The organism is Pseudomonas sp. NY15374, assembly GCF_048068255.1.
Taxonomy (GTDB): Bacteria; Pseudomonadota; Gammaproteobacteria; order Pseudomonadales; family Pseudomonadaceae; genus Aquipseudomonas; species Aquipseudomonas machongensis.
In genome coordinates, this window is sequence record NZ_JBLUPZ010000019.1 from 1 (window position 1) to 56,706 (window position 56,706).

A 56,706-nucleotide genomic window follows, 5' to 3' on the forward strand; every position below is an offset into this window, starting at 1 on the left:
CCCCCCCCCCCACCGCCCCCCCGGCCCTGGTGTCCCGCGGGGGGGGGGGTGTGGGGGGGGGGGGCCCCGGGGGGGCCAAACCCCCCGGCGGGGGGCCGGGGGGGGGGGGGGCGGGTTGGCGCCCCCCCGCGGTGCTGTGCGAGCTGATGAACCCCGACGGCAGCATGGCCCGGGGCGAGCAGGTGGCCGTGTATGCGCGCCAGTACAACCTGCCGGTAGTGACCATCGAGGAGCTGGCGCGCTATCGCGAAGCGATGCTGGAGCTTGAGGCACAACCCGCCTGATCTGCGGCGCTGCTCTTTGGCAGGAGCGGGCTTGCCCCGCTCCTACCAGTACAGCACTCAGCGCAGCCCCAGTTGCCCCTTGAGATAGGCGTACAACATCGCCGCACTCTTGCGATAACCCTCGGCAGTCAGGTGCACCAGGTCTGGTCGCCCCAGGCCGCTGGCCTGCCAGGCGACAATCGAGCACGGCCCGCCCATTCCTGCCTGCCAATCCCAGAACAGTGCCTTGTACTTCTGCGCCGCCTGGCGCTGGATGCGGATCACGCTCGCCAGCGGCTGTGGCTGGCGCGCGGCGCAACTGGCGGCCTTGCGCTGCTTGATCGAATCGGGCGGCCCCACCAGCAGGATGGCCGCCTTGGGCATTTCCTGGCGCAACCGAGCCAAGGTGGCCTCCAACTGCGACTGGTACAGGACAAGATCGAGCTTGTCGTCGAAGGCTTCGTTGGTGCCGTATGCCAGGATCACCAGGTCAGGCCGCAGCGTCTTGAGCGTGCCTTGCCAACCCGCCTGCCACTTGTCGACCACCTCCAGCCGTGCGCCGTTGATACCCAGCGACGAATAGGTGACCCCGGCGTTTTTCTGGCCCTGGATATACCAACCACCCAGCGCCACGCCCTGGACACCCTCCACACTCAGTTGCACCGGCAGGCCGAGATTGATGAAGGCTGGGCTGAAGCGCCACTCACCGTTGGTGGCCGGCAGCATGCGGCGCTGGCTGCCGTTGGCCACCAACGTGCTGCTGCGCGTTGCCTGATACAGGGCCGAGATCCGGTAGCGTTGTGCGTCGGGGTCGCGGGTCTGGATCTTCACGCCGGGGCGATCGACCACCGGCAACGACAAGTAGCCACCCAACGGAAACTGGCTGCTCTGCTGGTTGCGCGCAGAAACCAGGTCCCACTGACGGCGCTCGCTGGTGACGATCACGCGGTCGTTGCGAATTCCCGGCACGGGCGAAGCCGGCACCAGGCCAATGCCACCATCGCCATAGCGGGCCTGCAGCAGCTTGCGCAACTCACCGCTGAACAGGTCGGCAGCGGTGTGCGAATCCCCCAGCTGGACAATGGAAATGGGCGCACGGCCGGCGTTGCGGAACTTGCCGGCGAGCAGCGCGAGGTTGCCGTCGTCGCGCACTTTGGCGACAACGGCGGGCTTGGCCGCAGGCTGGGGTGGCGCGCTGGCGCCGGTGCTGCACGCGGGCAAGGCGCTGATCAGCAGCGCCACGCCCAGCAGGTGATGCCATAGGCGCATCTCAATGTCCTGTTGCAGTCAGGACCGGGAAGCTGATCAGTGACAGTACCTGCGCGGCGATCATCTTCTGGCCCGTGATGGTGAAATGAATGCCGTCGTCGACCCGGACCTTGACCCGCTTGCCCTCCGGCGTCTGCACCGTATACGAGAACTGCTCGTCGGGATAGCCGAGAATCGGGTTGGCCGAGACGTAGTGCTGGCCGAATTGCTGGGTGCGCTCCTGATAAAGGCCACTGAGGTAGCTCATCGCCGTCGACAGCCGCGACTTCTCCATGTTCGGCGGGCCGACCCAGATCACCTGGACATTGTGCTCGCGGGCCTGCTCGAGGATCGCGTCGATGCGCTCACGGTAGGCCACTTCCCACTCCGGCGACTTGAAACGCAGGAACGGCTTGCCCTTGCCCTGGGGCATGTCCCACGGGTCGTTAGGGCCGAGGAATACCACCATCAGGCGGACCTTCGGCGCGCTGGCGAGCGTGTCGGCCACGGTCTTCGGCCAGTTGAAGAAGCCCGGGTAGGCAAGCCCGGTGCTCTGCCGACTGAGGTTGATGGTGTGGATCTGGTAGCGCTTGCGCAGGCTGTTGGCCAGGTGCGGGGCGACGCCCTGCATCAGCGAGTCCCCTACCAGGAACACTTCATCGCCCGCCGCCAACGACGCCAGGGTACCCGGTGCGACCATCTGCGGCAGCGGTGGCTTCACGACCACGGCAGCGGGCGATGGCGCCAATGCCGGTGCCGGTGCCGGTGCCGGTGCCGGTGCGACAGGGTGCGGGGCAGCTGTAGCGACATGCTCAGGCCCGGCCACAGGCGCCTGCAGATCGACACTCACCACCGGCATCGGCGGCGGCAGTTCCACCACAGGCTCTGTACTCGCCACCGCAACCTGCCCGTTGAGGCTGTCGAGGAAGCTGTCACGGCCCTGCTCCAGCGCTGTGGTCAGGCCCGCGCCCAGGCGCCAGGCTGGCAACTGCCCCAGCACCGGCAGTTCGCAACTGTCGTGATACTTCTGCTGGCAATACAGGCTGATCGAGTCCTGGTTCAGCCAGAACAGCAGGCCTGTGGCGACCACCATGGCATACAGCGTGCGCGCCGCGCCCATCTGCACCCGGACCAGCTGACGGATATCAGAAGCTTGCATAGATGAACCCCGGCACACCCGATTGCGACGCGAAGATCACCAGCGACACGAAGATCGCCAGTGGCAGTGGGTACAGTTGCCAGGGCAGGCGCTGGCTAGCTACGAAGCCCTGGCGCAGGGACGCCAGCCACTGTGGATACGTGGCGACGTACAACACACAGGCCAGCAGCGCTACACCGGTGGCCGAGTCGAGCCCGGCCAGGCTGACCTGGGCGATATCGCCAAGCATCTCCCAGGCGCCATCCAGGGTTGAGCTGCGGAAGAAGATCCAGGCGAAGGCGACGTAGTGGAACGTCAGCAGGCGCGCCAGCAGCCCGCTGCCCGGCAGGCGCACAAAGCTCGGCCACAACTGCTCGAACAGCTTGTACAGGGCCAGCCCCACCCCATGCAGCGCGCCCCAGAGGATGAAATTCAGACTCGCGCCGTGCCACAGCCCGGAGATCAGCATGGCCAACAGCATGTTCAGGTTGCCGCGCCACACCCCTTTGCGATTGCCGCCCAGGGGGATGTAGATGTAGTCACGAATGAAGCGCGACAGGCTGATGTGCCAGCGCCCCCAGAACTCCTTGAGGTTGCGCGCGGCATAAGGCGCGTTGAAGTTCTCCGGCAGGCGAAAACCCAGCAGCAGGGCGATGCCGGTGACCAAGTTGGTATAGCCGCTGAAGTTGAAATAGATCAGGAAGCTGTAGCCATAGACGCTGAGCAGCACCTGCTCGGGCGTGAAGCTGCCCGGAGTTTCGAATACCGGATCGACCCATTGGCTGCCCAGCCAGCCGCTGAGCAGGAACAGCTTGACCACCGCCAGGGCGATCAGGCCAAGCGCCCGCTGCGGCTCCAGCACTTCACGCATGGCCTGCGGGCGGATCTGCGGCAGCAGATGCGCCGCGCGATTGACCGGGCCTGCGATCAGGCTGGGGAAGAAGGCCAGGTACAGCGCCAGGTCCACCGGCGGCGCCGAGGCCATCTCGCCGCGGTTGATCGACACCAGGTAGCTGACCGAATGGAAGGCATAGAACGACAGGCCGATCGGCACCAGCAGCTCGAGCACCGGCAGCGACACCTCGAGCCCGACAGCCGTGAATGCGCCCTGCACACTGGCGGCGAAGAACTCCTGGTACTTGAAGAGGTAGAAACACCCAAACACCAGCGCCAGCAGCAAAACGCCATTGAGCCAGCGGCCGGGCTGGCGCGCAGCCAGCAACCCCAGCAGATACACCAGCACGCTGTAGCCGAGCAGGATGTACAACGATTGCAGGCTGAAACTCGCCACCAGCCCGTAGCTGGCCGCAAGCAGCAGCAGGTTCTGCAGGCGCAGGCTCCAGCACAGGCTCCAGTAGACAATGAAGAAGAGCGTGAAACAGAGGCCGAATTCGATCGAAAGGAAGCTCACAACGTAGTCCGTTACGTGACGTCGAGAAGAAGACGGCCCAAGGCCATCAAGATGCCCAGGCCAGAGCGCGCGGGATTATGGCAGAGCCCCCATGGGGTCACAATCCGACCACGTCTCAAATTGCAATAAGAAACTTCTGAAGCAAGTGCAACAAAATACTACCAACGGATTGCCTCCTGGGAGGTACCGCAATTTGCTCCCCCCGCCCCGCTCTGCTAGTGTCGCGCCGTTAAAAACGCCACCGAGACAGTCGCCATGGCCCGCAAGAAAACCTCCATCGATTTCGAACAATCCCTCGCCGACCTGCAAGCCTTGGTCGAGCGCCTGGAGACCGGCGAGCTGTCGCTGGAAGAGTCGCTGGCAGCGTTCGAGCAGGGGATCGCCCTGACCCGCGACTGCCAGGGCGCGCTGGCCCAGGCCGAACAGAAGGTGCAGATCCTCCTGGAGCGTGACGGCGAACTGGCCGCCGAGCCCTTCGACGCGGAACCGCAGGAATGATCAACAGCTACCAGAGCGCCTGCCAGGCGCGCGTCGACGCCGCCCTCGAGCCGCTGTTCGTGGCGCCGTCCAAGGAGCTCGAACGGCTCTACGCAGCGATGCGCTACAGCGTGATGAACGGCGGCAAGCGTGTACGCCCGCTGCTCGCCTACGCCGCTTGCGAAGCCTTTGGCGTTGCGCCCGAGCAAGCCAACGGCGCAGCCTGCGCGGTAGAGCTGATCCATGCCTACTCGCTGGTGCATGACGACCTGCCGGCCATGGACGACGACGACCTGCGCCGCGGTCAGCCGACCACCCACAAGGCATTTGACGAAGCCTGCGCGATCCTCGCTGGCGACGGCCTGCAGAGCCTGGCCTTCAGCGCGCTGCTCGATGCGCACCTGAGCCCGCAGCCTGATGCCATCCGCCTGGCCATGGTCCAGGCCCTGGCCAAGGCCGCAGGCCCGGCCGGCATGGTCGGCGGCCAGGCCATCGACCTCGGTTCGGTCGGGGTCAAGCTCGACCAGCAGGCCCTGGAATACATGCACCGGCACAAGACCGGCGCACTGATCGAGGCCAGCGTGCGTCTCGGCGCTCTGGCCAGCGGCCGTGCCGAAGCCCCCCAACTGGATGCCTTGCAGACTTATGCACAGGCCATCGGCCTCGCGTTCCAGGTGCAGGACGACATCCTCGACGTCGAAAGCGATACCGCCACCCTGGGCAAGCGCCAGGGCGCCGACATCGCTCGTGACAAACCAACCTACCCCGCCCTGCTCGGCCTGGATGCCGCCAAGGCCTATGCGATCGAACTGCGCGACCAGGCGCTGGTCGCACTTGAAGGGTTCGGCGAAAGCGCCGAGCCGCTGCGGGCGCTGGCGCGCTATATCGTCGAGCGCCGCCATTAAGCGTTGATGCCAATCCCCTGTGGGAGTGGGTTTACCCGCGAATGCGATGCCGGGCCTACCGCCGTCGTCGCGGGCAAACCCGCTCCCACAGGGTCGGCGTAACCCGTGGTCCAATGGGCACTTTTCCCACAATGGGGTAAACTGCCGCGTCTTCAAACCTATAACGACTCGCCTGATGCCCACGACGTTTCAAGAGATCCCCCGCGAACGCCCGGTCACGCCTCTGCTGGACCGCGCCGATACGCCAGCCGGCCTGCGCCGGCTAGCCGAAGCCGACCTGGAGAGCCTGGCCGACGAACTGCGCCAGGAGCTGCTCTATACAGTTGGCCAGACCGGTGGGCACTTCGGCGCAGGCCTGGGCGTCATCGAGCTGACGATCGCCCTGCACTACGTCTTCGACACCCCGGACGATCGTCTGGTATGGGACGTCGGTCATCAGGCCTACCCGCACAAGATCCTCACCGGTCGTCGCCAGCGCATGCTCAGCCTGCGTCAGAAAGACGGCGTCGCTGCCTTCCCGCGCCGCAGCGAGAGCGAGTACGACACCTTCGGCGTCGGCCACTCGAGCACCTCGATCAGCGCCGCACTGGGCATGGCCATCGCCGCCCGTCTGCAGAACGACCCGCGCAAGTCCATCGCCGTGATCGGTGACGGCGCGCTGACCGCTGGCATGGCCTTCGAAGCGTTGAACCATGCCCAGGAAGTCGATGCCGACATGCTGGTGATCCTCAACGATAACGACATGTCGATCTCGCGCAACGTCGGCGGGCTGTCCAACTACCTGGCCAAGATCCTGTCCAGCCGCACCTACGCGAGCATGCGCGAAGGCAGCAAGAAAGTGCTGTCGCGCCTGCCCGGCGCCTGGGAGATCGCCCGGCGCACCGAAGAGTACGCCAAGGGCATGCTGGTGCCCGGCACCCTGTTCGAGGAGCTGGGCTGGAACTACATCGGCCCGATCGACGGTCATGACCTGCCGACGCTGATCGCCACCCTGCGCAACATGCGCGACCTCAAGGGCCCGCAGTTCCTGCACGTGGTCACCAAGAAAGGCAAGGGTTTCGCCCCCGCCGAGGTCGACCCGATTGGCTACCACGCCATCACCAAGCTCGAACCTGTCGACAAGCCCGTCGCACCGAAAAAGCCCAGCGGGCCCAAGTATTCCGCCGTGTTCGGGCAGTGGCTGTGCGACATGGCCGCCGCCGACAACCGCCTGGTGGGCATCACTCCGGCAATGAAGGAAGGTTCGGACCTGGTCGCCTTCAGCGAGCGCTTCCCGGAGCGCTACTTCGACGTGGCGATCGCCGAGCAGCACGCCGTCACCTTCGCTGCCGGCATGGCCTGTGAAGGCGCCAAGCCGGTGGTGGCGATCTACTCGACCTTCCTGCAGCGCGCCTACGACCAACTGATCCACGACGTGGCGGTACAGGACCTCGACGTGCTGTTCGCCATCGACCGCGCCGGCCTGGTCGGCGAGGACGGTCCGACCCACGCTGGCAGCTTCGACCTCTCGTACCTGCGCTGCATCCCCGGCATGCTGGTGATGACCCCGAGCGACGAGAACGAGCTGCGCAAGATGCTCAGCACCGGGCACCTGTACAAAGGCCCGGCCGCCGTACGCTACCCGCGCGGCACCGGCCCCAACGCGCCGATCGACGGGGACCTGGAGCCACTGGAAATCGGCAAGGGTGTGATTCGTCGCCAGGGTTCGAAAGTCGCGCTGCTGGTGTTCGGCGTGCAACTGACCGAAGCGCTGCAGGTGGCCGAGCAGATCGATGCCACGGTGGTCGACATGCGCTTCGTCAAGCCGCTCGACGAAGCGCTTGTACTGGAGATGGCCGGCAGCCATGAGCTGCTGGTGACCATCGAGGAAAACGCCATCATGGGCGGCGCCGGTGCGGCGGTCAGCGAGTTCCTGGCGCGTGAGGCGGTGGTCAAGCCACTGCTGCACCTGGGCTTGCCGGATATCTATGTCGAGCATGCCAAGCCTGCGCAGATGCTGGCCGAGTGCGGGCTGGATGCTGCTGGCATCGAGGCCTCAGTGAAAGCCCGCATGGCCAAGCTCGGCCTGTAAGGCCCTTTCGCGCGCAAGCCCGCTCCCACAGGGATTGCACAGTATTCGAGTACTGTAGAAACCCTGTGGGAGCGGGCTCGCCCGCGAATGCTATTGTACTGCCCATGAAAATCCTGACCTTTGCACCGCTGCTCTGCCTCCCTCTGCCCTTGCTGGCCGTCGAACGCGACAACGCCCTGAAGCTCCCCGACGTGCTGATCAGCGCCAACCGCGAAGTCGAATCGCGCAGCGCCACCAGCGCCGCCAACACGGTCTTCACCCGCGCCGACATCGACCGCCTGCAACCCTCCAGCGTCACCGACCTGCTGACCCGCGTGCCCGGCGTGCAAGTCGCCCCCACCGGTGGCCGCGGCAGCCTGCCCGGGATTTTCATCCGCGGCACCAAGGCCGCGCAGAGCCTGGTGCTGGTCGATGGCGTACGCATTGCCAACGCCACCTCCGGCGACAGCGGCCTGCAGTTTCTCGACGTCGACCAGATCGAGCGCGTCGAAGTGCTGCGCGGCTCGCGCTCGGCGGTCTACGGCAGCGACGCCATCGGCGGGGTGATCCAGATCTTCACCCGACGCGCCAGCGGCCCCGGCCTGCAACCGCGGCTGCGCCTGGCGGCCGGCAGCAACCAGACCTTCCAGCGCAGCCTGGGACTGTCCGGTGGCGATGGCCAGACACGCTTCAACCTCGGCGCCAACCTCGACGAAACCGCAGGGATCGATTCGACCGGGCCGTCCTTCGCCAGCGATGGCGATCACGACGCCTACCGCAACAAATCTTTCAACCTGAGCCTGAGCCACACCTTCGGTGAGCGCTTCGAGGCCGGGGTGAACCTGCTCGACAGCAGGGGGCGCAGCGAATACGACAACCCCTTCGGCCGATTCGACCCCGTCAGCTTCGAAAGCTTCGGCCAGAAACCCTACACCGACTTCACCGTCAGCAGCCTGGGCACCTATATCGATGCCCAGCTCAGCGACCTCTGGCATTCGCGTGTGGAGATCGGCCATAGCGAGAACCGCGACCGCAAGCGCGACAAGCTTAGCGACGATGGCAGCGTATTCAACACCTATCGCGACCAGATCACTTGGCAGAATGATCTCGCCCTCGATGCACGGAACAACCTCTCGCTGGGCGCCGACTGGTATCAGGACCGGGTGCACGGCAGCACCGACTTCGCCGAGGACAGCCGCTACAACCGTGCAGCCTTCCTCCAGCATCGCTACAGCGGCGAAAGTTTCTCCACCGAATTGGGCGTGCGGCGCGACCAGAACCAGCAGTTCGGCGGCCAGACCACCTGGAGCGCCAGCCTGACCCTGCCGCTGAACACCGACAACGACTTGCTGCTGTCGTACAGCGAAGGGTTTCGTGCCCCCACCTTCAACGACCTGTACTACCCGCAGTACAGCAACCCTGACCTCGACCCTGAGCGCTCCAGGAGCTATGAACTGCAATGGCGCAGCCAGTTGAGCGATAGCAGCCGCCTGGAAACCTCGCTGTACCGCACCGATCTGCGCGATGCGATCATCTTCGGCGAGGGCTCGATCCCGCGAAACGTTGCCTCGGCGCGGATCAACGGCATGGAGATGTCACTGACCCAGGACTGGGGGCCCTGGCGCAGCCAGCTTGGCCTTGCGCTGATCGACCCACGTGACCGTGACACCGGCCATACCCTGGCTCGCCGCGCCCGCCGAACCTTGAGCCTGGACCTGGACCGACAGTTCGAGCGCTTCAGTGTGGGGGCGAGCTGGCAGGCGTTGAGCAACAGCTATGACGACGAGGCCAATCGCAACAGGCTCGGCGGATATGCACTGCTGGGCCTGCGCGGCAGCTGGGCGGCAAGTGATGCGCTGAAGTTCGAGGCCAAGGTGGATAACTTGCTGGACAAAGGCTACAGCCGCGCGCTCTACAACTATGACGGCAGTGACTACGGCTACCGCGAAGAAGGCCGCACCTGGCTGCTGAGCCTTACCTGGACACCGGCGCTGTAGACGCCAGCAGCGCACACAGGCGCGCCGTCGCTTCGATCATTTGTCCGCTGGGGCGCTCCAGGCCCTTGTCGGGCACCACCAGCAGGTGCCCACCGGCAACGGCGCTGAGCTTTGGCCAGGCCTTCCAACCAGCCAACTGCGCAGCGTCGCCGGCCAGGATCACATCAGGGTCGCGCGCCAGCACCGACTCGACGCTCACCTGCGGCGCAGGCTGCTCAAGGTCGGCAAAGACGTTGCGCGCCCCACAGATCGCCAGTGCATCACTCACCACCTGACGGCCACCCAGGGTGTACAACGGCGAGTTCCAGACCTGATAGAACACCTTGAGCGGCTGCTCGCGGCGATAGCGCTCGCGCAGTTCGGCCAGGCGCTCGCGCAGCCTCTCAGCGTAGCGCTGCCCCTGCTTGGCACGCCCCAGGCGCACGGCGATGGCCTGGATCTGCTCGATCAGTTGCTCCAGGTCGTGGGGCTCGCTGCTGAACGTGGCAATCCCCAGCTGACGCAACTGGTCGCGCTGGGCCGGGGGCACGCTGCCGGGCCAGAGCAGCAGCAGGTCGGGCTTGAGCGCCAGCAGGTGCTCCATGTCCAGTTGCCCGTAGCGCCCGACCGATGGCAGATCCTTCAGACGCTGCGGCCGCTCGCCGCTGTCGAGCACGCCCACCAGCAAATCGTCCGCCTCAAGCTCCAGGACGATCTCGGTCATCGACGGCCCGAGGCTGATCACGCGCGGCCCAGCCTCGGCAAATGCACCGATCGACAGCAGCACGGCAACGAAAAAGGCGCGCATCAGCCTAATTGGCGCGGGATGCGATAGAGGTAGAGCAGCACCACGGTAGACAGCGCCAGCAGCACCTGCGGCACCGCCTCCAGCCCCACCAGCACCGAGAGCGCGGCGATCCAGGCCGGGAAGCAGGCGTAGGTCATCGCCAGACGACGAACCCGCGCCAGTTCGATCCAGGCGGCGGGCTCTTCGGGGGTGTCGAGCACCTTGGAGGTGGCGATCAGCGCCCGCTTGTATGCACCGAAGCGCGGCAGGCTGAGAAACATGGTGGCCGCACCGGCAATGAACAGTGGCATCGCCAGCACCGGAATCAGCGCTTCACTGCCACCAAAAGCCCAGGCCATGACCGGTAGCGGCACCAGCCCGACAGCCAGATACTGCCACCAGGCCAGCGCCAGGCGCCGCTTCACCTGGCCACGGGTCACGCCTGGGGCGCCTCGCCCTGGTGACGGTTGCCCATCATGTGACCGAGCTTGTCGGCCTTGGTCGCCAGGTACAGGCGGTTGTGCGGGTTGTGGCCAGTGTGCAGCGGCACGCGTTCGGCAACCACGATGTTCATGTCGGTCAGGGCTTTGACCTTGCGTGGGTTATTGGTCATCAGGCGCAGCGACTTGACGCCCAGGTGCTCGAGCATCGGCAGGCACATGGCGTAGTCTCGCTGGTCGGCCGCAAAGCCCAGGCGCTCGTTGGCCTCGACGGTATCGGCACCGCCATCCTGCAGCTCATAGGCGCGGATCTTGTTCAACAGGCCGATGCCTCGACCTTCCTGACGCAGGTACAGCAGCACGCCACGACCTTCACGGGCGATGGCCTGCAGCGCGGCTTCCAGTTGCGAGCCGCAGTCGCAACGCTGGCTGAACAGAGCGTCGCCGGTCAGGCATTCGGAGTGCAGACGCCCGAGCACCGGTTCACCGTCGGCGATATCACCCAGGCTGAGCACCACATGCTCGCGGCCGGTGGCTTCGTCGAGAAAGCCATGCATGGTGAATGTCGCAAAGGGCGTTGGGAGTTTGGAGGCGGCAACAAAGACGACGGGCACGTTGTGCTCCTGATAAGTAGGAAATTTCAATGGGCCAGATTGTATCAGCAGCCCAGCGGGCATGCGCAGGCTGAATCTCGCGGCTTAAGATCGAAAAGTTCGATGCATAGGCTCGCCAGATACGCCCCCGTGGTAGGCGCCTCGGCGATCAATGCGGCTGGCTGTCGGAAGCGAACGGGTACGGCTGCTTCCAGCGTTCGAAGATCGAGCGCAGCTCGCCACTGCGTACCAGCTTCTCCATGCGCTGGTCGAACAGGTCGCGCAGAGCCTTGCCTTGATCGCTGCGGGTAAAGGCCAGGTACAGCGGCAGCTCAGCGATGTGGGTGCGGCGGAAGTCCTGCGGCTTGCTGGCCTGGTGCAGCACGTAATCCACTTCGGTTTCGGCATCGATATAGAAATCCACCCGGTCATGCTCCAGCATCGGCAGGATGCCTTCGCGGCGCTGGATCTCGCGGAAGTTTTTCACATCGGGCAGGTAGCTCTGGTAGTCATAGCCGCGCACCCACGCCAGGCGGTACTCGCCGACGCTGTTCAGCGTCGGAACCGGCTTGCTGGCGAGCCCCAATGCATAGATATGGTCCATATCGAAGTGCCAGCGCGGGTAGAGGTTGTCTTCGTTCTCCTGCTTGTACGAACCCACCCAGGCATCGGCCTCGCCGCGCTTGACCAGCCCGACTGCACGGCTGTAAGGCGCGCTCGTTACCTCGACCTTCACCCCGGCCGGTTCGAACACCTTGCGCAGCACATCCCAGGCAACCCCGCTGCCATCGGCGTTGGTGTAGTCGATCCACTCCTCGCTGACCAGCCGCACCTGCTTCGGCAGCTCGGCGGCCCCGGCGCTCCAGGGCAGGAAAACCAGTATCAGCGCCAGCAGCACAGTCCGTATGGCCATCGACCCGCTCCCTGTATCAGGCTACCGCCCAAACCAGCACCTGCATGCCCAGCCAGGCAAACACGCCGGCCAGGATATCGTCGAGCATGATGCCGACACCGCCGTGCACATGGCGGTCGATCCAGCGGATCGGCCAAGGCTTGAGGATGTCGAAGAAGCGGAACATCAGGAACCCTGCGAGCAGCCACTGCCAACCTTCGGGCACCAGCCACAAGGTGATCCACATGCCGACCATCTCGTCCCAGACGATGCCTTCATGATCGTGCACGCGCAAGTCGTTCGCCACCTTGCCGCACAGCCAGAAGCCGAACAGCATGGTGATTCCCAGCAGCAGCCAGTAGCCCCAGTCCGGCAGCATCTGCCACAGCGGGATGAACGGCAGCGCCACCAGCGAGCCCCAGGTGCCCGGCGCCTTGGGCAAGGTACCGGAGCCGAAGCCGAACGCGATGAAGTGCCATGGATTGCGCCAGACCGAAGGCGGAACGAACTCCGCAGGCACCTGATTGGGGTGGTCGGTCACGGTGTCTCCCTGAAATGTTGATAGCCCCGTTGCGTGGGGGTGATGTCACGACCCTGGCGATCACGCAGCGTGACGCCCTGCCCGTCCAGGACGCGGCCGATGACATGGACATGGATGAACCCCGGCAGCTGCAATGCCTGGTGTTGCGCGGCGGGGATGGTGAAGGCCAGCACATAGTCGTCGCCGCCGGTGAGCGCCGCGTGCACGGCAGCGTCACGCCCGAGGAAAGCCTCCAGTTCGGTAGATACCGGAACCTGATGCTGGTTCACTTCGAGGGCGACGCCCGAGGCCCGGGCGATATGACCGCAGTCGGCAAGCAGGCCGTCGGAAACGTCCAGCGCCGCCGTGGCATGGCCACGCAGCAGCTCGCCCAAGATGAGCTGCGGCATCGGCGACCAGTACTGCGCAAGCAGCGCCTGGGCCTGTTCAGCCGGCGCCTGGCGCTCGCCCAACACCAGCGGCAAGGCCCCTGCGGCGTTGCCCAGGTTGCCGCCGACACACAGCAGGTCGCCCGGCCTGGCACCGTCACGGCGCAAGGCCTGCCCGGCCGGAACCCGGCCAAACACGGTGACGGTTATGCTCAGGGGGCCGCGGGTGGTGTCGCCGCCGATCAGGCTCATGCGACAGCGGTGGGCCATGCGCTGCAGGCCTTCGGCATAGGCTTGCAGCCAATGCGCGCTGACCTCGGGCAAGGTCAGGGCCAGGGTGAAGCCGATGGCAGTCGCGCCCATGGCCGCCAGGTCGCTCGCGGCCACGGCCAACGAGCGCTGGCCGAGCAGCGAGGGGTCGCAGACTGCCGGGAAGTGCACACCTGCGACCAGCGTGTCGGTGGAGACTGCCAGCTGTTCGCCGGCCGGCAGCTCCAGCAGGGCGCAATCGTCACCGATCCCCAGGGCCACGCCGTTACCGCCCTGCGCACAAGGCGCGGCGGCAAAGAAGTGACGGATCAGCTCGAACTCACCCATGGCTCGTCAGCGCCGCGATCAGCGCTTGTTGGCCTTGACTTCAGCTTCGCGCAGGTTGGGCGCGAGCTTGTCGAGCACACCGTTGACGAACTTGTGGCCATCGGTGGCACCGAAGACCTTGGCCAGCTCCACGCCTTCGTTGATCACCACGCGGTACGGTACGTCGACGCGCTTGATGAACTCCCAGGTGGACAGACGCAGCACGGCCAGCTCGACCGGGTCGAGTTCGTCCAGTGCCAGGTCCAGGCAAGGGCTGAGTGCGCTGTCGATTTCGCCCTTGATTGCCGGAACCCCGTGGAGGATTTCACGGAAATAGGCACCGTCGACATCGGAGAAATCGTTATCGACCCGGAACTGAGCCTCGATCTCGTTCAGCGAATGCTGCGCCATGTGCCACTGGTAGAGCGCTTGCGTGGCGAGCTTGCGGGCTTCGCGACGCTTGGCACTCTTGGAGGGCTTGCCGGCATCCGCAGGTTTTGGATCGCGCGGGTTGAAACGATCGCTGTCGTCGCTAATCACTTGGCCTCCAACTGCGCCAGCAGGCTGACCATTTCCAGGGCGGACAGGGCAGCTTCGGCACCTTTGTTACCGGCTTTGGTGCCGGAACGCTCGATGGCTTGCTCGATGGAGTCGACGGTCAGCACGCCGAAGGATACCGGAACGCCGAACTCCATGGACACCTGGGCCAGGCCCTTGGTGCATTCGCCCGCCACGTATTCGAAGTGCGGGGTACCGCCACGGATCACTGCACCCAGGGCGATGATCGCGCTGTAGTCGCCTTGCTGGGCGACTTTCTGTGCCACCAGCGGGATCTCGAAGGCACCCGGGGCACGGATGATGGTGATGTCGCTTTCGCTGACGCCATGGCGAACCAGGGCATCGACGGCACCGCTCACCAGGCTTTCGACGACGAAGCTGTTGAAGCGGCCAACCACCAAAGCATAGCGACCTTTGGGGGCGATGAAGGTACCTTCGATGGTCTTCAGGGTCATTCCGGTATTCTCATATTAAAGAGCGAGGCCGCACCGGGCGGCCTTCGGGAGGGTTCGGACACGAGCGCCAGGACAATGCTGGCGCACCTGTGTCACTCGGAGGGCACGTATTCTACAACTTCCAGATCGAATCCGGATATCGCGTTGAACTTCATCGGCGAGCTCATCAGGCGCATCTTGCGCACACCGAGGTCGCGCAGGATCTGCGAACCGGCACCCACGGTGCTGTAGGTGCTCGGCACCTTGGCCTGCACATCGCCCGCGCTTTCGCGGATATGCGCCAGCAGCACATCGCCGTCCAGCGGGTGGCCCAGCAGCAGCACCACGCCGCTGCCGGCCTCGGCCACTGCGGCCATGGCTGCGCGCAGGCTCCAACGGCCCGGCTGCTTGACCAGCAGAAGGTCACGCAGCGGATCCATGTTGTGCACACGCACCAGGGTCGGCTCTTCGGCGCAGATCTTGCCCAGCGTCAGCGCCATGTGCACGTCGCCTTCCACCGAGTCACGGTAGGTGACCAGGTTGAACTGGCCCAGCTCGCTTTCGACCGGCTGTTCGGAGACGCGCTGCACGGTGCGCTCGTGGATCATGCGGTAGTGGATCAGGTCGGCGATGGTGCCGATCTTGAGGTTGTGCTCGGCGGCGAACACTTCCAGCTCGGCGCGGCGCGACATGGTGCCGTCGTCGTTCATCACTTCGCAGATGACGCCACTCGGCTCGAAACCGGCCATGCGCGCCAGGTCGCAGGCCGCTTCGGTGTGGCCGGCGCGGGCCAGGGTGCCGCCAGGCTGGGCCATCAGCGGGAAGATGTGGCCAGGGCTGACGATGTCCTCGGCCTTGGCGTCCTTCGCGGCGGCAGCCTGCACGGTGCGGGCGCGGTCAGCGGCGGAGATGCCGGTGGTGACGCCCTCGGCGGCCTCGATCGACACGGTGAACTTGGTGCCGAAGCCGGAGCCGTTGCGCGGCGCCATCAGCGGCAGCTTGAGCGTTTCGCAGCGCTCGCGGGTCATCGGCATGCAGATCAGGCCACGGGCGTGCTTGGCCATGAAGTTGATGTGCTCGGGCAGGCAGCACTCGGCTGCCATGATGATGTCGCCTTCGTTTTCGCGGTCTTCGTCATCCATGAGGATGACCATTTTGCCCTGGCGGATGTCTTCGACCAGTTCTTCGATGCTGTTGAGCGCCACGCGGCACCCCCTTCTCAATCAGGATTTCAAGAAGCCGTTGGCGGCCAGGAAGCTTTCGGTGATGCCACTGCCTTTGCTCGGCTCGGCGGCCTTGTCGCCCAGCAGCAGACGCTCCAGGTAACGGGCCAGCAGGTCGACCTCAAGGTTCACCCGACGACCTGCACGGTAGTCGGCCATGATGGTTTCGGACAGGGTGTGCGGGACGATGGTCAGCTCGAACTCAGCGCCATCGACCTCATTGACCGTCAGGCTGGTGCCATCGACGGTGATCGAGCCCTTGTGGGCAATATACTTGGCCAGCTCTTTCGGGGCGCGTACGCGGAACTGGATGGCGCGGGCGTTATCGCTGCGCGAGACGATTTCGCCGACACCGTCGACATGGCCGCTGACCAGGTGGCCGCCCAGGCGGGTGGTGGGGGTCAGGGCCTTTTCGAGATTGACGCGGCTGCCGCTCTTGAGCTCGACCATCGCGGTGCGCTTGAGGGTCTCGACGCTGACGTCGGCCCAGAAGCCATCGCCTGGCAGTTCCACGGCGGTCAGGCACACGCCGTTGACCGCGATACTGTCGCCGAGCTTGACGTCGCCCAGGTCGAGCTTGCCGGTTTCGACGTAGACGCGCACGTCACCGCCCTTGGGGGTCATGCTGCGAATGGTGCCGATGGATTCGATGATGCCGGTGAACATGGTGTTCTCCTCAGGTACGGGCTGCGCGAAGCAAGCCCGGCATTATACGCCGGGCGCGGGCAAGGGGATGGCCGTGACTCGCCAGTCATCGCCCACGGCGCGCATTTCGATGATCTTTAGCCGCGGCGCTTCGCTCATGTGCTCCAGCGGCCACTCCAGCAACGGGCGGGCCTGGGAACCGAGGAACGTGCCGGCGACGAACAGCTGGTATTCGTCGATCAGGCCGTGGCGAGCGAAGGCGGCGACCAGACCGGCGCCCGCTTCGAGCAGGACCTCGCTGGCACCGCGCTCGGCCAGCAGGCGCAGCAGCGCAGGCAAGTCGACCTGGCCATCGCTGCCGGGCAGCACCAGCAACTCGTGGCCGGCGGCGGCGTAGCGCGGGTCCTGCGCGGCGGCGGTGACCACCAGCGCCGGACCGGCCTGAAAGAACGGGGCGTCCAGCGGCAGGCGCAGACGGCCATCGATCAACACCCGCAGCGGCGGGCGCGACACGGCCAGCGCAGTCATTTCGTCGTCCAGGCCAAGCTCGGCGGCGCGCACGGTCATCCGCGCGTTGTCGGCCAGCACGCTCTGGGCGCTGGTCAGCACCACGCTGGAGCGGGCGCGCAGGCGCTGTACCGCGGCGCGCGCAGCGGGGCCGGTAATCCACTGGCTCTCGCCGCTGGCCATGGCAGTGCGGCCGTCCAGGCTCATCGCCAGCTTGGCACGAACGAATGGCAGCCCATGCTCCATACGCTTGAGAAAGCCCGGGTTGAGCGCGCGGGCTTCGGCCTCGAGCACGCCACTGGCAACCTCGATACCGGCTTCGGCTAGCCGACCCAGGCCACGCCCGGCCACCTGCGGGTTGGGGTCTTGCATCGCCGCCACCACCCGCGCCACACCTGCTTTGACCAGCGCCTCGGCGCACGGTGGCGTGCGGCCATGGTGGCTGCAGGGCTCGAGGGTGACGTAGGCGCAGGCGCCACGCGCACGCTCACCGGCCTGGCGCAGGGCATGCACTTCGGCATGCGGCTCGCCGGCACGCACATGCCAGCCCTCGCCGACCACTTCGCCGTCGCGAACGATCACGCAGCCCACCCGCGGGTTGGGGTGGGTGGTGTACAGGCCCTTGCGGGCCAGTTCCAGGGCACGGGCCATGTAATGGGCGTCAAGCAACGCGGTCTGGCTGGACATGCTTACTCTTTGGCTGGCTCACGGGCCAGGCGGTCGATTTCTTCACGGAATTCGTCGAGGTCCTGGAAGCGCCGATACACCGAAGCGAAGCGGATGTAGGCAACTTCGTCGAGCTTGCGCAGCTCGGACATCACCAGCTCGCCGACCACCAGCGACTTCACTTCGCGCTCGCCGGTAGCCCGCAGGCGGCTCTTGATGTGCGCCAGCGCCGCTTCCAGGCGCTCGACGCCGACAGGGCGCTTCTCCAGCGCCCGCTGCATGCCGGCACGCAGTTTGTCTTCGTCGAAGGGCTGGCGCGTGCCGTCCTGCTTGATCAGCCGGGGCAAGACCAGTTCGGCGGTCTCGAAGGTGGTGAAGCGCTCGCCGCAGGCGACGCATTCGCGGCGGCGGCGGACCTGTTCGCCCTCGGCGACCAGTCGCGAATCGATGACCTTGGTGTCGTTGGCACCGCAAAAGGGACAGTGCATGGTGGCAGGCAACAAAAAAAGGGAGGGCCATGGTAGCGCATCCCACTGGCAAGACAAGCCAAAGGGGTTACCATCCAGAGAAATCTGCCTGTGAAGGATTACCCCATGCACCATCGAGCCCTCGTCGTCCTGTGCCTGGCCGGCCTGCTCGCCGCCTGCGGCAGCGACCGACCGAAGCCCGAACAGCCTGTGGCGCCCAGCGCGCCCAAGACGGTCAAGAAGAGCGACGAACCGGGCCCGCTGCCGGCCTACCAGCGCGAACTCAGCGGCACCCTGATGGAAATCCCCGCAGGCGCCGAAGTCGAGCTGGCACTGCTGGTGATCGACGAGCGCGGCCGCCCCCAACGCCTGCTGGCCAGCAGCGACCTGACCGGCACCGGCCAGGCCCTGCCGTATCATCTACGCTTCAACCCCGAGGCCTTTCCTGCCGGCGCCCGGGTCGAGCTGCGCGGGCGCGCCAGCCGCTCCGGCCAACTGATCATGCACCTGCCGCCGCAGCGCATCGTCCAGGCCGAAACCCAGACCACCGGCCCACTGCGTTTCGAGAAGGCGCCATAACGTGACACCGCTACACCTGCAACAGGCACTCAGCGGCCTGATTGGCGAAGCGCGCCTGGTCATCAGCGAATTGCCGGGCTGCGACCTCAAGCTGTGGCTGCTCGACGCCGAGAACATGGACCGGGCATTCAGCCCCGACGAGACCCGGCGCATCCTCGACGAGCCCCCCTACTGGAGCTTCTGCTGGGCCAGCGGCCTGGCCATGGCTCGCTACCTGGCCCAACACCCCGAATGGGTACGTGACAAGCGCGTGCTCGACTTCGGCGCAGGTTCGGGGATCGCCGGCATCGCCGCAGCCCGTGCCGGTGCGCGCGAGGTGGTCGCCTGCGACCTCGACCCGCTGGCCCTGGACGCATGCCGCGCCAACGCTGCACTCAACGGCGTGACGCTGGGCTACAGCGAGGATTTTTTCGCCGAAGCCGACCGCTTCGACCTGATCCTCGTCGCCGACGTGCTGTACGACCGCGCCAACCTGCCCTTGCTCGATGCCTTTCTCGGCCGGGGTCGCCAGGCACTGGTCGCCGACTCGCGGGTACGCGACTTCAGCCACCCGCTCTATCGCCAGCTCGGCGTGCTCGACGCCCTGACCCTGCCAGACCTGGCCGAGCCGCACGAATTCCGCCGGGTCAGCCTGTACCACGCCAGCCGCGAGCCTTTATAGTGGTGCCATTCCGAATTTGCGAAAGCTGCGAGAGTTGCGATGAGCCAAGCTTCTTCTAATACCGCCACGCCCTACATCTTCGACGCCACCGATGCCAACTTCCAGCAACTGGTGATCGAGAATTCCTTCCACAAGCCCGTGCTGGTGGACTTCTGGGCCGAGTGGTGCGCGCCCTGCAAGGCGCTGATGCCGCTGCTGGCGAAGATCGCCGAGGGCTACCAGGGCGAGCTGCTGCTGGCCAAGATCAACTGCGACGTCGAGCAGCAGGTGGTGGCCCAGTTCGGTATCCGCAGCCTGCCGACCGTGGTGCTGTTCAAGGATGGCCAGCCGGTCGACGGCTTTGCCGGTGCCCAGCCGGAGTCGGCGATTCGCGCCATGCTCGAGCCGCATGTGCAGATGCCTGCACCGCCGACTGCCTCGCCACTGGAGCAGGCCAAGGCGCTGTTCGCCGAGAGCCGTTTCAGCGAGGCCGAAGCGCTGCTGCAGGCCGTGCTCGGTGAAGACAACAGCAACGCCGAGGCGCTGATCTACTACGGCCGCTGCCTGGCCGAACGCGGCGACCTGGACGCAGCGCAGCAAGTGCTGGACGCAGTCAAGAGCGATGAGCACAAGGCCGCGCTGGCCGGTGCCAAGGCGCAACTGACCTTCCTGCGCCAGGCCGCCAGCCTGCCGGAGGCCGCCGAGCTCAAGAGCCGCCTGGCGCAGAACCCGCAGGATGACGAAGCGGCTTACCAGCTGTGCATCCAGCAACTGGCGCGCCAACAGTACGAAGCTGCGCTGGACGGGCTGCTCAAGCTGTTCCAGCGCAATCGCGCCTATGACAACGGCCTGCCGCAGAAAGCCATGCTGCAGGTGTTCGACCTGCTCGGCGGCGATCATCCGCTGGTGGGCGTGTACCGCCGCCGGTTGTCTTCGGCGATGTTCTGAGCCCCGAGCCGCCACCTCCTGCTGGAGGTGGCATCCAGCCACGCACCGTCCCCGGCAACTAGCCTACCCAGCGATATACCGGCGCATCCGCACCGCTTTCCACCTTCACTTCACTGCTGTGGCGCAAACGCACCAGCAGCCGCTTGCCGGCCGCGACACTGCCGGCCAACCCTTCCAGCCGCTCCAGCAACTCTGGCCCACTGAGCGCTCCGGCCTGACGCAACACCTCGCGCGCCGCCGACCACTGGCTATCGTCCTGCCGTGCTGGCGCAGCACCAGGCGCGCTCGCCACCTCTGCCACCGCTGGCGCCTCTTCGAGCCTGCGCCCAAGCTGGGCCCACTCCGCCGGATCCAGTTCGATGGTCAGGTCCACCGGCCAGTCGCCGATCTGTCCTCGGATTCTCACGCTGCCTTCCTTCAATCGCGGATCGATGACGTGCATGCTCCCACGACATGAAACCTGCGCCAAGCGTCTGGCATCGACAAGAAAAGTTGTTATAACATTACCAAATCTTTCCCATCCGCTTCTGGAGTCGTCCATGCGCCGCCTGCTCCTCGCCTTGCCCTTCGCCCTGCTGCCCCTGGCCGTTGCCCAGGCCCATGAAGATCACGACCACGATCATGCCCACGGCACCTTGCCTGCCCACGAGCACGGCGTCGCACGCCTGAACGTCGGCCTGGATGGCAATACCCTGGAGCTGGCGCTGGAGAGCCCGGCAATGAACCTGGTCGGCTTCGAGCACATGCCCGGCAGCGATGCCGACAAGGCCAAGGTCGAGGCTGTGCGCAAGCAACTCGAACAGCCGCTCAAGCTGTTCGGCCTGGCCAGCGCGGCCGGTTGCAAGGAAGACCAGCAGGAGCTGGAAAGCCCGCTGTTCGGTGACGAGCCATCGGCCAAGGACGACGACGGTGACGACGATCACGACCATGACCACGCGCATGAGCACCAGCACAGCGAGATCCACGCGCACTACCAGCTGACCTGCGCAGCTCCGGCCAAGCTGACCCAGATCGACCTGTCGCCGCTGTACAAGGCGTACCCGCAAACCCAGAAGATCAATGTGCAGTTGGTCGGTCCGAACGGCCAGAAGGGCTTCGAAAGCACCCCGGCCAAGGCCGTGGTTGCGTTCTGAATGAGCCAGCCGCTGATCGAACTGCATGACCTGGTCTTCGCCTGGCCAGGTCAGCAGCCGTTGCTGAACATCTCCCAGTTCCGTCTGGAGGCCGGTGAGGCGCTGTTCCTCAAAGGCCCCAGCGGCAGCGGCAAGACCACCCTGCTCGGCCTGCTGGGCGGGGTCAACCTGCCCGACCAGGGCGAAGTGCGGCTGCTCGGGCAGAACCTGGCGGAGCTGGGCCAGGGCGCTCGCGACCGTTTCCGTGTCGACCACACCGGCTACATCTTCCAGCAGTTCAACCTGCTGCCGTTTCTCTCCGTGCAGGAAAACGTCGAGTTGCCCTGCCGCTTTTCGCGCAGCCGTGCCGAACGTGCGGCGCAGCGCCATGGCAGCATCCACCAGGCAGCGGCGCAATTGCTCGCCCACCTGGGCCTGGGCGACCCAGACCTGCTCGCCCGGCGCGCCGACACCCTGTCGATCGGCCAGCAACAGCGGGTCGCCGCTGCGCGTGCACTGATCGGCCAACCGGAACTGGTGATCGCCGACGAGCCGACCTCCGCGCTCGACGCCGACACCCGCGAGGTGTTCATCCGCCTGCTGTTCGACGAATGCCGCGCCGCAGGCTCCAGCCTGCTGTTCGTCAGCCATGACCAGAGCCTGGCGCCCCTGTTCGACCGCGACCTGTCGCTGGCCGAGCTCAACCGCGCCGCCAAGCCTCGGGAGGCCTGATGTACCTGCTCCGTCTAGCCCTGGCCAGCCTGGCCAACCGCCGCTTCACTGCCTTCCTCACCGCCTTCGCCATCGCCTTGTCGGTGTGCCTGCTGCTGGCGGTGGAGCGCGTGCGTACCGAAGCCCGCGCCAGTTTCGCCAACACCATCAGCGGCACCGACCTGATCGTCGGGGCGCGCTCGGGGTCGGTCAACCTGCTGCTGTACTCGGTGTTCCGTATCGGCAACGCCACCAACAACATCCGCTGGGACAGCTTCGAGCATTACGCCAAGGACCCGCGGGTCAAGTGGGCGATCCCGATCTCCCTGGGCGACTCGCACCGCGGCTACCGGGTGATGGGCACCAACAGCGATTACTTCACCCACTACCAGTACGGCCGCCAGCAGCACCTGCAACTGAGCCAGGGCCGCCAGTTCGCCAACGACCCGTTCGAAGTGGTGCTTGGCGCCGAAGTGGCCGAAGCCCTGCACTACAAGCTCGGCGACAGCCTGGTGCTGGCCCACGGCATCGCCACCATCAGCCTGGTCAAGCACGACGACAAGCCCTTCACCGTGGTCGGCATCCTGCAGCGCACCGGCACCCCCGTGGACCGCACCCTGCATATCAGCCTGGCGGGGATGGAAGCCATCCACGTCGACTGGCAGAACGGCGTGCCGGCCCGCGGCGCCGCGCGCATCAGCGCCGACCAGGCGCGCACCATGGACCTTCAACCCACCGCCATCACGGCCTTCATGCTCGGCCTGAACAGCAAAATCGCCACCTTCAGCGTGCAGCGCGAGATCAACGAATTCCGCAGCGAGCCGCTGCTGGCGATCTTGCCCGGCGTGGCCCTGCAAGAGCTGTGGGGCATGATGGGCATCGCCGAGCAGGCGTTGTTCGTGGTGTCGCTGTTCGTGGTACTGACCGGTTTGATCGGCATGCTCACGGCGATTCTCACCAGCCTCAACGAACGGCGACGCGAAATGGCCATCCTGCGGTCGGTGGGTGCGCGCCCCTGGCATATCGCCGGGCTGCTGGTGCTCGAAGCGCTGGCGCTGTCGGTCAGCGGTATCGTCGCCGGGCTGGGATTGCTCTATGGGGGAATCGCCTTGGCCCAGGACGCGGTACAGTCCAACTACGGGCTGTTCCTGCCGCTGGCCTGGCCAAGCCCGCACGAATGGACGTTGCTGGCGATCATCCTCGGTGCGGCGCTGCTGATGGGCAGTGTTCCGGCCTGGCGTGCCTACCGGCAGTCGTTGGCCGATGGCCTGTCGATCCACCTCTGAGAGTTTGTCATGTCGATCCCTGTGGGAACGGGCTTGCCCGCGAAGAGAGCACTACAGATCCTCCTGTTGTTGCTGCTGGTGCTGATCATCCCGGCCTGGGCGGACGAGCCGCGCGAGCTGGACTGGCCGGCACTGATCCCCGAGGGCGCGCCAGTCATCCCCCCACAGCTCACCCCGCTGCATGACCTCTCGCAGATGGGCAATTCGCTGGGCGACGCGCTCGCGGCCGAGTCTGCCCCGGCAGCCCGCCAGCAGGCGCCCGACGCACCGGTGGTCAAGGCGCTGGACGGGCAGCAGGTCAAACTGCCCGGCTACATCGTGCCGCTGGAAGTCAGCGAAGAAGGCCGCACCACCGAGTTTCTCCTGGTGCCCTACTACGGCGCCTGCATCCACGTGCCGCCGCCGCCGTCCAACCAGATCGTGCACATCTTCAGCGAGATGGGCGTGCGCGTCGAAGACCTGTACCAGCCCTACTGGATCGAGGGACGCATGCAGGTCAAGAACACCAGCAGCGAGCTGGCCGACGCCGGTTACCAGATGGAAGCCGAGAAAATCTACGCATATGAGCTGAAATGAGAACTGTGTCGCCCGTGTGAAGCCCGCTTCGTTGAGCTGAGTCAAACAATGTGTTTGGACGGCTCCTTACCATTGGACTACTCGATTACTTACGTCCTCTGGGAGCTTCCATGAACAAGACATTGCTCGGTGCCTCGCTCGTCGCGTTGGCGCTCGCAGCCCCCGTTGCCCACGCCCACCAGGCGGGTGACTTCATCATGCGTGCCGGCGCCATCACCACTGCGCCGAATGAAAGCAGCAGTGACCTCAAGCTCGACGGCGCCAAGGTCTCCGGCACCAAGGCCACCCTCGACAGCGACACCCAGCTGGGCCTGGCCTTCGCCTACATGCTCACCGACCACGTCGGCATCGAGCTGCTCGCTGCCACGCCGTTCAAGCACACCGTGGGCGTCAAGGGCCTGGGCGGCGGGCTCGACGGCAAGCTGGCCGACATCAAGCAACTGCCACCGACCCTCTCGCTGCAGTACTACCCGATGGAAGCCTCGTCGAAGTTCCAGCCCTATGCCGGTATCGGCATCAACTACACGCTGTTCTTCGATGAAGACCTCAGCAGCGCCCGCAAGCAGCAGGGCTTCAGTAACATGAAGCTGCAGGACTCCATCGGCCTGGCTGGCCAGTTGGGCATGGACTACATGCTGACCGACAACCTGCTGGTCAACGCCGCGGTCTGGTACGTCGACATCGACACCAAGTCCACCATCGACGGTCCGAGCGCCCTGGGCGTGGGCAAGACCAAGGTCAACGTCGATGTCGATCCGTGGGTCTACATGGTCGGTATCGGCTACAAGTTCTGACACGCAACGCACTCAGGCCCCGCCGTACAGCGGGGCCTCTGGCTGCCGCTCAGCCCTGGCGTTGCAGCCACCACCAATACCCCCACGCCAACGCGCTGACTCCAGCCCCAAGCCCACACACCGCGTCCCATCCCCACGCCCCGTAGACCCAGCTCGCCGTCACCGCCCCCGCCCCACTACCCACCGAATAGCAGCACATGTACGCGCCAATCAGACGACTGGCCATCTCCGCCCGCCCGGCCAGCAGCAGGCTCTGGTTGGTCACATGCACTGCCTGCACGGCGAGGTCCAGCATCACCACACCGGCTACCAGCGCCAGCAGCGACTGCCCGACGAACAGGCTCGGCAGCCACGACAGTGTCAGCAGCCCCAGCGCCAGCCCTGTGGTGCGCTGCCCAAGGCCGCGATCGGCCAAACGCCCGGCACGCGATGCGGCAAGGGCTCCGGCGACACCGGCCAGGCCGAACAGGCCGATCTGGGTGTGGGTCAGTTGCAGCGTACTCAACGGCAGCACCATGCTGCTCCACAGCACGCTGAACGCGGTGAAGATCAGTAATGCGAACACACCCCGCTGGCGCAGCAGGCGATCATCGCGCAGCAGCACCGCCATGGAGCGCAACAACGCCCGGTAATGTTGGCGCTGCCCCAGAGGTCGTGCAGAGGGCATACGCCAGCCGAGCAGCACGACCATCAGCAGCGCCAACCCGGCAGCAGCGAAATAAACCCCTCGCCAGCCAGCCAGATCAGCCACGACTCCCGCCACCAGCCGCGCCAGCAAAATCCCCACTACGATACCGCTGGTAACCGTTCCCACCGCCTGCCCCTGCTGCGCCGGTGTCGCCAGGGTGGCCGCCTGGGCGACCATCAGTTGCACCACCACGGCCATCAGCCCGACCATGCCCATGGCCGCCAACAGCGCCGCCCAATGCTGGGCCAGGCCGACCGCGACCAGCGCCAGTGCCGACAGCAGCAACTGCGCAAGGATCAAGCGCTTGCGGTCGAGCAGGTCCCCTAGCGGCACGATCAGCAGCAATCCTAGTGCGTAGCCTGCCTGGGTTGCGCCGACCACCCAGCCGACCTGACGACTCGGCACGCCCAGGCTCTGGGCCATGGACTCCAACAGCGGCTGGGCGCAGTACACCGTGGCCACCGCCAGTGCGCAGGCTGCGGCCAGCAACAGGGTCAGGCCGCGAGTGAGTTGAAACGAAGATGCATCGTGGGCAGATGACATGCAGACTCCTGGCAATCTGGTTTCAAAACAAAACACAAGCTGGATTTCTAACAAACCTGGTTTTAATCTGCAACCAAACTATCTCATCCGGAATGATCGATGCTCGACGAAAACAACAGCCGATGCCCCGTGGCCCGGGCACTCGAAGTGCTGGGCGACCGCTGGGCACTGATGATCCTGCGCGACGCGTTCGATGGGCTGCGCCGCTTCAGCGAGTTCCAGAAGAACCTGGGGCTGGCGAAGAACATCCTCGCCACGCGCCTGAAGCTGCTGGTAGAAACAGGGCTCATGGAGCTGCAGCCGGCGTCGGATGGCAGTGCGTACAAGGAATATGTGCTGACTGAAAAAGGCCGCTCGGTGTTTCCGATCGTGGTGGGCCTGCGTCAGTGGGGGGAGCGGTTTCAGTTCGAGGCGGGCGAGACGCGTTCGGTGCTGCTGGACAATGCCAAGGGCGAACCTGTGGCGAAGCTGGAAGTACGGGCGCGGGATGGGCGGGTGCTGGGGCCGGAGGATTGTCGGCGGGCTTGAAGGGGTTATGGCCTGGCAGGGCCTGTTCGGGGGTACTCCACTGTTCTGGAGATCAGTGGAGTACCTGGAACGCCAACGTGTTTGTCAGTCTTTGCCCAACAAACGCGCCAGCCCCTCGGCGATCGGCGTCGCCTGGGGAAAATCGAAACGCGCCAACAGCCGGTGGTTGTCCGCCCGCGAGTGGCGGATATCACCCGCGCGCGCCGGGCCATGGCTGATCGCCGGCAAGCTGCCAACCACCTGCTGCAATGCCGCAAGCAAGTGATTCAGCGAAGTCGCCTGGTTCAAGCCGATGTTCACCGCGCCCTCTTCCACCTGCGGCTGCTCCAGCGCCTGCACCATCACCTGCACCAGGTCGCCGACATAGAGGAAGTCGCGGGTCTGCTCGCCATCGCCGAACACGGTGATTGGCAAGCCCTTGGTCGCTCGCTCGCAGAAGATGCTGATCACCCCCGAGTACGGCGACGAGGGATCCTGGCGCGGCCCGAAGATATTGAAGAAGCGGAACACCACAGGCTCCAGCCCATGTTGGCGGCGGTAGAAGTCCAGGTACTGCTCGCCAGCCAGCTTGTCCACTGCATAGGGCGTCAGTGGCGCCTTGGGCGTGTCCTCGGTGATCGACTGGCCTTCGCCATTGTTGCCGTAGACCGCCGCGCTCGAGGCGAACAACACCCGGCGCACACCATTGATGCGCATCGCCTCGCAGACATTGAGAGTGCCGATGAAGTTGCTCTGGTGGGTCTTGACCGGGTCGTCCACCGACGCCTGCACCGACGCGACCGCAGCGAGGTGGACCACCGCCGCGCAACCGGCGGCTGCACGGGTAACCAGTGCAGTGTCGGCAACATCACCTTCGATCAGTTGCAGGCGTGGATGGTCGATCTGCAGGTTGCTGCGCTTGCCGGTGGACAGGTCATCGAGAATGCGCACCGCATAGCCTTTGTCCAGCAGCGCATCGCACAGGTGGGAGCCGATGAAACCAGCTCCGCCGGTAATGAGGATGGGGGCATCAGCCATGACGATAGAAACGGTCCAGTAGGGGCGGCAAGCCGGCGCGCCAGGCGCGGGGCTTGATGCCGAAGGTATGAAGGATCTTCTTGCAGGCCAGCACCGCGTGCTGCGGCTCCTCGCTGGCATCCGGGCGCGCGGCATGGGCCTGTGCGGTGGGGGCCTGCACGGCCAGCTTGTGCCACTGCGCTGCCTCGGAAAGGATAGCTTGTCCCAGCGCCAGCGGTGTGGTCGCCTCGTTGCCAGCGTAATGGTAGGTGCCCCACAGCGGCGCATCGCAGTCCAGCTGCTTGATCACCGAGAGGATCACCCGGGCGGCATCGTCGACCGGCGTCGGGTTGCCGCGGCGGTCATCGGCCAGCAGCAGCTCCTGCGGTTGCTCGGCGCGCGTCAGGAAGCGCCCGAGTGCGCCGTCGAGGCTTTCGTCCAGCACCCAACCGAAACGCAGCAGCACATGCTGCGGGCAGGCCGCACGCACGCTCTGCTCGATGCGCCACAGCGCCTGGCCACGCAGGCCCAGCGGCACCGGCTCGTCCTTCTCGCTGTAGGAGGTGGCGCGCGAGCCGTCGAACACGCGATAGCTGGAAGGCTGGACCAGCGTGATCTCGTGGTGCTGGCACAATTCGGCCAGACGCTCCACGGCACGTTCCTGAAGGGCCAGGCGCTGTTCGCTGACCGACTCGGCCTGGAACCAGTCGAAGTAATAGGCCAGGTTGACCAGGGCATCGGGGCGGTGATCGTCGAGCAACTGGGTGAGGCTGGCCGGATCCCAGCCCTCGTCCGGCGGGCGCGGTGCCAGAAACGCGATGTCTTCCTCGGCCCCGAGACGAATCAGCGCTTGCCCGAGGGCATTGCCACCACCCAACAGCATCAGGCGCATACGCATAGAGTCAGCAGGTCCGCTCAGATCGATTAGGGAAAGGGGTCATTTTGCGGTTTCCGCCAGGGGAAGTCCAACCCTAGGGGCTTCCCCGTCTGTACGTAGGAAGTTTCCAACAGGCATCGAAGCTTTCTCTGTCGCTCACATAAAACCGGTCTTGCACCACGCCAGACCAAAACCTTGAACTAATAGCAGAGGCCGGGGCATGGCAGCCCCGTATGCGCACCCGATAACCAGGAGCACCACCATGACGCGCCGGCTTCGATCTTCACAACGTTTCACGGCTGTGAAATTTTCCACCCCCTCTTTTGCACCTTCGGAAACTACCCGATACTGCGCGGCAGTTGGCCACTACCGACTGGAGTTACACCAGTCAGGTCAACTCACTCCAGCTGTCGGCCGGCACGGAACGCCAACACAACAATAACAAGGAAGGTTTCCCATGCAGGATTCCGAAGTCGCGTACCTGGAATTTACCCAGGATCAAGCCGATGCGCTGTTCGTCGCCAGCCAATCCCTCGCCCGACTCGGCGGCCCGGAAGTCTTCGGGGCAGCCGGCAAGGCACGGCAATGCGCCGAAGCGCTGACAAGATCGCTCGATGCCCAGCAACAAGCGACACTGCGGCGCTTCGCCGACGGCACGCTGTCTGCACTGATGTACCGCGGCATGAGCTGCCCGGAGCACGATCCCATCCCCGAAGACCTGCCTGAGCTGCAGGGCCTGGAGCACGACCCCCGCTGCCTCTACCTGGCTTCACGCAACCAGATCCTGCTGGAACTGGTGCGCTACCGGGCGTTCGCCTTCGATATCGACAACGAAGGCAAGCAGGTGCGTCTGGTCGGCAACTTCAAGGGTGGCGGCAGCCAGCCGCGTCCGCAGGAAACCCGCGACACCCGCGTGGAACTCAGCTCCCACGCTGGCTTGCGCCTGGGCCCACACACCGAAGCTCCGTACAACTGCTCGGTGATCGCTCGCGATGACCATTCCCCGGCCCCCTCTGCGCTGATCCTCACCGCGCGCTGGAACCCGGCGAACGAGCCGACCCACGTCATTCCCATGCGCGAGGTCATAGAAGGCTTGGGCAGCCTGCACGCGCTGGCGCTGACCTCAGCGTCGTTCGACTTCACCCGCAGCGACTGTTTCGTCGCGGGCAGCGGTGAACCGGAGCAGGCCACCGCGATGCTGCAGTTCGACGCCAACGGCGGCTTTGCCCTGCGTTACAACTCGTACCGGTTCTCGCTCAACGACCAGGCCAGCGACCTCGCCGCCCAGGCCTTCGACGCTTTCCAGCAGCGGGTCGCCGAGACCCGGCCACGGCCCTTCGTGCTGCAACCGGACACCGCCCTCGTGATCAACAACAACCGCGCCCTGCATGGTCGCGACATCGTCCAGGACAACCGTCGCCTGCTGGTGCGGCTGTTCGGCTACTCCCCCTTCGCCCAACCTCGGGTGATCACTCCGGATCCGCTGCTGGTGCGCGGCTGAATAAAAGGAACGTGCGGTAATGATGGAAATCGATGTCTCCCTGCTGCTGACCCTCGCGTCGGTGGCGCTGATGGCCGGCTTCTTCGACGCCATCGCGGGTGGCGGCGGGCTGATCACCCTGCCGGTACTGTTCGTCGCCGGCATCGACCCGTTGGCGGCCATCGCCACCAACAAATTCCAGGCGGCCTCGGCGACGGTGTCGGCCACCGTCGCCTTCGCCCGCAAGGGCATGATCGACTGGCAACGCGGCCTGCCCATGGCCGCCATGGCCTTCGCCGGCGGCGCCCTCGGCGCGCTGTCGGTGAGCCTGGTGCCCAAGACGTTCCTGCAAGCCTGCGTGCCGGTGCTGCTGATCCTGGTTGCGGCCTACTTCGCTTTCAGCCCCAAGCCCGACGAGCACGAGCGCAAGGCGAAGATCTCCAACGCCGTGTTCTGCCTGACCGCCGCCCCGCTGATCGGCTTCTATGACGGCGTGTTCGGCCCTGGGGTGGGTTCGTTCTTCATGCTCGCCTGCGTAATCCTGCTTGGTCAGCACCTGCTGCGCGCCGTGTGCAACAGCAAGCTGCTCAACGCCGCGTGCAACCTCGGCGCCCTCTCGGTATTCTCGCTGAGCGGGGCGATCATCTGGCCCCTGGCCCTGGCGATGGCCTGTGCCGCGTTCATCGGTGCGCAACTGGGCGCACGCTGCGCGGTGCATTTCGGACCCAGGCTGATCAAGCCGTTGCTGGTCTGCGTGTGCTGCATCATGGCCCTCAAGCTGCTGCTTGGCGCAGGCAACCCGCTCGGCGAATGGCTGCAACATCAGTTCCTCTAGGGAGCGCCATGGACTTCGCGAACACCTCCGAGCAACGCGGCAGCTGGCAATACGACGAACCCGCGCCGGGCACCGAATGCTTCATCGACGAAGCATTCGACGGTTATCAACAGCAGGCACGCCTGCTTTTGCCGGACAGCGAGCGCGCTCCGCCACTGTTCGTGGTCGGCGGCGCACGCTCCGACTTCACCCGCCTCAACCCGCTGCTCTATCGCCTACAACGCCAGGGCATCGGCTCGCTGACCGGCAACCTGTCCGGCCACAGCCAAGCGAGCGAACCCGGCGCCAGCGCACCGACCCTGGCGATCAACCTGCAGGAGGCCCGGCGCTTCCACCGGCATATCGCCGAACGCTGCCGTACCCTGGTCGGCCACAGCCTGGGTGGCGCCATTGCCCTCAAGCTTGCGGCGCAACTGCCAGACATCGACAAGCTGGTGCTGATCTGCCCGGCGGTCTACCCCGATGACGCCCACGACGCGCCATTCGGGCCGGCCTTCAGCGCGGCGATCCGCAAGCCCTACGCCTTTCTCGACTGCGACAGCTACGCCTTCCTGCGCCAGTTCCAGGGGCGGGTACTGCTGGTGATCGGCGAGTACGACGGCCTCAACTCCCAGACCCACGGCCAAGGCCCCGGCACCAGCGCCGGTACCCGAATGCTGCGCGGAGTGCAGCGCTACAGCCCGATTCCGGAGGAAGTCACCCATGCGCTGCTGCGCTCGGTGCCGGCGCCCCATGTGGAGTGCCTGTTGCTGACCGACTGCGACCACGGCATCGCCGCCCACCTGCGCGATGCACCGGAAATTGCCGATCAGGTGGCGGATACGGTGGCGGCGTTCATTCTCGACCAAGGGTGACAGGTTGGGCACCGTGGGAGCGGTTCGCCGCTGCGACTTGCCCGTGAAGCAGACGCCGCGGTGTAGAGCCGAAACCCCTACTCAATCTCGAACAACCCATTGCTGATCGCGCCGGCGCCGAGCCGGTCGCGAATGTCGTCGTCGATGCGCGGGTCGTCCGGGCGATAGAGCTTCACCTGGCGATAGGCGTTGATGCGGTTGATCTCTTCACCAAGAAACTCCCACACCACGCGGGTGCAGGCAGGGTTGCGCCGGTCGCCGCTGGAGACCCCGGTCTTGAGCCCGTTGAGGCGGGTGATACGGCTCTTGAAGCTGGGGATGAGCACGGTCTGGCTCATCTCGTTGAGGGTCAGCGACTCGTAGTCGATCAGGAACACCCGATCCTGCAACTGAAACGCTGCGCCCAGGTAACGGCAACGCACCTCGGCATGCTGGCTGCCGGCACTGCTGCGCTCCTGGCGTTCCTGGCGCTCGAACAGGAAGCTGCCGCGCTCCTCCCACAGGTGCACCAGCGACACCAGGATCGAGCCTGGTACCGACATGCAGTTGGAATATTCGAAGTAGTAGCCGCAATAGCGCGACAGGTTGCCGGCCTGGGCATGCAAGGGCTTGAACAGCTCGCTGATCGGGTCGTCCTGCGGGCCTGACGACACCGAAGGGTTGCGCGCACCGATCAGCCGGGCGAACTGTTCCGGCGGCAGGTTCAGCTCGTAATCCTCGACCCCGAAGAAATCGCCGATGCGCTTGAGGTTGTAGGTCGTCGGCTGGCTCTGCCCGCTCAGGTACTTGTTGAATTGCGCGCGATTTATCGACAGCTGTCGGCAAACCTCTGAAATAGAGCGGTAGTGGCTGCAGGCGAGTTTGAGATTGGCGGCTAGAAAATCGGCCATGAACGGCGTTCCAGGTGATGCGAGTGGTGCAAGTCTAGCATCAAGTCGCACCAAAACAGAGCAACCCGCGAAATTGTAACCACAGGTGTCATGACCAACCATGCGCGCCAACGATAGCGCGCGTCTCTGTCGCCGCTGGTCACTCCACACGAAGAATAAGAATCGAGGTCATTTTCCAATGCTCGAAGCACTTAACGATTTCCTTTCAGGAAAACTGCTCATCGTCCTGATCGTCGGGCTCGGTAGCTACTTCACCATTCGTTCCCGGTTCGTCCAGTTCCGCCACTTCGGCCACATGTTCGGCGTGTTCAAGGAGTCCCTGCGCGGCCAGGCTGGCCAACTGAGCTCGTTCCAGGCCCTGATGCTGAGCCTCGCCGGCCGCGTCGGTGCAGGTAACATTGCCGGTGTCGGCATCGCCGTGACCCTGGGCGGCCCAGGCGCAGTGTTCTGGATGTGGGTCACCGCACTGGTGGGCATGTCCAGCAGCTTCTTCGAATGTACCCTGGCCCAGGTCTACAAGCGCGCCGACGGCGACGGCCTGTACCGCGGCGGCCCGGCCTATTACATTCAGCACGGCCTGAAGCTCAAGAGCATGGCGATCGTGTTCTCGATCCTGCTGCTGGTCACCTACGGCTTCGCCTTCATCGGCCTGCAGTCGTACACCGTGACCCATTCGCTGCAGAACGCCTTTGCCTTCGACCCACGCCACACCGGTATCGTCCTGGCAGTGCTGCTGGCCATCACCTTCATCGGCGGCATCAAGCGCATCGCCGCGGTGTCGGACCTGCTGGTGCCGATCAAGACCCTGGCCTACATCGGCGTGACCCTGTACGTGATCGGCACCCAGATCGAACACGTGCCTGCCATGCTGGAAACCATCTTCAAGAGCGCCTTCGGCCTCGACCCGGCCTTTGCCGGCCTGCTGGGCAGCGCCATCGTCATGGGCGTGAAACGCGGCGTGTTCGCCAACGAAGCGGGCCTGGGCAGTGCCCCGAACGTCGCGGCCGTGGCGGCAGTGAAGCACCCAGGCGCCCAAGGCGTGGTGCAGGCCTTCAGCGTGTTCCTCGACACCTTCGTGATCTGCACCTGCACCGCGCTGCTGATCCTGCTGTCGGGCTTCTACACCCCAGGCTTCGAAGGCGACGGTATCGTCCTGACCCAGAACTCGCTGGCCGCCGTGGTCGGTGACTGGGGCCGCATCTTCGTCAGCGTCGCGCTGTCGCTGTTCGTCTTCACCTGCATCCTCTACAACTACTACCTGGGCGAGAACAGCCTGCAGTTCCTGAGCCGCAACCGTGTCGTGCTGATGGCCTTCCGCGGCCTGGTGCTGGCGCTGGTGGTGTGGGGTTCGATGCAAGACCTGTCGACCGTGTTCGCCTTCGCCGACATCACGATGACCTGTCTGGCCTTCGTCAACCTGGTCGCCCTGGCCCTGCTGTTCAAGGTCGGCCTGCGCGTGATGCGCGACTACGACGCACAGCGCAAGGCCGGCATCAAGCAGCCGGTGTTCGACTCCAGCAAATTTGCCGACCTGGACCTGGACCGTGCCGCCTGGCCAGCCAATCCTCAGGCTGAAACAGCCACTGACAAAGCTGCTGGCGAACTTCAGCACCAGCGCTGATACCCTGCCCTGCCCGGCCGCCCCGCTCGTGGGCGGCCGGCTTTCCTTCGCTCCTCGCTTCGGAATCCTTCCATGGGTGCAGTCAAGAATCTCCTCGTTCTCTACACAGGTGGCACCATCGGCATGCTGCAGACCCCCGCGGGCCTGGCGCCGGCGGGTGGCTTCGATGCACGTATGCGTGACCACCTCGCACAGCGCAATGACGCGCCGACACTGCAATGGACCTTGCGCGAGCTCAACCCGCTGATCGACAGCGCCAACATGCAGCAGGCCAATTGGCTGGCGATGCGTGATGCCATCGTCGAGGCGGTCGAGCATGACGGCCATGACGGCGTGCTGGTGCTGCATGGCACCGACACCCTGGCCTACAGCGCGGCAACGTTGTCGTTCCTGCTGCTCGGCCTGCAGGTGCCGGTCCTGCTTACCGGCTCCATGCTGCCGGCCGGTGCGCCAGACAGCGACGCCTGGGACAACCTGGTCGGCGCGTTGCGTCAGTTCGAGCAGGGCCTGGGCAACGGCGTGCAGCTTTACTTCCACGGCCGGTTGCTGCACGGCTGCCGCGCCTCGAAACTGCGCAGCGAAGCCTTCGATGCGTTCACCGTGATGGAGCGCCACCGCGAAGGCGAGCGCGCTACGCAGATCCCTGCCAGCCTGGACTACCGCCAGGTGCGCCAAGCGGTGAAGCTGGCGGTGCTGCCGGTGTTCCCGGGGCTGTGTGCAGATTACCTGCACGGGCTGTTCGACGCTGGGGTCCAGGGCTTGCTGCTGGAGTGCTATGGCAGCGGTACCGGCCCGTCCGATGACCAGGCACTGCTCGACGCGCTGCACGGTGCGCGTCAACGCGGGGTGATGATCGTCGCGATCAGCCAGTGCCCCGAAGGCGCGGTGGTGTTCGACACCTATGCCGCCGGCAGCAAGCTGCGCGATACCGGGCTGGTCAGTGGTGGCGGGATGACTCGCGAAGCGGCGCTGGGCAAGATGTTCGCGCTGCTGGGGGCTGGGTTGGATGTGGAGGCCGCAGAGCGGTGGTTTGCAGTGGACCTGTGTGGGGAGCGGGCTTAGGTTTCAGCCTGTCATGGCCTCTTCGCGGGCAAGCCCGCTCCCACAGGGATTTCCACAGTTCTTGAGAATTGTGCTGTACCTGTGGGAGGGGAGCGGGCTTAGGTTCTAGCCTGCCCTGGCCTCTTCGCGGGCAAGCCCGCTCCCGCAGGGATTTCCACAGTTCTTGAGAATTGTGCTGTACCTGTGGGAGCGGGCTTGCCCGCGAAGAGGCCTGGCGAAAATGGCGGAAGGCAGCGGGAGTCGAACCTGCCCGGGAACGGCTGCCGTCCCCAACCGGGTTTGAAGCCCGGCCGCGCCACCGGGCGCGATTGCCTTCCTTGAACTCAGGGCCTGGCCTGCTGCCGGGCCAGCGCGCTATCGGCGCGGATGTGACGTTGCTCGGCAACCCTGCGGGTCAGGCCAAGCCGGTCGAAGTACTCGAGAATCTGCACGCTGCGCTTGCGACCGATGCCCAACATATCGCGAAACGCCGCCACCTGCACTACCGGCGTGTCCTGTGTCTGGCGCAACAACATCTCGGCCATGCGCTGGATCGTCTCCTGCGGGTAGAACAGGTCGCGCACTACCTGGTGCAGCACTCCCAGCCGCGCCAGCTTGCGCATCAGCAGGCGCACCTGGGTTTCCTCCACCTGCTCGGCTGCAGCCAGGGTCCTGACCCAGGGCGGATCGAACGCGCCTTCCAGCAAACGCGGTTGCAGACGCTCCCAGAGCGCAGTATCGGCGTCACTCAACTGCACCTTGTGATCCGGCAGGTGCAACCATGGGCCGCTGCTGGCGACTGCGCCCTCACCGAGCAACTCGTCCAGCAGGCTGACAAAGGCGGCACGCTCCAGCGGCAAGGCGCAGAAGCGGCGCAGGCGGTCGCGGTCGGGGCCAAGCTGATCGGGCTCCTGCTCGTGGAACCGCGCCAGTTGCTCGAGCACTTCATGCCTGAGCGCCTGCCATTGCTGACGATCGAACAGCAACGGCCCCTGGCGGGTGGCAATCACCTGGACGTCATCGGGCAACCGCCAACTGTCGCGCAGACGGTTGAACTGTCGCTCCAGGCGCTGCGGGTCGAGCCCGGCGGGAGCCGCCGCCAGCAGGGCCGGCAGGGCCTGCTCCAGATCGCAGGCATCGCGCAGCACCTGCAGTTGGCGCAAGCGCGACTCGCTGCGGCGCTGCCTGCTGGGGGCGAAAGGGTCGAGCACCCGACCACCGCCGAGGGTGCGCTGGGCGCGCTGGTCGCGCAGGACCAGGCGATCGCCATGCACGGCCTGCAACGGTGCGTTGAGCAGCAACTGAGCGAACATGCGTTGGCCTGCCGTCAGAGCCTCGCCCTCCAGCAGCGCCACCCGCGCGGTCACGTCCTGGGTACCCAGGTGCACATGCACCGCGCTGAAATGCTCGAAGGTGCGCGTTTCGCCCGGCAACAATGACAACTCGATATCGATACGCGAACTGGGCGCATGCAGCCACTCGGGCACCAGCCAATCCCCACGGTGCACGTGCTCCACGGCCAGGCGCTCGGCACTGATGTTCAGCGCCACGCGCTGCCCGGCCTCGGCCACCAGCGCGGCCTGGTTCTGTGCATGCAGGCCACGCACCCGCACAGCTTTGCCAGCCTTGCCCAGCAACAGGGTGTCGCCCGCGCTCACCTGCCCGGCCAGCGCGGTGCCGGTCACCACCACGCCGGCACCGGAAACGGCGAAAGCACGGTCAATTGCCAGCCGAAAGCCTCCTTGGCTCCCGCGCCGCAGCACCTGCGTGCGCGCCTCGACCAACGCCTGGCGCAGCACTTCGACGCCTTCACCGGTCACGCTGGACAAGGCGAACTGCCGAGCCCCGGCATAAGGCCCGGGGGCCAGCAGCGCTTCGACTTCGTGCTGGACTTCCAGCAGTCGCGATGCCTCGACCCGATCGCACTTGCTGATCGCCACCAGCGCTTGGGGAATGCCCAGCAGCTCGATGATCGCCAGGTGCTCACGGGTCTGCGGCATAACGCCGTCATCAGCGGCCACTACCAGCAGCACCAGGTCGATACCGTGGGCGCCGGCGAGCATGTTGTGGATAAAACGCTCGTGACCGGGGACGTCGATGAAGCCGGTCAACGGCTCGCCTTCGGCCAGCGACGCATAGCGATAGCCGAGGTCGATGGTCATGCCCCGGGCGCGCTCTTCCTGGCGCTGGTCACCGGCCTGGCCGGTCAGGGCCTGGAGCAGCGCAGTCTTGCCGTGATCGATATGCCCGGCGGTGCCGACGATCACTGCACCGGCCCCAGCTGCAACGCCGGCAACTGCGCCAGCCACTGGGTTTCGTCATCCAACTGACGCAGGTCGAGCCACAGGGCATCGTCATCGATGCGTCCAAGCACCGGCACCGGCAACTCGCGCAGTGCGCGCTCCAGCACCCTCAGGCTGCGACCACGCAGCTTCTTCGACACCTGTGGCCGCAAGCACAGCGCCGCGCTTGGCAGCCGCGCTACCGGCTGGCTGCCGCTACCGATCATGCCCAATGCGGGCTCGACCGCGACCGTCCACTGCTCGCCCAGTCGCGCGGCCAGTTCTGGCGCCAGGCGCTGCGCCTGGGTTGCGATCTCGTCCTGGGGCCGGGTCAGCAGGCGCAGGCTGGGCAAGCGTTCGGCCAGGCGGTCGGGGTCACGGTACAGCGCCAGCACCGCCTCGAGCGCCGCCAGGGTGATCTTGTCCACACGCAGCGCGCGCTTGAGCGGGTTCTTCTTGATCCTGGCGATCAGCTCCTTGCGCCCGACGATGATGCCCGCCTGCGGACCACCCAGCAGTTTGTCGCCGCTGAAGGTGACGATATCGGCGCCGTCCGCCAATGCCTGACGCACCGTCGGCTCGGCGGGCAGGCCCCAACGGGTGAGGTCGAGCAGGCTGCCGCTACCCAGGTCTTCGAGCAGCGGCAGATCATGTTGATGGGCGATGCGCGCAAGCTCGGCGGTCGGCACCTGGGTGGTAAAGCCCTGGATGCTGTAGTTGCTGCAATGCACGCGCATCAGCAGGCCGGTGCGCGGATTGATCGCCGCCTCGTAGTCGCGGGCATGGGTGCGGTTGGTGGTGCCGATCTCGTGCAGGCGCACACCGGCACGGGCCATGATGTCGGGAATGCGGAAGGCGCCGCCGATCTCGATCAGCTCGCCACGGGAGATGATCCCTTCCTTGCGCGCACCCAGGCTGTTGAGCGCCAGCAGCACGGCAGCGGCGTTGTTGTTGACCACGGTGACTGCCTCGGCGCCGGTCAGCTCGCGGATCAGGCCCTCGATCAGGTCATCGCGGTCACCGCGCTTGCCGGTGGCCAGGTCGAACTCGAGGTTGAGCGGATAACGGGCGGCGGTCTGCATCGCCTGTACGGCCTCTTCCGGCAACAAGGCACGACCGAGGTTGGTGTGCAGCACCGTGCCAGTGAGGTTGAAGACCCTTCGCACCTGGCTGCGCTGCTGGATCGCCAGGCGCTCGCCGGCGCGGCCAAGCAGGATTTCAGCAGCCAGTTCGACGGCGCTCAACTGGCCAAGGCGAGCGGGTTCGCGCAGGTCGTCTAGCAGTTGACGCAGGCTGGCCAGGGTGGCGTCGCGGCCATGGCGATCGAGCAAGGGCTGGCAGGCGGGGTGGCGTAGCAGGGTGTCGATGGAGGGCAGGCGTGGCGCTTGATTGGCGAGGCTTGACGACATGCGGTACTACCTTGGTTGATCCGGTGTCTGTAATGGCCCTTTCGCGGGCAAGCCCGCTCCTACAGGTTACCCGTCGTCCGCAAAGGTGGCGGGGTCATTGCAGGAGCGGCGGTTCGCCGCTGCGACTTGCCCCGCGATAGGGGCGGCTCGGTGTGCAGTGTAGACCCTCATCCTCCTCCAGGCGCCAACATCAGGTTCGGCGCCAGCCGATGAAAGCCCTCCTCGTCCAACCGGATATCCAGCGCCAGGCTGGCCAGGTCATCGGCCAACGCCTCGCCCATCGCGTCATTTTCCAGGTAGCAGTGCTTGAGGTAGGTGCTGCAACCAGGGCAGCACTCCGCCCGCAGCGGAGCCTTGCCCGGGGCATGACGATCATCCTCAAGGCTGGAGTAGCGCAAATCCTTGCTCGACTCGCAGTACACACACTTGACCCGCACCACATGCCACTCACAGGCGCACAGCGAACAGGCCAGGTAGCGCAGCCCGTTGTGCTTGCCGCGGTTGCGCACCAGGCCCGCCATCGCTGGCGAGCCGCAGCACGGACACTGCGCGAGGCTGCTGCCGGGCTTGAGCTCATCGCTGGGCAAGCCCCGCCGCCAACTGGCCCAGGCCGCCTGCAACGCAGCGCCGATGAAAGGCACCAGCGCCGCGGGCACGGCATCGTACTGACCGCTCAGCAAGGCGATACCCCAACCTTTACGCTGGCTCTCTTCGCTGCTGTGCAGAACCTTCAGGGCATCCGCCAGGGCACCCTGCTCCGGGACCTCGAAGCGATCCAGCAGCGCCTGCAGCCAGAGCAACCACGGCCCTTCCCGCACCAGGCTGTCGGCCGCCAGCGGCGGCAGGCCGTGGCTGATGCACAGGCGCTGACGCTGCTCGGCGACCGGCACGCCGGAGGGTGGATTGTCGAGCAACTGCTGCTGCACCCGGCACAGGCGCGCAACCAGCCTCAGGTAGTCGCCAAGGGCATGGCCCTGGGCAAGCTGCTCCAGTCGCGCCGCGCGCAGTTCGAACAGGTTGTCGGCGGGCTGGTGGAGAAACGGCGGCATTACCGCCGACGCTTCGATCTGCCCGGGTTCGAGAATCGTGCTCAAGCGCTCATCCTTCTTTCCGTCCGGGGTTGTGCGGCGTCTTGTCGCCGGTCACGTCCCGGTACCACAGCTCATGATGTTTGCGTGCCCAGGCGCGGCTGACCCAGCCGTGCAGCATGGCGCCGACCGAGCCCTTGATCCAGATCCCGGCATAGATGTGCACGATGATGCTCAGCACCAGCACGAACGCCGCCAGGGCGTGCAGCAAGGTGGCCAGGCGAATCGCGCCGATGTCGAAGTACTGGCTGAACCAGGCGCGCCAGATCACCACGCCACTGACCAGCAGGATCAGCATGCACACCAGCAAGGTCCAGAACAGCAGCTTCTGCCCGGCGTTGTACTTGCCGATCGGCGGCACGCCTTCTTCCTCGTTGCGCATCACCCGATCCACACGGCGCAGCCACAGGCGGTCGTTGGCGGTGATGAAGTTGGCTCGCCAGAAGCGGATCACCAGCCCCAGGAAGAACACGAACATCGCCACCCCGAGGAAGGGATGCAGGATGCGTGTCCAGGGGCCGCCACCGAACAGGTTGCTGAGCCAGAACAGTGCCGGATGGAACAGCGCCAGCCCCGACAGCCCGGCCATGAAGAACAGGATCGCGACGATCCAGTGGTTGGTCCGCTCGTTGGCGTTGTAGCGCAGGATAGGCTTGTTGTCGTTCATGGCCGCTGCTCCCCTTGCCCGCCGGGCTTGCCCGGGTCATAGACATGCACTGCCGGATCCACCTGGTGCACGCTGGTATCGGTCGGAGCGGGATGCTCGTCCTCCTCGACCCGCTGCGGCCCGACCCGCACATAGTGGAAGAACCCGGCCAGGACCGCCGCGCCCATGGCCAGCAGCGCCAGCGGTTTGCTGATGCCCTTCCACAACCCTACCAGCGGGCTGATCACCGGCTGGTCCGGCAGGCCTGCATACAGCCTGGGTGTATCGGCGTGGTGCAGCACGTACATCACGTGGGTGCCACCAACACCGTCCGGGTCGTACAGGCCAGCGTTCTCGTAGCCGCGCGACTTGAGGTCGACGATGCGCTCGTCGGCATGCACCTTCATCTCGTCCTTGCTGCCGAAGACGATCGCCCCGGTCGGGCAGGTCTTCACGCAGGCCGGCTCCAGACCCACGGCCACGCGGTCGGAACACAGGCTGCACTTGTAGGCCTTGTGGTCTTTCTGCGAGATTCGCGGGATGTTGAACGGGCAGCCGGTGATGCAATAACCGCAACCGATGCAGTGGTCCTGGTTGAAGTCGACGATGCCGTTGGCGTGCTTGATGATCGCGCCGGGGCTCGGGCAGGCCTTGAGGCAGCCAGGGTCGGCACAGTGCATGCAGCCGTCCTTGCGGATCAGCCACTCCAGGTTCCCGTCGTCGCGCTCGTGCTCGGTGAAGCGCATCAGGGTCCAGGTGTCGGCGGTGAGGTCCTGCGGGTTGTCGTAGGTGCCGTGGTTGTGGCCGACCTCGTCGCGCAGCTCGTTCCACTCCGAGCACGCCACCTGGCAGGCCTTGCAGCCGATGCACTTGGTGGTGTCGATCAGCTTGGCGACCTGCTCCTGCTGGCGTACCGAAGGCGGTACGGTCGTGGTGGCCGAGCGGGCGATGATATCTTGCTGGGCCATCAGATTTTCTCCACGTTGACGAGGAACGACTTGGACTCCGGCGTCTGGGTGTTGCCATCACCGAGGAACGGCACCAGCGTGTTGGTCAGGTAGCCATGCCGGGTCGAACCGGTGAAGCCCCAGTGCAGCGGGATGCCGATCTGGTGCACGGTCTGGTTATTGATCTGCAGCGGACGGATCCGCTTGGTCACCACCGCTACCGCCTCGATATGCCCACGCTTGCTCGACACCCGCACCCGATCTCCCGCCTTGATGCCCTTCTCGCCGGCCAGCACTTCACCGATCTCGACGAACTGCTCGGGCTGGATGATCGCGTTCAGGCGGCAGTGCTTGCTCCAGAAGTGGAAGTGCTCGGTCAGCCGGTAGGTGGTCGCTGCGTAGGGGAACTCCTCGTGCTTGCCGAGGGTGTCCCACACCGAATCGAAGATCCGGCCTGCCGGGTTACTGGTGGCCTTCTTGTTGTTCGGGTGCAGCGGGTTGATCCCGATCGGCGTCTCGAACGGCTCGTAGTGCTCGGGGAACGGCCCCTCGGCCATCTTGTCGATGGCGAAGAAGCGCGCCACGCCTTCGGGGTTCATGATGAACGGATTCATCCCCGCTTCAGGCGGCGAGTCGACCTTGAAGTCGGGCACGTCAGTGCCGCCCCAGGCCTTGCCGTTCCACCACACCAGGCGTTTCTTGTGCGGGTCCCACGGGTTGCCCTGCGGGTCGCTGGAGGCGCGGTTGTAGAGGATGCGGCGGTTGGCCGGCCAGGCCCAGGCCCAGTTCTGTACCTGGTGCATGCCGTAAGGGTCGCTGTTGTCGCGCCGGGCCATCTGGTTGCCTTGCTCGGTCCAGCAGCCGGCGAAGATCCAGCAACCGGATGCTGTGCTGCCGTCATCTTTCAACTGGCCGAAGCCCGACAACTGCTGGCCGCCCTTGATGGCCAGGCCACTGGCGTCGGTCATGTCGCTCACCGCCCAGCCGTTCATCTCCTTGGCGAGCTCTTCGGGGGAAGGCTCCTCGGGGATCTTGTACGGCCAGCTGATGTTGAGCATCGGGTCGGGGTAAGCGCCGCCTTCTGACTTGTAGCGCTCACGCAGACGCAGGAACAGCTCGCTCATGATCTGCACGTCGGTGCGCGTCTCGCCGGGGCCGTCAGCGCCCTTCCAGTGCCACTGCAGCCAGCGGCTGCTGTTGACCAGCGAACCGTCCTCCTCGGCAAAGCAGGTGGTGGGCAGGCGAATCACCTCGGTCTGGATATTGGCCGTGTCGACATCGTTGTACGGCCCGGCGTTGCGCCAGAACTCGGATGTCTCGGTGGCCAGCGGGTCCATGATCACCAGCCACTTGAGCTTGCCCAGCGCCGCGGTGACGCGGTTCTTGTCCGGCAGCGCGGCGATCGGGTTGAAACCCTGGCACATGTAGCCGTTGACCTTGCCCTGGCTCATCATCTCGAACATGCGCAGCACGTCGTAGGCCGCCACATCGAGCTTGGGCAGCCAGTCATAGCCCCAGTTGTTCTCGGCGGTGGCGTTGGCGCCATACCAGGCCTTCATCAGGCTGACATGGAACTTGCCATAGTTCTGCCAATACGAGAGCTGGCCCGGACGCAGCGGCTTGGAGGCGCGCTTGTCGATGAACGCGGCGTAGTCCTGCTCGGCATCGCCGGCCAGCGTCAGGTACCCCGGCAGCGAGTTCGACAGCAGCCCCAGGTCGGTCAGGCCCTGGATGTTGGAATGCCCGCGCAGGGCATTGACCCCACCGCCGGGCATGCCGACATTGCCCAGCAGCAGCTGGACCATCGCCGCACTGCGGATGATCTGCGCCCCGATCGAATGCTGGGTCCAGCCCAGGGCGTAGAGGATCGTCATGGTCTTGCCCGGCACGGCGCAGGTGGCGATCTCTTCCCAGACTTTCATCATCTGGTCCTGCGGCATGCCGCAGGTCATGCTGGCGATTTCCGGCGTGTAGCGGCTGTAGTGCTGCTTCATCAACTGGAACACGCAGCGCGGGTGCTGCAGCGTCGGGTCGACCTTGGCGAAGCCGTCCTCGCCCAGCTCGTAGCCCCAGCCGGACTTGTCGGCATAGATCCGCTTGGCCGCGTCATAGCCACTGAACAGGCCGTCTTCGAAGCCATAGTTCTCTTTGACGATGAACGACACGTCGGTGTAGTTGCGCACGTATTCGTGCTGGATCTGGTCGGTCGTCAGCAGGTAGTTGATCAGCCCTCCCATGAAGGCGATGTCGCTGCCGGTGCGAATCGGCGCGTAGTAGTCGGCCACCGAAGCGGTACGGGTGAAACGCGGATCGACCACGATCAGGCGCGCCTTGTTGTGCGCCTTGGCCTCGGTCACCCATTTGAACCCGCAGGGGTGGGCCTCGGCTGCGTTGCCGCCCATGACCAGCACCAGGTTTGCGTTGGCGATGTCAGACCAGTGATTGGTCATCGCGCCACGGCCGTACGTCGGGGCAAGACTTGCCACCGTCGGGCCGTGTCAGACACGCGCCTGGTTGTCGAACCCCAGCATGCCGAGTGAACGGATGACTTTATGAGTCAGGTAGCCTGCTTCGCTGGACGCTGCCGACGCCGCGAGGAAGCCCGTGCTCAGCCAGCGGTTGACCGTCTGGCCCTGGGCGTTCTTCTCGATGAAGTTGGCATCGCGGTCCTGCTTCATCAGCGTGGCGACGCGGTCGAGCGCCTCGTCCCAGCTGACCCGCACCCATTCCTGGCTGCCCGGCTTGCGCATCTCGGGGTATTGCAGGCGGCTGGGGCTGTGGATGAAGTCGAGCAGCCCGGCACCTTTGGGGCACAGGGTGCCGCGGTTGACCGGATGATCGGCGTCGCCTTCGATATGGATGATGTTCTGTTTGACGTTCTTGCCCGCATCGCCCTGGCTGTACAGGATCAGGCCGCAGCCGACCGAGCAGTAGGGGCAAGTGTTGCGGGTTTCTTTGGTGTGCGCCAGCTTGAAGTGGCGCACCTGCTCGGCGAACGCGGCTGTCGGGGCCATGCCCAACGCCGCGAGGCTCGAGCCTCCAAGGCCGACGGCGGCGACCTTGAAGAATTGCCGACGGTTCAGGTCCATCGTGCACTCCTGATCAGGTTTGGACGCACGGGACATTGCCGGCGCCTCTGGACTTCACGGTGGCGGTAGACAGATACCGCCAGCGTTAAGCCTAGACAAGATTCCGAGAAGTGCTATGACAAGGGTCAATGGATGCCGTCAAGGCACCTCGGCTTCCTGTAGGAGCGGGCTCGTCCCGCGATGGCGGCGGTGTGGCCAACATCGCATCGCGGAGCAAGCCCGCTCTACGAAAAAGCCCCGGACGGTCCGGGGCTTTTTCAATTCATCCGCCTGACCTCACCCGCGCATGACACGCCAGGCCGGCACATCATCGTTGGGCTTGTAGGTCAGATCGCTCTTGTCGGTCTTCTCCACCCCGATCGCCTTGAGCCAGGTGTCCAGGTCACCCGTGCTGATCTTGCCGTCACGACGATCGTTCTTGGCCAGGTTGTCGAGCTGGTCGAAGAAGCCCTGGTTGTCGAGCAGAAAGCGCGCGGCCTTCTTCTCGGCGTCGCTGCCGTCGCCATCGGCGATCTTTTCCAGATCCTTTCTGCTGACGATGTCATCCTTGCCGTTCCAGTCGTCCCAACGGTCGCGGATGGTATCGATGATGTCCTTGTGCTCATCGAAGAAACCGCGGCCGTAGCCATCCTCGTGGGCACCGACGATCTTGAGCCAGGTGTTGAGATCGTCGGTGCTCACCTTGCCATCCTGGCCACCCTTGCCCCACTGGGTATCGAGCTGATCGAAGAAGCCCTCGTGCTCGAGCAGGAATCGCGCCGCCGCTTTTTCCTGCTCGCTGCCGCCGCCCTCGGCGATCTTGTTCAGATCCTTCCGGCTGACGATGTCGTCCTTGCCGTTCCAGGCATCCCAATATTCACGGATGTCGTGGATCACTTCACGGTTGTCCTGGTAGAACGCCTTGTCGTAGGTGTTCAGGTGCTTGTCGTCGTCCAGGCGGTTGACCGACGAGCCGCCCTCCTGCGGCGTCTCCCTGAAGTGATCCCACTCGTCCTTCTGGTAATCGAAGATGCTCTGCCCGTCCGGCGCATCGCGACCGTCGTATTCGTAGAAGCTGTAGCGGGCATATTCGAGCTTGTCGCCCCAGTCATCCTGCGTCAGGCCGATATCGGCGAGGTCCTTGAACCACTGACCTTCCTTGTCCGTGGCCTTCTGGCGCTTCTCGTGGTCGACGAAGATACCGATGATACCGGTGATCAGCCCAAGCCCAGCAGTCACCAGGAACAGCGGTCCGGTCACACCCGCCAGGGCGCCGATGTTGGCGACCAGACCAACCGTGCCGATCACCCCGGCACCGAAACCTGCCGCCCCACTGACCACCTGCAGCGCACCGTTGGCCTTGCCCAGGGCGCTGCCGCTCTTGATGGCGTCCTTGATCGCCAGGCCGCCGACAACGATGTCGGCAATGCTCAGCAGGTCCGGAGCCACGCCGAGCACTTTGGTCAGCGAGCCACCGATCTTCGCCGCAACGCCCGGCTTGACGGGTGGCTTGTCGGTGGTCGTGAGTGCGTCCTGGACGGTGCGGGTATCGATCACGCTCGGGGTAGACGGGGTGTTGCGGATGGACTCGTTGATCGGCTCAAGCGCGTCATCGATGACATCGGCCGGTGGCGGGGTGCGGTTGTCCAACTCGTACATCTCGTTGATGGATTCGCGATCCAGCTCGAAAGTGTCCGGGTGCGGGAGCTCCCCGCTACCCACCGAGGCACCACTGCCACGGTAGTTCTCGGGATCATTCCAGATCTGGTCGAAGGACCGGCGGCTCGGCGGCGTAAGATTGCGCGACTCGAAATACTCCACGACCCCTTCGTAGATCGAGGTGACGGTGTCGGAGGAGCTGATCGAGGGTGTGCGATGAGCCGAGTCCTGGACGCGCTCGGTGAACTCGAACACCGAATCGTCATCCGGCAGATCGCCCAAGCCATTGGCCGCACGGCGCTCGCTGATGCTGTCTCTGATGATCTCGTCGGTCAGTTCCACCCCCTGGTCCTGCGCCAGCTGCGACAGGGTCTGGTAGCGCGAGTAATCCGTAGGCGGCGTTCCGCCTGCGCGGGTGACGATGTCATCGAGCAATTCGCGGCTGCCGTTGTCCTCCAGCGAGCCGAGCCCCGAAGCTTCCCCGGACAGCCTGACCTCATCCAGTACGTCACCGCCGCCGCTGTTGTGCAGCGAGCCCAGCTCGATAAGGCTGCCGACCCGATCCGCCGCAGGATCCGGCACTCCGGAAATACCTTTGTCGTGCAAGGATTTCTCGATTTTCTTGCCGAGCGAGCTTTCTTTGCCCCAGATTTCCGGCAGGGTCTTGCTCAGCCCCAGCAACTTGGCGGTGTCGGTACCGGTCAACAGGTCGAAAACCTTGGTCTTTTCGAACTGCGCGCCAGCCCCGAGGAAGCCGATGAAGTCGCGGGCGATGGCCAGACGCTCCAGCGGCTCGTCTGCCAACTGGCCGTTCTTCGCCGACAGCGCATAGATGGCACCGCCCAATGAGCCGAACGCCGAAACGCTGCCCAGTACGCCGTACTTGTTGAGCGTCCCTATCGCCTTGGTGAAGTCGTTGCTGCTGACATCCAGCGGCTTGTACTTGCCAGTGAGCTCTTCGTTGAACTTGTCCTGGGTGATCTCACCACTGTTCAGGCGCTCGGTGAGCTTGTTGAAGTCGTCGAGCTTGGTCTTGTCGTTGAGCAGCTCGTTGTAGAACTTCTCGATGCTGTCTGCGACCCGACGTGGAATGTCGGCCGACTTGAGGATCGTCTTGACCAGCGCGCCGAAGTCTTTGTAGGCCAACTCCTTGTATTCATCGGGAATCGCTCCCGGATCACCGAGCAGGGTGTCGATCTCGGCGACGATGCTGTTCTGCTGCAACTGGGCCTCGGCCTTGCGCGCGCGCTCAGGGTCGAGCATCTCGAGGCTTGAGGTGAGGCCGGCGACTTCGGCCTTGGCCTCGGACTCCATGCCGTTCTTCTTCAGATCGGCCAGGTATTTGACGTAGTCGGGGCTGGTCAGGGTGTCGTAGAGCTCGTCGGCCAGCTTGTCCTTGTCTTCGCTACTGACCTTCTTGATCGCTTCATCGAGTTCGGCCTGGTACTCCTTGCCGATCTTGTCCTTTTCGCCGTTGCCGTTGGTGAACAGCTCATTGAGCAACTTGTCCACGGAGTTGCCATCGAGGATGTCCTGCATGTCCTCCTTGCTCAGGGTTTCCCCGTCACCGAACTGCCGCCAGGTTTCGCCGCCGCGCGGATCCTCGATGTAAGGCGTGATGCTGTGCCCGCCCTCCATGGTCGCCTTGGCTTCGATGGCCTTGACCAGTTTGTAGACGTCGCTGTCCTTGTCCACCTTGCCGTCGTCGACCAACTTCTTGTACTTGTCGAGCAGGTTCTTGGTGGCCAGTTCGACCACCGACATCGACTCCTTGTCGTCCTTGTCGGCCTTTTCACCGGTCTTCTTGTTGAGCAGGTCCAGGCTGTCGAGGTCGGGCAGGTCGTATTTGTCGCGCAGATCCTGGATCGAGCCCTCGCTCTTGTTGTAGTCGCTGCGCTTGGAGGCCACGCGATCGTACATTTCCTTGTTCTCGAACTCGGAGACGACGTATTTCTTGCCGTCCTTGGTCTCGAACTGGATCACGCCATTGCCGAACTCGTCCGGCCAGCCGAAGGTGGAAATATCGTGGTCGGCAACATAGGTATCGGCGCCAGCGACTTCGCGGCCATCGTCGGCGCGCTTTTCCAGGGTGTAGCGCGACAGGGCCATGGGTTGCAACGAAGCGAAGAGCTCGGGTGTCAGGGCTTTCGACACCGTTACGGTTTCGCCGTCCTTGGTGGTGTAGGTGATGACCTCGGCTTTTTCCAGATCGCCCTTCCACTCGAACTGATCGTAGTCGCCCCACTTCTTCAATTCGGTATTGCGGTCGGCGATGGCATGATCGTCTTTCATCGCAGCGACCACCTGGGCCTTTTGCCCAGGCGATTTGTTCAGCTCGAAGAGATTGGCCAGGAACTTGTAGAGCTCGGGGTTTACCGAGCGCTCCACCACCACACCCTTGCCATCCAGCTCGTAGCGAATCTTGCCATCCAGTGCCGGCTCGACCTCGGTCTTGTCCACCGGCGGCCACTTCTCGTTGTCGGTGGCGGTACGGTCGTCGTTCGCTTTTGCATTCACCTTGGCGTTGAGCACGACCCCATCGAATCGCTTGCCGTCGGTTTCGGATCTTTCGCTGGAGCTCGGGTTCAGTGGTTTCACGTTCACGGTGCGGTCCTCGCGTGGCGGTAGCGTTTGGCCAAGCCCTTTCGCAGATGCTTTCACGTTGTGCATCCGTGATCGGGAGCTGTCCATCGTTAGCCCATGTGGCGTGAATTGCTGTGAAACGCTGAGAATCGATGTGAACAATGGGGAAATTGAAACATTTGTCGTTTTGGCGATGACGCGTCCTGGCTCTCGCCTGTTCTGTGAAGAGGTAATAAAAAACCCGATGAATCAAAGACTCATCGGGTTTTTTATTACCGGGCTAGCCGATGCAACAGACGCGATCAGAACGGAATATCGTCATCGAAGCTGTCGAAATCAGCGGCAGGCTGCGGAGCCTGCTGTTGCGGCGCTGGGCGCTGTTGCGCCTGCTGCGGACGCGGCGCCTGCTGGCGTGGGGCCTGGTTGTACTGTTGCTGCTGGCCACCGCCCTGGTTGTAGTTGCCGCCGCCCTGGTTGTACTGATCGCCACCCTGGCCCTGCGGACGGCCGCCGAGCAGCTGCATGGTGCCCTGCATGTCGACGATGATCTCGGTGGTGTAGCGCTTGATGCCGTCTTTTTCCCACTCGCGGGTCTGCAGCTTGCCCTCGATGTAGCACTGCGAACCCTTGCGCAGGTACTCGCCGGCGATCTCGGCAACCTTGCCGAACAGCGAGACACGGTGCCATTCGGTGCGCTCGACCTTCTGCCCCGACTGCTTGTCGGTCCACTGCTCGCTGGTGGCCAGGCTCAGGTTGGTCACGGCGTTACCGTTGGGCAGGTAGCGGACTTCGGGATCCTGGCCGCAAGTACCAACCAGAATGACTTTGTTAACCCCACGGGCCATAACGTTCTCCTAGGCTTCGCACGCCGCCGAGGCTGGGTTCACCAGACGCTCGAGGGTCGCACGGTCCAAAATTTTCGTATCCAGTTTGATATAGATGGCGGCTTCTTCTGCCACCACCACGGCGTCGGTTACACCTGGCACAGCCATCAGGCGCTCGGTCAATCCGGCTTCGCGAACAGCCTCCGGTGTCAACGGCATGCGCAGGCTGGTGACGTACGGCGGTTCGTTCATGCCCAGGGCAGATACCAGCCAGATACCACACAGTACAGCACATCCCAGGAACACCATGCCCAGGCCACCGTGCTGGTACAACCAGCCACCGATGATGCCTCCCAGCGCGGCACCCAGGAACTGGCTCGTGGAGTAGACCCCCATGGCCGTTCCCTTGCCGCCGGCGGGCGACACCTTGCTGACCAGCGAAGGCAAGGATGCCTCCAGCAGGTTGAAGGCGGTAAAGAATATCACGGTGCCGGTCACCAGTCCTCGCAAGTCGTCAGCCCAGCGCCAGAAGAACACCTCGATCAGCAGCAGCACAGTGACCGCACCAACCAACACGCGTTTCATCTTGCGCTTCTTTTCGCCGTAGATGATGAACGGCACCATTGCAAAAAATGAGACGAGCAAGGCGGTCAGGTATACCCACCAGTGCTCTTCCTTGGGCAGGCCGCCACGCTCGACGAAGGCCAACGGCAGGGCCACGAAGCTGGCCATGAGGATCGCATGGAGGATGAAAATGCTCAGGTCCAGACGCAGAAGGTCCGGATTACGCAGGGTCGGGCCGAGCGCCTGGCGTGCGACACCCGATTCGCGGTGTTGCAGTGCGCTATGCGCGCTGGGCACGACGAAGGCGATCAGGGCGATACCGACGACGGCAAGTCCTGCGGTAGCGAGGAACAATCCCGACAAGCCAAAGGCACTTGTCAGCAGCGGCCCTATCACCATCGCCACCGCGAACGACAGGCCGATGCTCATGCCGATCATGGCCATGGCCTTGGTGCGATGCTGTTCGCGGGTGAGGTCGGAGAGCAAGGCCATGACCGCTGCGGAAATCGCCCCCGCGCCCTGCAGGATGCGTCCGGCGATCACGCCCCAGATCGAATCGGCCTGGGCCGCCAGCAAGCTGCCAAGGGCGAAGATCACCAGGCCCAGGTAGATCACCGGACGGCGCCCGATGCGGTCGGAAATCACCCCGAACGGGATCTGTAGCACGGCTTGCGTCAGGCCGTAGGCGCCAATGGCCAGGCCGATCAGCGCGGGCGTGGCACCGGCGAGGTCCATGCCATAGGTGGCCAACACGGGCAGGACCATGAACATGCCCAGCATACGAAAGGCAAAGACCAGGGCAAGGCCGCCTGCGGCGCGGGTTTCGCTGCCACTCATGCGCTCGTTGTGGGTGTCGTGCATGGATAAACCTCGTGTGAACCGGCGGCGATTCTATCAGTCCGACGGCTAGACGGCATATACGCGACGCTTTGCCGCGTAGTGGCAGCGCGCCGTATACTTCTTTGTTTATGCCCGCCAAGCGAGGCCGTAGTGGACAAGATCCTGATCCGTGGGGCACGTACCCACAACCTGAAGAACATCGACCTGACCCTGCCCCGGGACAAACTGATCGTGATCACCGGTCTGTCCGGTTCCGGCAAGTCGTCACTGGCCTTCGACACACTCTACGCCGAAGGTCAGCGTCGCTACGTGGAGTCGCTGTCGGCCTATGCCCGGCAGTTCCTGTCGATGATGGAAAAGCCCGATGTCGACACCATCGAAGGCTTGTCACCGGCAATCTCCATCGAGCAGAAGTCGACCTCGCACAACCCGCGTTCGACCGTCGGCACCATCACCGAAATCTACGATTACCTGCGCCTGCTCTATGCCCGCGTCGGTACGCCACGCTGCCCGGACCACGACATTCCGCTGGAAGCGCAAACGATCAGCCAGATGGTGGACCTGGTGCTCGAGCAACCCGAAGGCAGCAAGCTGATGCTGCTGGCACCCGTGGTGCGCGAGCGCAAGGGTGAGCACCTGGCGGTGTTCGATGAGCTGCGCGCCCAGGGCTTCGTTCGCGCGCGGGTCAACGGCAAGCTGTACGAACTCGACGAGTTGCCCAAGCTCGACAAGCAGAAGAAGCACAGCATCGATGTGGTGGTCGACCGCTTCAAGGTGCGCAACGACCTGCAGCAGCGCCTGGCCGAGTCCTTCGAGACCGCGCTGAAACTGGCCGACGGTATCGCCCTGGTGGCGCAGATGGATGACGAAAGCGCCGAGGACATGATCTTCTCCGCCCGCTTCGCCTGCCCGGTCTGCGGCCATGCGATCAGCGAGCTCGAACCCAAGCTGTTCTCCTTCAACAACCCGGCTGGCGCCTGTCCGACCTGCGATGGCCTGGGCGTGAAGCAGTTCTTCGACACCAAGCGTCTGGTCAACCACGAGCTGACCCTGGCCGAAGGTGCGATTCGTGGCTGGGACCGGCGCAACGTCTACTACTTCCAGATGCTCGGCTCGCTGGCGGCGCATTACGGCTTCAGCCTCGACGAGCCGTTCGGCCAGCTCTCGGCCGATCACCAGAAGGTGATCCTGCAGGGCAGCGGCAAGCAAAGCGTCGACTTCAAGTACCTCAACGACCGCGGCGACATCGTCAAGCGCTCGCACCCGTTCGAAGGCATCGTGCCGAACCTGGAACGCCGCTACCGCGAGACCGAATCGGCGACCGTGCGCGAGGAACTGGCCAAGTTCCTTGGCACCCAGCCGTGCCCGGACTGCCGCGGCACCCGCCTTCGTCGCGAAGCGCGCCATGTATGGGTGGGCGAAAAAACCCTGCCGGCAGTCACCAACCTGCCGATCGGCGATGCCAGCGAGTACTTCGCCGCCCTGACGCTGAGCGGTCGACGCGGAGAGATTGCAGCGAAGATCCTCAAGGAGATCTGCGAGCGCCTGCAGTTCCTGGTCAACGTCGGCCTGGACTACCTCACCCTCGACCGCAGCGCCGAAACCCTTTCGGGTGGCGAGGCCCAGCGAATCCGCCTGGCCAGCCAGATTGGCGCCGGCCTGGTGGGGGTGATGTACATCCTCGACGAGCCGTCGATCGGCCTGCACCAGCGTGACAACGACCGTCTGCTCGCCACGCTCAACCACCTGCGCGACCTGGGCAATACGGTGATCGTGGTGGAGCACGACGAGGACGCCATTCGCCTGGCCGACTATGTCGTCGACATCGGCCCGGGCGCCGGGGTGCATGGCGGGCAGATCGTCGCCGAAGGCTCACCACAGGAAGTCATGGCGCACCCCGACTCGGTGACTGGCATGTACCTGTCCGGTCGCAAGAAGATCGCCGTGCCGGCCAAACGCACGCCACGCAACAAGAAGCTGTCGCTCAAGCTCAAGGGGGCACGCGGCAACAACCTGCAGAACGTCGACCTGGAAGTGCCGATCGGCCTGCTGACCTGCGTCACCGGTGTGTCCGGCTCGGGCAAGTCGACGCTGATCAACAACACCCTGTTCCCTCTCGCAGCCACTGCGCTCAATGGTGCCAGCAGCCTGGAAGCGGCAGCGCACACCAGCATGGATGGCCTTCAGCACCTGGACAAGGTGGTCGATATCGACCAGAGCCCGATCGGCCGCACACCGCGCTCGAACCCGGCCACCTATACCGGCATTTTCACGCCGATCCGCGAACTGTTCGCTGGCGTGCCGGAGTCGCGTTCTCGGGGTTATGGCCCTGGGCGCTTCTCGTTCAACGTCAAGGGCGGGCGCTGCGAAGCGTGCCAGGGCGATGGCTTGATCAAGGTGGAAATGCACTTCCTGCCGGATATCTACGTGCCGTGTGATGTGTGCAAGAGCAAGCGCTATAACCGCGAGACGCTGGAGATCAAGTACAAGGGCAAAAATATCCACGAAGTCCTGGAAATGACCATCGAGGACGCACGCGAGTTCTTCGACGCAGTCCCAGCGTTGGCGCGCAAGCTGCAGACACTGATGGACGTGGGCCTTTCGTACATCAAGCTAGGACAGTCGGCTACGACGCTTTCAGGCGGTGAGGCGCAGCGGGTGAAGCTGTCGCGCGAGTTGTCCAAGCGCGACACCGGCAAGACCCTCTACATCCTCGACGAGCCGACCACCGGCCTGCACTTCGCTGACATCCAGCAGTTGCTGGACGTGCTGCATCGCCTGCGCGACCACGGCAACACCGTGGTGGTGATCGAGCACAACCTGGACGTGATCAAGACCGCCGACTGGCTGGTGGACCTGGGGCCGGAAGGTGGCTCCAAGGGCGGCCAGATCATTGCCAGCGGCACGCCCGAGGAACTGGCCAAGATGAAGCAGTCGTATACCGGGCATTACCTCAAGCCCCTGCTGGAACGCGACCGGGCCTGACGAAAAAAGCCCCTGGCATGCAAATGCCAGGGGCTTTTCTCTCTATGCCTGCCCTCTGCAGGGACGTTACATCTGCGATTGCAGGTAATTCTGCAGCCCGATGGACTTGATCAGGCCCTGCTGCTTCTCCAGCCAGTAGGTGTGATCTTCCTCGGTGTCGGCCAGTTGCGCGCGCAGGATATCGCGGCTGATGTAGTCCTTGTGCAACTCGCACAACTCGATGCCTTTACACAATGCGGCGCGGACCTTGTACTCCAGGCGCAGGTCGGCAGCGATCATGTCAGGCACGGTGGTGCCCACGTCGAGGTCATCCGGGCGCATGCGCGGGGTGCCTTCGAGCATGAGAATGCGGCGAATCAGGGCATCGGCGTGCTGCGCCTCTTCTTCCATCTCGTGGTTGATGCGTTCGTAGAGCTTGGCCAAGCCCCAGTCTTCGTACATGCGCGAGTGAATGAAGTATTGGTCACGTGCCGCCAGTTCGCCCGTCAGCAACGTGTTGAGGTAATCGATTACGTCCGGGTGACCTTGCATCGCCCTGATTCTCCCTGAGTGAAAGCTTGATAAGGAGATAGTGTGAACCATGATTTCTTCAAGGTCACTGAAAAATGCGCAATTTGTGTGAAAAAAGCGGGCAAAGCGTAGTGATTTTCATTGAAAAACCGCCCAAATGAGGGCGGTTCTCCTTATCACTTCGACTTAGGCCAGCTTGATGCCCAAGGCGTTTGCAATCCCCTCGCCGTAAGCAGGATCTGCCTTGAAGAAGTGCTGTAACTGACGCTGCACCACATCTTCGCTGACGCCTTGCAGGGTGCCGGCAATGTTGTTTATCAACAGGGCTTGCTGCTCGGCGTTCATCAAGCGGAACAGCGCACCCGCATGGCTGTAGTAGTCATTGTCCTCACGGTGGTCGTAACGATCCGCCGCACCATTGAGGGCCAACGCAGGCTCGGCATGACGAGGCGACTGCTTGGGCGCATCGGCATAGCTGTTCGGCTCGTAGTTCGGAGCGCTGCCGTAGCTGCCCATGGTCATCGCCCCATCGCGCTGATAGCTGTGCACCGGGCTACGTGGCGCATTCACCGGCAAATGCTGGTGATTGGTACCAATGCGGTAGCGGTGGGCATCAGCGTAGGCGAATACGCGGCCCTGCAGCATGCGATCTGGAGACAGGCCAACACCTGGCACCATGTTGCTCGGCCCGAACGCGGCCTGCTCGACTTCAGCGAAGTAGTTGAGCGGGTTGCGATTGAGTTCCAGCACACCTACCTCGATCAGTGGGTAGTCCTTCTGCGACCAGGTCTTGGTGACGTCAAAGGGGTTCTCGGCGCGATTGGCCGCTTCTTCTTCGCTCATCACCTGGATGCAGACGGTCCAGCGCGGGTAGTCGCCGCGATCGATCGCTTCGAACAGGTCACGTTGGGCGTAGTCTGGATCGGTACCCGCGATACGTGCCGCATCGGCCGGGGCCAGGTTCTTGATACCTTGCTGGGTCTTGAAGTGCCACTTGACCCAGGTCCGCCGGCCATCGGCGCTCAGCAGGCTATAGGTATGGCTGCCGAAACCGTGCATGTGGCGGTAGCCGTCCGGAATACCCCGATCAGAGAACAGGATGGTGACCTGGTGCAGCGCCTCGGGCGAATGTGACCAGAAGTCCCACATCATCTGGGCGTTCTTCAGGTTGGTCTGTGGGTGACGCTTCTGAGTGTGGATAAAGTCCGGGAATTTCAGCGGATCGCGAATGAAGAACACGGGGGTGTTGTTGCCGACGATGTCCCAGTTACCTTCTTCGGTGTAGAACTTGACGGCAAAACCACGTGGGTCACGCTCGGTGTCGGCCGAACCACGTTCGCCTCCGACAGTGGAGAAACGCAGGAAGGTTTCGGTCTGCTTGCCGATGCTCTCGAACAGACGAGCGCTGGTGTATTGAGTGATGTCGCGAGTGACGGTGAAGGTGCCGTAAGCGCCCGACCCCTTGGCGTGTACGCGACGTTCAGGGATGTTCTCGCGATTGAAGTGGGCCAGCTTCTCGATCAGATGGAAGTCGTCGAGCAGCAGCGGGCCGCGTGGGCCTGCCGAACGGGAATTCTGGTTATCGGCTACAGGTGCACCGCTGGCGGTAGTGAGAATCTTGCTCATGGGCTCTCCTTATCGGTCTCGAAATGCCGGCTAATCGGCCTGAGAGCAAGTATGGGTGCGCAACATGACAAGATCTAATTTATAGATATGCTTATATCGATAGTTTTTTACAATTTATTAAGACACAAAAAACCGGGCACTAGGCCCGGTTTCTTGTAGCAGACAGAACGTCTTACTCGGCAGCTTCTACAGCACCACCGACTGGACGATCAACCAGCTCGACGTACGCCATAGGCGCGTTGTCGCCAGCGCGGAAACCGCACTTCAGGATACGCAGGTAGCCGCCCTGACGGGTGGCGTAACGCTTGCCCAGATCGTTGAACAGCTTGCCAACAGCGGATTTCGAACGGGTACGGTCGAAAGCCAGACGACGGTTGGCGACGCTATCTTCCTTGGCCAGGGTGATCAGCGGCTCGGCAACGCGGCGCAGTTCCTTGGCTTTCGGCAGGGTGGTTTTGATCAGCTCGTGCTCGATCAGCGACACTGCCATGTTCTGGAACATAGCCTTGCG

General features: G+C 64.5%; 51 protein-coding genes, 1 tRNA gene and 1 pseudogene (1 of these 53 only partly in view). 20 read left to right on the plus strand and 33 right to left on the minus strand.

The window, feature by feature from the left end:
* Positions 1–110 precede the first annotated feature (110 nt).
* Positions 111–284, plus strand: a pseudogene (locus ACNFHO_RS26555) (3,4-dihydroxy-2-butanone-4-phosphate synthase); the annotation flags it as partial.
* A gap of 57 nt (positions 285–341) precedes the next feature.
* Here ACNFHO_RS26555 and ACNFHO_RS26560 read toward each other — a convergent pair.
* The 3 genes from ACNFHO_RS26560 to ACNFHO_RS26570 are packed head-to-tail and all read right to left on the minus strand — an operon-like array spanning position 342 to position 4,060.
* Positions 342–1,532: an SGNH/GDSL hydrolase family protein gene (locus ACNFHO_RS26560; protein WP_416767868.1), complete on the minus strand. Its 1,191-nt coding sequence runs from the start codon at positions 1,530–1,532 to the stop codon at positions 342–344.
* Between the two features lies 1 nt (position 1,533).
* Positions 1,534–2,670, minus strand: coding sequence for a DUF459 domain-containing protein (locus ACNFHO_RS26565; protein ID WP_416767869.1), 1,137 nt, complete (start codon positions 2,668–2,670; stop codon positions 1,534–1,536).
* The gene (locus tag ACNFHO_RS26570) at positions 2,657–4,060 is read right to left on the minus strand and encodes an MBOAT family O-acyltransferase (RefSeq protein ID WP_416767870.1); all 1,404 of its coding nucleotides are present in this window, start codon (positions 4,058–4,060) and stop codon (positions 2,657–2,659) included. The genes ACNFHO_RS26565 and ACNFHO_RS26570 overlap by 14 nt, the downstream gene beginning before the upstream one ends.
* Positions 4,061–4,315: 255 nt before the next feature.
* Between ACNFHO_RS26570 and ACNFHO_RS26575 the strand changes: the two genes are divergently transcribed.
* From ACNFHO_RS26575 to ACNFHO_RS26590, 4 genes are all read left to right on the plus strand, one after another.
* Entirely contained in the window at positions 4,316–4,558 is a 243-nt protein-coding gene (locus tag ACNFHO_RS26575) for an exodeoxyribonuclease VII small subunit (protein ID WP_054892757.1), read from the plus strand.
* A complete protein-coding gene (ispA, locus tag ACNFHO_RS26580) occupies positions 4,555–5,442 on the plus strand; it encodes a (2E,6E)-farnesyl diphosphate synthase (RefSeq protein ID WP_416767871.1) in 888 nt (295 codons plus the stop codon). The genes ACNFHO_RS26575 and ispA overlap by 4 nt, the downstream gene beginning before the upstream one ends.
* Before the next feature lie 175 nt (positions 5,443–5,617).
* Positions 5,618–7,513: a 1-deoxy-D-xylulose-5-phosphate synthase gene (gene dxs, locus ACNFHO_RS26585; protein ID WP_063542531.1), complete on the plus strand. Its 1,896-nt coding sequence runs from the start codon at positions 5,618–5,620 to the stop codon at positions 7,511–7,513.
* 104 nt (positions 7,514–7,617) lie between these two features.
* On the plus strand, positions 7,618–9,489 hold the full coding sequence (locus ACNFHO_RS26590) for a TonB-dependent receptor domain-containing protein (RefSeq protein WP_416767872.1): 1,872 nt from the start codon (positions 7,618–7,620) through the stop codon (positions 9,487–9,489).
* Here ACNFHO_RS26590 and ACNFHO_RS26595 read toward each other — a convergent pair.
* The 12 genes from ACNFHO_RS26595 to nrdR all read right to left on the minus strand — a co-directional run bounded on the left by ACNFHO_RS26595 (position 9,467) and on the right by nrdR (position 18,186).
* Entirely contained in the window at positions 9,467–10,276 is an 810-nt protein-coding gene (locus tag ACNFHO_RS26595; RefSeq protein ID WP_416767873.1) for a cobalamin-binding protein, read from the minus strand. The genes ACNFHO_RS26590 and ACNFHO_RS26595 overlap by 23 nt on opposite strands.
* Entirely contained in the window at positions 10,276–10,695 is a 420-nt protein-coding gene (locus tag ACNFHO_RS26600; protein ID WP_063542525.1) for a hypothetical protein, read from the minus strand. Before ACNFHO_RS26600 ends, ACNFHO_RS26595 begins: the two co-directional genes overlap by 1 nt.
* Positions 10,692–11,309, minus strand: a complete 618-nt coding sequence (gene ribA, locus ACNFHO_RS26605) for a GTP cyclohydrolase II (RefSeq protein ID WP_054893604.1) — start codon at positions 11,307–11,309, stop codon at positions 10,692–10,694. The genes ACNFHO_RS26600 and ribA overlap by 4 nt, the downstream gene beginning before the upstream one ends.
* A gap of 148 nt (positions 11,310–11,457) precedes the next feature.
* Positions 11,458–12,201 carry a substrate-binding periplasmic protein gene (locus tag ACNFHO_RS26610; protein ID WP_416767875.1) on the minus strand — a complete coding sequence of 248 codons (744 nt, stop codon included), beginning with the start codon at positions 12,199–12,201 and terminating at the stop codon, positions 11,458–11,460.
* A 16-nt stretch (positions 12,202–12,217) separates the two neighbouring features.
* A complete protein-coding gene (locus ACNFHO_RS26615) occupies positions 12,218–12,721 on the minus strand; it encodes a phosphatidylglycerophosphatase A (protein ID WP_054893602.1) in 504 nt (167 codons plus the stop codon).
* Positions 12,718–13,686, minus strand: a complete 969-nt coding sequence (gene thiL / locus ACNFHO_RS26620) for a thiamine-phosphate kinase (RefSeq protein ID WP_416767876.1) — start codon at positions 13,684–13,686, stop codon at positions 12,718–12,720. Before thiL ends, ACNFHO_RS26615 begins: the two co-directional genes overlap by 4 nt.
* 18 nt (positions 13,687–13,704) lie before the next feature.
* Positions 13,705–14,205, minus strand: a complete 501-nt coding sequence (gene nusB, locus ACNFHO_RS26625) for a transcription antitermination factor NusB (protein WP_054893600.1) — start codon at positions 14,203–14,205, stop codon at positions 13,705–13,707.
* Positions 14,202–14,678, minus strand: coding sequence for a 6,7-dimethyl-8-ribityllumazine synthase (gene ribE, locus ACNFHO_RS26630; RefSeq protein WP_054893599.1), 477 nt, complete (start codon positions 14,676–14,678; stop codon positions 14,202–14,204). The genes nusB and ribE overlap by 4 nt, the downstream gene beginning before the upstream one ends.
* A 92-nt stretch (positions 14,679–14,770) precedes the next feature.
* The gene (gene ribBA / locus ACNFHO_RS26635; protein WP_054893598.1) at positions 14,771–15,862 is read right to left on the minus strand and encodes a bifunctional 3,4-dihydroxy-2-butanone-4-phosphate synthase/GTP cyclohydrolase II; all 1,092 of its coding nucleotides are present in this window, start codon (positions 15,860–15,862) and stop codon (positions 14,771–14,773) included.
* Positions 15,863–15,880: 18 nt separating this feature from the next.
* Positions 15,881–16,546 carry a riboflavin synthase gene (locus tag ACNFHO_RS26640; RefSeq protein WP_054893597.1) on the minus strand — a complete coding sequence of 222 codons (666 nt, stop codon included), beginning with the start codon at positions 16,544–16,546 and terminating at the stop codon, positions 15,881–15,883.
* Positions 16,547–16,588: 42 nt separating this feature from the next.
* Entirely contained in the window at positions 16,589–17,719 is a 1,131-nt protein-coding gene (ribD, locus tag ACNFHO_RS26645; protein WP_416767877.1) for a bifunctional diaminohydroxyphosphoribosylaminopyrimidine deaminase/5-amino-6-(5-phosphoribosylamino)uracil reductase RibD, read from the minus strand.
* Between the two features lie 2 nt (positions 17,720–17,721).
* The gene (gene nrdR, locus ACNFHO_RS26650; RefSeq protein ID WP_054893595.1) at positions 17,722–18,186 is read right to left on the minus strand and encodes a transcriptional regulator NrdR; all 465 of its coding nucleotides are present in this window, start codon (positions 18,184–18,186) and stop codon (positions 17,722–17,724) included.
* A 105-nt stretch (positions 18,187–18,291) separates the two neighbouring features.
* Here nrdR and ACNFHO_RS26655 point away from each other — a divergent pair, with 105 nt between their 5' ends.
* The 3 genes from ACNFHO_RS26655 to trxA are packed head-to-tail and all read left to right on the plus strand — an operon-like array spanning position 18,292 to position 20,332.
* Positions 18,292–18,744 carry a YbaY family lipoprotein gene (locus ACNFHO_RS26655; protein ID WP_063542517.1) on the plus strand — a complete coding sequence of 151 codons (453 nt, stop codon included), beginning with the start codon at positions 18,292–18,294 and terminating at the stop codon, positions 18,742–18,744.
* 1 nt (position 18,745) lies between these two features.
* Positions 18,746–19,405 carry a class I SAM-dependent methyltransferase gene (locus tag ACNFHO_RS26660; protein WP_054893593.1) on the plus strand — a complete coding sequence of 220 codons (660 nt, stop codon included), beginning with the start codon at positions 18,746–18,748 and terminating at the stop codon, positions 19,403–19,405.
* 39 nt (positions 19,406–19,444) lie between these two features.
* The gene (trxA, locus tag ACNFHO_RS26665) at positions 19,445–20,332 is read left to right on the plus strand and encodes a thioredoxin (protein WP_054893592.1); all 888 of its coding nucleotides are present in this window, start codon (positions 19,445–19,447) and stop codon (positions 20,330–20,332) included.
* 58 nt (positions 20,333–20,390) lie between these two features.
* Here the strand turns inward: trxA and ACNFHO_RS26670 are convergent, their stop codons facing one another.
* On the minus strand, positions 20,391–20,738 hold the full coding sequence (locus ACNFHO_RS26670) for a hypothetical protein (RefSeq protein ID WP_151926345.1): 348 nt from the start codon (positions 20,736–20,738) through the stop codon (positions 20,391–20,393).
* A 133-nt stretch (positions 20,739–20,871) separates the two neighbouring features.
* On the opposite strand from ACNFHO_RS26670, the gene ACNFHO_RS26675 reads away from it, so the two are divergent.
* The 5 genes from ACNFHO_RS26675 (at position 20,872) to ACNFHO_RS26695 (ending at position 24,811) form a co-directional block, all read left to right on the plus strand.
* Positions 20,872–21,465 (plus strand): DUF2796 domain-containing protein, encoded by a 594-nt coding sequence (locus tag ACNFHO_RS26675; protein ID WP_197893115.1) that lies wholly within the window; start codon positions 20,872–20,874, stop codon positions 21,463–21,465.
* Positions 21,466–22,176, plus strand: a complete 711-nt coding sequence (locus ACNFHO_RS26680; RefSeq protein ID WP_063542511.1) for an ATP-binding cassette domain-containing protein — start codon at positions 21,466–21,468, stop codon at positions 22,174–22,176.
* On the plus strand, positions 22,176–23,441 hold the full coding sequence (locus tag ACNFHO_RS26685; RefSeq protein WP_054893589.1) for an ABC transporter permease: 1,266 nt from the start codon (positions 22,176–22,178) through the stop codon (positions 23,439–23,441). The genes ACNFHO_RS26680 and ACNFHO_RS26685 overlap by 1 nt, the downstream gene beginning before the upstream one ends.
* Before the next feature lie 9 nt (positions 23,442–23,450).
* Complete coding sequence (locus ACNFHO_RS26690) at positions 23,451–24,017, plus strand: DUF3299 domain-containing protein (protein ID WP_054893588.1); 567 nt, start codon at positions 23,451–23,453, stop codon at positions 24,015–24,017.
* 110 nt (positions 24,018–24,127) lie between these two features.
* Positions 24,128–24,811, plus strand: a complete 684-nt coding sequence (locus tag ACNFHO_RS26695) for an OmpW/AlkL family protein (protein WP_416767882.1) — start codon at positions 24,128–24,130, stop codon at positions 24,809–24,811.
* Between the two features lie 49 nt (positions 24,812–24,860).
* On the opposite strand, the gene ACNFHO_RS26700 is transcribed toward ACNFHO_RS26695, so the two are convergent.
* Positions 24,861–26,042, minus strand: a complete 1,182-nt coding sequence (locus tag ACNFHO_RS26700) for an MFS transporter (protein ID WP_416767884.1) — start codon at positions 26,040–26,042, stop codon at positions 24,861–24,863.
* Between the two features lie 99 nt (positions 26,043–26,141).
* On the opposite strand from ACNFHO_RS26700, the gene ACNFHO_RS26705 reads away from it, so the two are divergent.
* On the plus strand, positions 26,142–26,570 hold the full coding sequence (locus ACNFHO_RS26705) for a winged helix-turn-helix transcriptional regulator (protein WP_054893585.1): 429 nt from the start codon (positions 26,142–26,144) through the stop codon (positions 26,568–26,570).
* A gap of 84 nt (positions 26,571–26,654) precedes the next feature.
* Here ACNFHO_RS26705 and ACNFHO_RS26710 read toward each other — a convergent pair whose 3' ends face one another.
* Together ACNFHO_RS26710 and ACNFHO_RS26715 are read right to left on the minus strand one after the other, a co-directional pair.
* Entirely contained in the window at positions 26,655–27,587 is a 933-nt protein-coding gene (locus tag ACNFHO_RS26710) for an NAD-dependent epimerase/dehydratase family protein (RefSeq protein ID WP_151926341.1), read from the minus strand.
* Positions 27,580–28,464, minus strand: coding sequence for a sugar nucleotide-binding protein (locus tag ACNFHO_RS26715; protein ID WP_063542503.1), 885 nt, complete (start codon positions 28,462–28,464; stop codon positions 27,580–27,582). The genes ACNFHO_RS26710 and ACNFHO_RS26715 overlap by 8 nt, the downstream gene beginning before the upstream one ends.
* 436 nt (positions 28,465–28,900) lie before the next feature.
* Between ACNFHO_RS26715 and ACNFHO_RS26720 the strand changes: the two genes are divergently transcribed.
* Genes ACNFHO_RS26720 through ACNFHO_RS26730 form a run of 3 tightly spaced genes read left to right on the plus strand, consistent with a single transcriptional unit; the run spans position 28,901 to position 31,612 of the window.
* Positions 28,901–29,944 (plus strand): hypothetical protein, encoded by a 1,044-nt coding sequence (locus ACNFHO_RS26720; RefSeq protein ID WP_063542501.1) that lies wholly within the window; start codon positions 28,901–28,903, stop codon positions 29,942–29,944.
* Positions 29,945–29,963: 19 nt separating this feature from the next.
* Positions 29,964–30,758 carry a TSUP family transporter gene (locus ACNFHO_RS26725; protein WP_054893581.1) on the plus strand — a complete coding sequence of 265 codons (795 nt, stop codon included), beginning with the start codon at positions 29,964–29,966 and terminating at the stop codon, positions 30,756–30,758.
* Positions 30,759–30,766: 8 nt separating this feature from the next.
* Positions 30,767–31,612 (plus strand): alpha/beta hydrolase, encoded by an 846-nt coding sequence (locus tag ACNFHO_RS26730; RefSeq protein ID WP_416767888.1) that lies wholly within the window; start codon positions 30,767–30,769, stop codon positions 31,610–31,612.
* 77 nt (positions 31,613–31,689) lie between these two features.
* On the opposite strand, the gene ACNFHO_RS26735 is transcribed toward ACNFHO_RS26730, so the two are convergent.
* Positions 31,690–32,502, minus strand: coding sequence for a helix-turn-helix domain-containing protein (locus ACNFHO_RS26735; RefSeq protein WP_054893579.1), 813 nt, complete (start codon positions 32,500–32,502; stop codon positions 31,690–31,692).
* A gap of 178 nt (positions 32,503–32,680) precedes the next feature.
* Here ACNFHO_RS26735 and ACNFHO_RS26740 point away from each other — a divergent pair, with 178 nt between their 5' ends.
* On the plus strand, positions 32,681–34,123 hold the full coding sequence (locus ACNFHO_RS26740; RefSeq protein WP_054893578.1) for an alanine/glycine:cation symporter family protein: 1,443 nt from the start codon (positions 32,681–32,683) through the stop codon (positions 34,121–34,123).
* 72 nt (positions 34,124–34,195) lie between these two features.
* Entirely contained in the window at positions 34,196–35,185 is a 990-nt protein-coding gene (locus ACNFHO_RS26745) for an asparaginase (protein WP_416767891.1), read from the plus strand.
* Between the two features lie 221 nt (positions 35,186–35,406).
* On the opposite strand, the gene ACNFHO_RS26750 is transcribed toward ACNFHO_RS26745, so the two are convergent.
* The 10 genes from ACNFHO_RS26750 to ACNFHO_RS26795 form a co-directional block, all read right to left on the minus strand.
* Positions 35,407–35,502 (minus strand) — tRNA-Sec (locus tag ACNFHO_RS26750).
* Between the two features lie 6 nt (positions 35,503–35,508).
* A complete protein-coding gene (gene selB / locus ACNFHO_RS26755) occupies positions 35,509–37,431 on the minus strand; it encodes a selenocysteine-specific translation elongation factor (RefSeq protein WP_416767925.1) in 1,923 nt (640 codons plus the stop codon).
* Complete coding sequence (gene selA, locus ACNFHO_RS26760) at positions 37,428–38,855, minus strand: L-seryl-tRNA(Sec) selenium transferase (protein WP_372821642.1); 1,428 nt, start codon at positions 38,853–38,855, stop codon at positions 37,428–37,430. Before selA ends, selB begins: the two co-directional genes overlap by 4 nt.
* 167 nt (positions 38,856–39,022) lie before the next feature.
* Positions 39,023–39,949: a formate dehydrogenase accessory protein FdhE gene (gene fdhE, locus ACNFHO_RS26765; protein ID WP_416767893.1), complete on the minus strand. Its 927-nt coding sequence runs from the start codon at positions 39,947–39,949 to the stop codon at positions 39,023–39,025.
* Positions 39,950–39,953: 4 nt separating this feature from the next.
* Positions 39,954–40,610 (minus strand): formate dehydrogenase subunit gamma, encoded by a 657-nt coding sequence (locus ACNFHO_RS26770; RefSeq protein ID WP_054893574.1) that lies wholly within the window; start codon positions 40,608–40,610, stop codon positions 39,954–39,956.
* Entirely contained in the window at positions 40,607–41,557 is a 951-nt protein-coding gene (gene fdxH, locus ACNFHO_RS26775; protein ID WP_054893573.1) for a formate dehydrogenase subunit beta, read from the minus strand. Before fdxH ends, ACNFHO_RS26770 begins: the two co-directional genes overlap by 4 nt.
* Positions 41,557–44,625: a formate dehydrogenase-N subunit alpha gene (fdnG, locus tag ACNFHO_RS26780; protein ID WP_416767896.1), complete on the minus strand. Its 3,069-nt coding sequence runs from the start codon at positions 44,623–44,625 to the stop codon at positions 41,557–41,559. The genes fdxH and fdnG overlap by 1 nt, the downstream gene beginning before the upstream one ends.
* 276 nt (positions 44,626–44,901) lie before the next feature.
* Entirely contained in the window at positions 44,902–48,867 is a 3,966-nt protein-coding gene (locus ACNFHO_RS26785) for a hypothetical protein (RefSeq protein ID WP_416767898.1), read from the minus strand.
* A 281-nt stretch (positions 48,868–49,148) separates the two neighbouring features.
* Positions 49,149–49,691 (minus strand): single-stranded DNA-binding protein, encoded by a 543-nt coding sequence (locus ACNFHO_RS26790; RefSeq protein ID WP_054893569.1) that lies wholly within the window; start codon positions 49,689–49,691, stop codon positions 49,149–49,151.
* A gap of 9 nt (positions 49,692–49,700) precedes the next feature.
* Positions 49,701–51,095, minus strand: coding sequence for an MFS transporter (locus ACNFHO_RS26795; RefSeq protein ID WP_063542485.1), 1,395 nt, complete (start codon positions 51,093–51,095; stop codon positions 49,701–49,703).
* A 129-nt stretch (positions 51,096–51,224) separates the two neighbouring features.
* Here ACNFHO_RS26795 and uvrA point away from each other — a divergent pair, with 129 nt between their 5' ends.
* The gene (gene uvrA, locus ACNFHO_RS26800) at positions 51,225–54,059 is read left to right on the plus strand and encodes an excinuclease ABC subunit UvrA (RefSeq protein WP_054893567.1); all 2,835 of its coding nucleotides are present in this window, start codon (positions 51,225–51,227) and stop codon (positions 54,057–54,059) included.
* 66 nt (positions 54,060–54,125) lie between these two features.
* On the opposite strand, the gene bfr is transcribed toward uvrA, so the two are convergent.
* The 3 genes from bfr to rplQ all read right to left on the minus strand — a co-directional run.
* Complete coding sequence (gene bfr, locus ACNFHO_RS26805) at positions 54,126–54,590, minus strand: bacterioferritin (protein WP_063542481.1); 465 nt, start codon at positions 54,588–54,590, stop codon at positions 54,126–54,128.
* Positions 54,591–54,755: 165 nt separating this feature from the next.
* Entirely contained in the window at positions 54,756–56,195 is a 1,440-nt protein-coding gene (locus tag ACNFHO_RS26810; protein ID WP_063542479.1) for a catalase, read from the minus strand.
* A gap of 172 nt (positions 56,196–56,367) precedes the next feature.
* A protein-coding gene (gene rplQ / locus ACNFHO_RS26815; RefSeq protein WP_003255451.1) for a 50S ribosomal protein L17 crosses the window boundary here: on the minus strand, positions 56,368–56,706 show its 3' portion. It continues 48 nt past the right edge of the window; 339 of the gene's 387 nt are visible here — the last part of the coding sequence; the start codon falls outside the window, past its right edge; its stop codon occupies positions 56,368–56,370.

Bases quoted from the DNA above. Each gene is read 5' to 3' on its own strand.
- ACNFHO_RS26795 (WP_063542485.1), bottom strand. From the start codon at position 51,095: ATGCACGACACCCACAACGAGCGCATGAGTGGCAGCGAAACCCGCGCC.
- dxs (WP_063542531.1), top strand. From the start codon at position 5,618: ATGCCCACGACGTTTCAAGAGATCCCCCGCGAACGCCCGGTCACGCCT.
- ACNFHO_RS26655 (WP_063542517.1), top strand. From the start codon at position 18,292: ATGCACCATCGAGCCCTCGTCGTCCTGTGCCTGGCCGGCCTGCTCGCC.
- ACNFHO_RS26640 (WP_054893597.1), bottom strand. From the start codon at position 16,546: ATGTTCACCGGCATCATCGAATCCATCGGCACCATTCGCAGCATGACC.
- ACNFHO_RS26745 (WP_416767891.1), top strand. From the start codon at position 34,196: ATGGGTGCAGTCAAGAATCTCCTCGTTCTCTACACAGGTGGCACCATC.
- ispA (WP_416767871.1), top strand. From the start codon at position 4,555: ATGATCAACAGCTACCAGAGCGCCTGCCAGGCGCGCGTCGACGCCGCC.
- ribE (WP_054893599.1), bottom strand. From the start codon at position 14,678: ATGACCCTGAAGACCATCGAAGGTACCTTCATCGCCCCCAAAGGTCGC.
- ACNFHO_RS26590 (WP_416767872.1), top strand. From the start codon at position 7,618: ATGAAAATCCTGACCTTTGCACCGCTGCTCTGCCTCCCTCTGCCCTTG.
- nrdR (WP_054893595.1), bottom strand. From the start codon at position 18,186: ATGCACTGTCCCTTTTGCGGTGCCAACGACACCAAGGTCATCGATTCG.
- ACNFHO_RS26690 (WP_054893588.1), top strand. From the start codon at position 23,451: ATGTCGATCCCTGTGGGAACGGGCTTGCCCGCGAAGAGAGCACTACAG.
- ACNFHO_RS26710 (WP_151926341.1), bottom strand. From the start codon at position 27,587: ATGGCTGATGCCCCCATCCTCATTACCGGCGGAGCTGGTTTCATCGGC.
- ACNFHO_RS26610 (WP_416767875.1), bottom strand. From the start codon at position 12,201: ATGGCCATACGGACTGTGCTGCTGGCGCTGATACTGGTTTTCCTGCCC.
- bfr (WP_063542481.1), bottom strand. From the start codon at position 54,590: ATGCAAGGTCACCCGGACGTAATCGATTACCTCAACACGTTGCTGACG.
- thiL (WP_416767876.1), bottom strand. From the start codon at position 13,686: ATGGGTGAGTTCGAGCTGATCCGTCACTTCTTTGCCGCCGCGCCTTGT.
- ACNFHO_RS26685 (WP_054893589.1), top strand. From the start codon at position 22,176: ATGTACCTGCTCCGTCTAGCCCTGGCCAGCCTGGCCAACCGCCGCTTC.
- ACNFHO_RS26700 (WP_416767884.1), bottom strand. From the start codon at position 26,042: ATGTCATCTGCCCACGATGCATCTTCGTTTCAACTCACTCGCGGCCTG.
- ACNFHO_RS26735 (WP_054893579.1), bottom strand. From the start codon at position 32,502: ATGGCCGATTTTCTAGCCGCCAATCTCAAACTCGCCTGCAGCCACTAC.
- ACNFHO_RS26560 (WP_416767868.1), bottom strand. From the start codon at position 1,532: ATGCGCCTATGGCATCACCTGCTGGGCGTGGCGCTGCTGATCAGCGCC.
- ACNFHO_RS26680 (WP_063542511.1), top strand. From the start codon at position 21,466: ATGAGCCAGCCGCTGATCGAACTGCATGACCTGGTCTTCGCCTGGCCA.
- ACNFHO_RS26595 (WP_416767873.1), bottom strand. From the start codon at position 10,276: ATGCGCGCCTTTTTCGTTGCCGTGCTGCTGTCGATCGGTGCATTTGCC.
- selA (WP_372821642.1), bottom strand. From the start codon at position 38,855: ATGTCGTCAAGCCTCGCCAATCAAGCGCCACGCCTGCCCTCCATCGAC.
- ACNFHO_RS26675 (WP_197893115.1), top strand. From the start codon at position 20,872: ATGCGCCGCCTGCTCCTCGCCTTGCCCTTCGCCCTGCTGCCCCTGGCC.
- ACNFHO_RS26790 (WP_054893569.1), bottom strand. From the start codon at position 49,691: ATGGCCCGTGGGGTTAACAAAGTCATTCTGGTTGGTACTTGCGGCCAG.
- ribD (WP_416767877.1), bottom strand. From the start codon at position 17,719: ATGTCCAGCCAGACCGCGTTGCTTGACGCCCATTACATGGCCCGTGCC.
- ACNFHO_RS26720 (WP_063542501.1), top strand. From the start codon at position 28,901: ATGCAGGATTCCGAAGTCGCGTACCTGGAATTTACCCAGGATCAAGCC.
- ACNFHO_RS26730 (WP_416767888.1), top strand. From the start codon at position 30,767: ATGGACTTCGCGAACACCTCCGAGCAACGCGGCAGCTGGCAATACGAC.
- ACNFHO_RS26575 (WP_054892757.1), top strand. From the start codon at position 4,316: ATGGCCCGCAAGAAAACCTCCATCGATTTCGAACAATCCCTCGCCGAC.
- fdxH (WP_054893573.1), bottom strand. From the start codon at position 41,557: ATGGCCCAGCAAGATATCATCGCCCGCTCGGCCACCACGACCGTACCG.
- ACNFHO_RS26565 (WP_416767869.1), bottom strand. From the start codon at position 2,670: ATGCAAGCTTCTGATATCCGTCAGCTGGTCCGGGTGCAGATGGGCGCG.
- ACNFHO_RS26695 (WP_416767882.1), top strand. From the start codon at position 24,128: ATGAACAAGACATTGCTCGGTGCCTCGCTCGTCGCGTTGGCGCTCGCA.
- trxA (WP_054893592.1), top strand. From the start codon at position 19,445: ATGAGCCAAGCTTCTTCTAATACCGCCACGCCCTACATCTTCGACGCC.
- ACNFHO_RS26715 (WP_063542503.1), bottom strand. From the start codon at position 28,464: ATGCGTATGCGCCTGATGCTGTTGGGTGGTGGCAATGCCCTCGGGCAA.
- ACNFHO_RS26810 (WP_063542479.1), bottom strand. From the start codon at position 56,195: ATGAGCAAGATTCTCACTACCGCCAGCGGTGCACCTGTAGCCGATAAC.
- ACNFHO_RS26725 (WP_054893581.1), top strand. From the start codon at position 29,964: ATGATGGAAATCGATGTCTCCCTGCTGCTGACCCTCGCGTCGGTGGCG.
- ACNFHO_RS26770 (WP_054893574.1), bottom strand. From the start codon at position 40,610: ATGAACGACAACAAGCCTATCCTGCGCTACAACGCCAACGAGCGGACC.
- ACNFHO_RS26740 (WP_054893578.1), top strand. From the start codon at position 32,681: ATGCTCGAAGCACTTAACGATTTCCTTTCAGGAAAACTGCTCATCGTC.
- ACNFHO_RS26705 (WP_054893585.1), top strand. From the start codon at position 26,142: ATGCTCGACGAAAACAACAGCCGATGCCCCGTGGCCCGGGCACTCGAA.